The organism is Streptomyces sp. NPDC111606, assembly GCF_055656945.1.
This window is the reverse complement of sequence record NZ_JBVKBY010000001.1, coordinates 453,652-510,657: the sequence shown is the minus strand read 5'-3', so window position 1 is coordinate 510,657 and position 57,006 is coordinate 453,652. Positions and strand designations below refer to the sequence as shown.

Here is a 57,006-nt window from a genome sequence, read left to right as displayed (position 1 = left end):
AGGCGTAGGACTCCGTCCAGTTCGCGGCGTGGACGGCTGTGACCCGGCCGGCGGCATCGAGGTCGAAGCGGCGGGGGCCGTTCAGGTCGTCGTCGATGCCGGTCAGGTTGCCGTCGGCGCGGTAGGTGTAGGTGCGGTGCTGGAGGCGCGTGTCGCCGGGGCCGGTGAGTTCCTGTTTCGTCAGGCGACCCAGGGGGTCGAAGGCGTTGGTGAGGGTGAGGGCCTCGCCGATGTGGCGGGTCAGTTCGCGGCCGGCCGCGTCGTGGGTGAAGGCGAGGGTGTGGCCGCTGGTCGTCAGGGCGGTGCGGTTGCCCGCCGCGTCGTAGGCCCAGGCGCTGGCCGCGCCGGACGGTGTCGTGCGGTTGGTGCGGCGGCCCAGCACGTCGTAGGTGTAGGTGAGCGTGCGGCCGTTGACCGTCTCGGACATCAGGCGGCCGGAGTCGTCCCGCTGCAGCGTAAGGACCGCATCCGCGCCGACTGCCCGGGCCAGGCCACCCGTCGCGTCGTACGCGTACGTCGTGACCGCTCCGGCCGCGTCCTTTCTCACCACGCGGCCCAGCACGTCCCTGTCGAAGCAGATGGTCCGGCCGGAAGCCGTCGTGCTGGCGGTCAACTGGCCTGCACTGTCGTGTTCGTACGTCAGCCTGCGGTCGTCGAAGTCCGTCTCCGCGATCAGCCGTCCGGCCGCGTCGTACTCGTACGACCAGGTCAGGCCCTGCGGGTTCGTGACGTTTGTCAGATGAAGTTCGGTGTCGTGAGCGAACTCGTAGCGCACCCCATCCGGGCCGGTGCGAGCCGACATCAGGTCGAAGTGGGTGTACTCGTAACGGGATACGGCGCCCATGGCGTCGGTGTGACTGGTGGTGTTGCCTTCGCCGTCATACGCCCACGACTCCGTGGCGCCGTCCGCGGTCATACGCCGGGACAGCCGGCCCTCCACCGTCCACTCAAGGCGCGTCACCGCACCCGTCGGGTCGGTGATTGTGGTCGGGCGGCCGAAGGCATCCCTCTCGTAGCGGGTCACCGCGCCGAGCGGGTCCGTGACCTCCAGCGGCAGGCCCGCGGTGTTGCAGCGGACCGTGCTCGTCGCGCCCGTCGCGTCCGTGATCGCCGACAGGTGACCGAGCGCGTCGTAGGTGAAGCGGGTCGTGACCCCCGAAGCGGTGTCGGTCACCTGGGTGCGGTTGCCGAACTCGTCGAACTGCTGGCTGACATGGGTACCGTCCGGGCCGGCAATGGCCACGGGCAGGCCCTGGTCGTCGTAGCCGATGCTGGTGTAGCGGCCGTCGGGGCGGACGGCCATCACCATGCGGCCCGCCTCGTCGTAGGCGTAGCTCTGCGTGCGGCCGAGGGCGTCGGTGACCGTCAGTGGGCGTTCGTAGCGGTCATACGTCGTGCGGGTCGTCGCTCCGTCGGGGCCCGTCTCGCCCACCACCTGCAGGTCACTGTTGACCAGGTAACGCGTGCTGTGACCGAGGGAGTTGGTCGCGGTGATGGTTCGGTGGCCTGTCCCCGGGTCGATGTCGCCGTAGACGAAGGTGTTGCGCAGGTGGCCGGCGTCGCCCGACTGGGAGGTGCAGCGGCCCTGGTCGTCGTAGACGTAGTGGTAGGACGAGTTGTTCGTGTCGGTCCAGGCGGTGATCCGGCCGGCGGAGTCGTTGGTGAAACGGGTCGGTATGCCCGACGAATTCGTTACCGCCGCAAGGTGACCCTGCTCGTCGTAGCCGAAGCGGACCAACTCGAGGTCGCCGCCGCCGTCCGCCGTGCCGTTGGCCAGGCTCAGGGCAGTTATTCGGTCCGCGGTGGTCTCGACGGTGAGGTGGTAGCCGGCCGAGTGCACGATCGTCGTGGGGGCGCCCTCGTTGTCGTACTCGAAGGTGAGCCACTGGCCCGAGCGGTCGGTGATCTGTTCCAGCAGGGCGATGCCGTTGCCGTCGCCGCCCGGCGCCGCGAAGTGCCAGGTGCGGTCGGCCGCGGGGTCCGTGATGGAGTAGTCGCCGTAGGCGTCGATGGTCAGGGGATATCGGCTGCCCTCAAGCGGCAGGGTCGGCACGCCGGGGGCGGGGTGCGGGTAGGCCAGTAGTGCGCCGTTCTCGCGGATGAAGATGACACCCTCGGCGTCGATCTCCAGGCGCTGGTCAGCGGTGGAGGTCCACTTCGGACCGAACCAGCGGCCGGCCTCGTACGAGGACTCGAACTGCCGGGAGAACAACAGGGGCAGCTTGGCGGGCAGGGTGACGTCGGTTTGCGGCAGCGCCATGCGGCCGGTGGCCATGTCGATGGGGTCGCCGAACCACTTGCACTTCTGTTCCCGGGAGAAATTCTTGATCGCCTGTCCGACGCTCCTGCGCGCCGCTCCCGTAGCCGCGCCGTCCGCGGCCCCTCGCGCCGCCCCTCGGGCCATGCCGGTAGCGCCTTTGCCACCGATCAGGTTCGAGGCGAGGTAGCCCATGGCGTCGCCCGGGTCGCTGCTCCAGCCGCTGCCGATGACGGCCTTGGGCAGGCGTTCGGGATGGGCGGCGGTGCCCACCAGGCCGGCCAGCAGCATGTTGGAGTTCTTCACATACTCGCCGGGGTGGGTGATGTTGTAGGAGTCCATCGGGTTGACGGTGCGGACCAGCTTCACCAGGTCCGCTCCTCCCTTGAGGAGACCGCCCAGGACATGGGCCTGGTTCAGCTGCGTGCTCACGACGGCGTCCGCCGCGTCGGCCTTCAGCCGGTCGGTGAACTCCGGCTTCGGCGGGGCCGTCTCCAGTGCGGCCGCCACCCGGCGCTGCGCGTCGCGCGCGGCGTCGGTGCGCTGGCGGCGCGCCTCGGCGAGGATCTCCTCGGCCTCCCGTCGGCCGGCGGCCCCCGGGTCGACGAAGGCGCCCGGCTCGGTCGGTTTGCGGCCCGGGTTGCGTCCCGCCGAAGCGGCCGCGTTGTACTGGTCGGCGGCCTGGTTGTACGCCGTCACTTGAGCGTTGTGCGCATCCACCGCCCGCCGGCTGTCCTCCTGCGCGGTGCGGTAGGCGTCGATCGCCGTCTGAGCCTGCCCCTGCGCCCAGCGCACCGTGTCCGCGTACGCCTCCAGCGCCTTGGCCGCCGCCTCGCAGGCGTCGGCCGCCGTCAGCCACTGCTTGGGATGCATGTCGAACTTCTCGCGGAAGGCATCCGCCGCCTTGCCCTGCCAGCCCTCGCCGTCCAGCGAGCGCATCCCCTGACCGACGCTCTCGAACGCCCGGGAGAAATCGCGCAGATGCCGGGCCCGTGCCTCCAATGCCTTCGGGCTGCCGTGGACCAGCTCCTTGGGGTCCTCGGTCTCTCCCAGCCGGCGCTCGGCGACATCGCCGCCCAGCCGGTTGTTCACCCCCTCCCCGAAGTCGCGCACCCCTTCGGCCGCGCCGTCCGCGCCGACCGCGGAAAGGCCGTCCGCCGCCTTGTCCGCGCCCCAGTTGACGGCCTCCCCGACGCCCGCGCTCACGCCGTCGACAGCGCTCTCCAGGCCGTCCCCGAGGTCGTCGACCATGTCCCCCAGGCCCATCAGCGCTCAACCTCCCCGGAGACCGTGGCCTCGGGGCCGTCAGGCTGCCAGTCCGTCCGCGAATCAAAAGGCGCGTCCGGGGTCACCGTCGAGGTCTCCAGGTCCTCCTTGGCCTGCGCCCAGGCCTGCCGGGCCGCCTCGTCACCGGCCTGCAGGGACTCCGCGCTGTAGTCCGCGTCCATGAAGTGGGACACGGAGTTGTCCTTCAACGTCTGCGACCAGGAACGCTGCTCGACCTCCTCCTCGGACAGGTAAGGGTTGCCCGCTGCCGCCGTCCACACCGTCTTGAGGGTGTTCGAGACGTACTGCTCCTGCTCGTGATACAGCCCCGCCGACAGGTTGAGCCGCTGCGCGAACCCGTTCGCGTCCTGCATCATCGAACGCACCCCCCAGCTCCACCGCTCGCAGAAGTCGGCGAACACCTGGCGCAGGTTCGCGTCCCCCACCTCAAGACCGGCCAGCTCCAGGTCGTCGAAGCCTCGGCCCTGGGCCGCCTCGATGTCGAAGCCCAGCTCCTTCAGCTCGTCGATCGCCAGGTTGATGCCCCGGGTGATCCGCTCCAGCGCCTCCGGATCGACCCGGTAGCCGTCCCCGCTGCTCACGCGTCCACCTCTTCAGAGTCCACAACCGTGTCCACAGCTGCCGCGTCCGGAACAACTCCCTTCGCAGGAGGCAGTACCAGGCCCGCCGCACTGCCCGCGTCCACCGCGATCCCGACCGGCCCGCCGTCCGCCTTCGCCACCTCCGGGACCACCTGGTCCAGCAGACGCGCCCCGTACACCGGCACCCGCTCCGGCACCGCCTCACCACGCGCCTGCGCAAAGCGCGCCAGCGCCGCGTCATCCGTGAACGCAAACAGCCAGCGCACCCCGCCCGCCGCCACCGACAGCAGCGAGTCGTTGACCACCGGCACCAGCACCTCGCTGCGCCTGAACTCACCGACGGTCGCGCCCAGATCGCCCTGACCGGTCGCCGCCAGATCCGCCAACCGCGTCCGCAGCCCCATGGCATCAGCGCTCAAAACAACCCCCGCCGAAAACTTCACCGTCGATCGCACATGCGAACGATCATGCTAGTCGGGCGACCGCGAGCCCATCCAAACGCCGCCACCCCCGGCGTTTCGGCCACGCCCGGCCCCGAGGCTCCAAGAGCTCCTCGCTCGGCCCCGTCGTCTCACCGTTACGTATCCTGAGCCCCTCGAACTGCATGACGGGGGAGGGTTCCGGGCGTGCTGCTGCACAAGGACGATCCGCGATCGGTCGGCGGGTACAAGCTGGTCGACCGGCTCGGGGCCGGGGGCATGGGGGTCGTCTACCGGGGCAGGTCGCGTTCGGGGCGTGAGGTCGCCGTCAAGGTGGTGCACTCCCAGTACGCCGAGGACCCCGTCTTCCGTGCCCGCTTCCGGCAGGAGATCGAGGCGGTCCGCAAGGTGAGCGGTGTCTTCACCGCACCGGTGGTGGACGCCGACCCGGAGGCGGTACGGCCCTGGATGGCCACCCAGTATGTGCCCGGGCTCTCCCTTGCCGCCCGGATCGCCGACCAGGGCCCCTTGAAGGGCACCGAGCTGCGGCGGCTGACGCTCGGTCTGGTGGAGGCGCTGCGGGACATCCACCGGGCCGGGGTGGTCCACCGGGACCTCAAACCCGCCAATGTCCTCATCGCGGACGACGGCCCGCGCGTCATCGACTTCGGCATCTCGCGCGCGGCCGAGGACCACAAGACCCTCACCGAGACCGGGCAGATGATCGGCACCCCGCCGTTCATGTCTCCGGAGCAACTCACCGACGCCCGTTCGGTGGAGCCGGCCTCCGACGTCTTCTCCCTCGGCGCCCTGCTCGTCTTCTCGGTCACGGGCCGGGGCCCCTTCGACGCGGACAGCCCCTACCTCACGGCCTACCGGGTCGTCCACGACGCCCCCGTCCTGGACGGCGTACCGCAGGCCCTTCGCTCGATCCTGGAGCGCTGCCTCGCCAAGGAACCCGCGGACCGGCCCGAACTGGACGAACTGGCACGGGAGTTCGTGGCCGCGCTGCCGGAGGCGGGCGCGGACGACCGGTCCACCGTGACGCTGCGCACGGAGGAGATGGCCATGGTCCGGACCCGGCCCGCCGCGGTCGCCGACTCCGGTGCCGTGGTTCCCGGCCGGCGACGCAGTCGTATACGCCCGCTGTGGGCCACGGTCGGCGCGGTCGGTGCCCTCGTACTCGGCCTGACGGGATACCTGCTGCTCGGGACCGGAGTGGGGGACGACGACGCCCGGAAGGCGGCCGACACCGCCGCAGCCGCGCCTGCCCGATGGGCGGCCATGCCGTCCGGCTGGAAGCCCTGGCAGACCACGGTGGACGCCACCGCCGCGCACGGCGTGAAGAAGGGATCGGCCGGCGGGACCGGGTTGGGAGACGGCCCGCAATGCCGGCTGTACGAGGGGGCCGTCCACTGCGCGGGTGACGGTGTGCTGCCCATGCGCCTCGACGGGCTGACCGGACGGATCGACTGGCGGGCCGACGTCCTGCCCCCCGGCCGGCAGCAGGGGACGTACACCTTCTCCGTCCTCGGTCTCGTGGACGACGCGATGCTGGTCCAGGAGGACTTCACCCCCGTCGCCGGGGAGGCGTCGAGCACGACGGTCGCCGCTCTGGACACCGGGACCGGTGAGCGGCTCTGGCATCGCAAGGTGGCGAACCACGGGATGTCCCCGGCGGTCTCCGGCAACCTCGTGGTCATGGCGGCCGAGGGTGCCCGCGCGGTGACCGCCCGCTCGGCACGCACCGGCGCCGAGCGCTGGACGACACCGCTGCCGGCGGGGCAGTACTGCGACGCCCAGGACGTGGCCGAGGCCCTCCGGCTGGAGTGCGTCGCCGAGTTCGAGCCTTCCCGGAACATCCTGCTCATGGAGCTGGACCGGGCCGACGGCTCGGTCCGGCGCGTGAACGTGCCCAACCACGGAACTCTCGTGGGGACGATCGACGACCGCCTGCTCTACGTCGACCCGGCCGAGGATGAGGAGGGGAACATCCCCGCCGGCGACGACGGGCCGTTCGGCAGCATCCGGCTGGTGGACCCGGAGACCGGTGAGGGCCGCTCGACGGAGCTGGCGGAGGAGTTCGAGGGCGATGTGACGCTCGGGGACGGCACGCTGTGGTTCGTCACGTCCTCCGGCCAGGTGACCGCCGTGTCGGTGCGGACGGGCGAGCGGCTGTGGCAGACCCCGACGAGCCTGGAGACGCCCAGCGGCGTCACCTACGACCCGCGCGCCCGCGCGCTCTACCTGTCCAGCGCCAGCGGCCGCGTCGCCGCCCTCGACACGAAGAAGGGCACGCTGCTGTGGGAGACCCTGCCGCGTGCCCAACGGGTGACGAACACGGGCAGCCGGTCGCTGCCCGAGGTGATGCTCCGCGAGGGCGCCCTGATCGCCGCCACCCCGGACGGTGACCTGTTCACCCTCGACCCCGCCCACCCCGACCGGAAGCCCGTGTCGGGGTGAGCGCCTGAAGCGCGGCCTACGGCAGCGCCAGCATCCGCTCCAGCGCCAGCTTGGCGAACGCCTCGGTCTCCGTGTCGACCTCGATCCGGTTGACCAGGTTGCCCTCGGCCAGTGACTCCAGCGTCCAGACCAGGTGGGGCAGGTCGATGCGGTTCATGGTCGAGCAGAAGCAGACCGTCTTGTCGAGGAAGACGATCTCCTTGCCCTCCGGCGCGAAACGGTTCGCCAGCCGGCGGACCAGGTTCAGCTCCGTGCCGATGGCCCACTTCGAGCCGGCCGGGGCGGCCTCCAGGGCCTTGATGATGTACTCCGTCGAGCCGACGTAGTCCGCGGCGGCGACGACCTCGTGCTTGCACTCCGGGTGGACGAGGACGTTGACACCCGGGATGCGCTCGCGCACGTCGTTCACCGAGTCGAGGCTGAAGCGGCCGTGCACCGAGCAGTGGCCGCGCCACAGGATCATCTTCGCGGCGCGCAGCTCGTCCGCCGTCAGTCCGCCGTTCGGCTTGTGCGGGTTGTAGACGACGCAGTCCTCCAGCGACATGCCCATGTCCCGCACGGCGGTGTTACGGCCGAGGTGCTGGTCGGGCAGGAACAGGACCTTCTCGCCCTGTTCGAAGGCCCAGTCCAGGGCCCGCTTGGCGTTGGACGAGGTGCAGATCGTGCCGCCGTGCTTGCCCGTGAACGCCTTGATGTCCGCGGACGAGTTCATGTACGAGACGGGTACGACCTGCTCGGCTATCCCGGCCTCGGTCAGCACGTCCCAGCACTCGGCGACCTGCTCGGCCGTCGCCATGTCGGCCATCGAGCAGCCGGCGGCGAGGTCGGGCAGGACGACCTTCTGGTCGTCGGACGTCAGGATGTCCGCAGACTCGGCCATGAAGTGCACGCCGCAGAACACGATGTACTCGGCCTCCGGGCGGGCGGCCGCGTCCTTGGCCAGCTTGAACGAGTCACCGGTCACGTCTGCGAACTGGATGACCTCGTCGCGCTGGTAGTGGTGGCCGAGCACGAAGACCTTGTTCCCGAGCTTCTCCTTGGCCGCGCGGGCGCGCTCGACCAGGTCCGGATCGGACGGTGAGGGAAGGTCGCCGGGACATTCGACGCCACGCTCGCTCCTCGGGTCGGCCTCACGGCCGAGGAGCAGCAGGGCGAGGGGCGTCGGCTGTACGTCGAGCTCCTGGGTCTGGGCGGTGGTCACGACACGCACCCTTTCTGTTCTGCGGCTCGCCGGCACCGGGAAAGTCCGGACCCGGCGGGTCAAGCGGGACACCTTCTTCGACTTCTCGTCGAATTGACGTTATCTATCATAACCGGTTCACGTCAGTTTGACGATGGCCATCATGTCGATGTGACGTGAATCCCGGTGCCGGGCCCGTGTATTCCCGATTCGGTCGTTTTCCGCTTCGGGCACCGTGTGCGAGCATGAAGAAGGACCGAAAGACAAACGCCCGGCCCGGAATGAATCCGCGGCCCCGTCGGTTGCAACCGTCGGCAAGCAGTCTCCGTACAACCCGGGAGAGATGTAGATGTCCGTATCGGACGAGACCAGCACCGTCACCGACGGCATCATCCTGTCCGACGCCGCCGCGGCGAAGGTCAAGGCGCTGCTCGACCAGGAAGGCCGTGACGACCTGGCGCTGCGCGTCGCCGTTCAGCCCGGTGGCTGCTCCGGCCTGCGCTACCAGCTCTTCTTCGACGAGCGCTCCCTGGACGGCGACGTCGTCAAGGACTTCGACGGCGTGAAGGTCGTCACCGACCGCATGAGTGCCCCGTACCTGGGCGGCGCGTCCATCGACTTCGTGGACACCATCGAGAAGCAGGGCTTCACGATCGACAACCCGAACGCGACCGGCTCCTGCGCCTGCGGCGACTCCTTCAGCTGACGCGGCCGAAACCGGCTGATCCAGTCGAACGCGAGAAGGCGGCGACCCCCTCCGACGGGGCCGCCGCCTTCCCGTGTCCGTGGGCGCTTACCGCGCCCCGGACGTCTCCGGCCGGACCGTCCCCGGCTTCTCCAGCGGGACGTCCTGCCCGTCCGTGCCCACGACCTTGCGGTCCCCGAGCGGCTCGTCCAGCTGCACGGTCTTGTGGAACACCTTGGCGATCAGGATGCAGACCTTCTCCGGCTGTGACGTCTCGGTCACCCGGACCGTCACCTCGTCGCCGCTCTCGCTCGCCGTCACCTTGTAGTCGGCGCACACACCGCCCGTGAAGGCCACGGTCAGCTCCCTGCCGTCGACCGTGTAGCCGTCCACACCCACGTTCCGCGTGACCGGCGATGACGTCGGCTCGTCCTTGGGACCGGACGGCCGCGGGCTCGGCTGAGCGGGCGGCTCCTGGGACGGCGTGGTCGACACCAGGAACTTCGGGTCGATCGCCGGATGGGTCACCGTGAAGCTGTCCTTCGCGCCCGGCGCCCGCACCTCGAACAGCCAGGACGGCACCAGCGCCTGCCGCGTGTCGACGTAGTGCGAGGCGAGCCCGAACACGGCCTTCTCGACCGTGAGGGTGTCCTTGGCCGGCGTGCCCGTGCCGGCATCAGTGCCCGTACCCGTCGAAGCCTCCGAACCGGAGGAGCCGCAGGGCGCCTCAAGACGGTCCTTCAGCGGTACGGGGCTGGCGCAGCCTCCGATGCCCATGCGGCCGTCGCCCGCCGGCGCCGCGTTCATCAGCCCGAGCGTCTTCTCGGCGTCCAGCACGGGGTACGTGTCCCCCTTCACCGGCGCCGCCAACTGGCCGCTGCCGCCGACCACTTCGCCCTGGGGGTTAACGGTCACCCCGGTCGTCCAGCCGTACGTGGGCAAACCGCCGACCACGGGGCTCGCGTTGACGACCCGCCGGCTGCCCATGAGCTGGCTCGCGTCGAGTTTCGCGTCATCCTGACCCACCGCCTTGAGGACCGGCGCGGCGGCCTTCTTCGCGGCGGCCTCGCTCACCGGCTCGCCGCCGTGGTCCGGCACGTCCTTCGAGCAGGTGGTGGTCGACCGGCAGTCATCGGTGCCGGGGGCGTACTGGTAGAAGGTCCAGGTGCCCGGCGCCTGCTTGTTCACCTGCAGGCTGGGCCCCGCCCCGTCCTTCGCCCCGACCCGCCAGGTCTGCCCCTGTGCGACCGGCGTCCCGGCCACGCCGAGCGCGTCGGCCAGCCGGGCCACGTCGTCGGCGCCGACCTCGCCGCCGGCCCGGTACACGGGCGCCGAGCCGGGGCCGTCCGCCAGGTCCCCGTCGGCCTTGTAGGTGACGCCGTACGGGTTCGGTTCGCCGGGCGCGATGCCCGTCGTGCCGCCGCCCTCGGAGTAGCCGTCCAGGTGGAGCGGCGGGGGAGTGTCCTCGTCGGCGGCCCCGGACGTCGTACCGCCGTCCGAACCCCCGGACGCGTTCGCGGCGAGGTAGGCACCGCCGCCCCCGACGAGCAGTACGGCGGCGGCGACGGAGGCGATGATCGCGGGGGAGCGGCGCCGGCTCGAACCGCCGGTTCCGTCCTCATCGACCTCGGCATCGGCAGCGGAGGTGGCAGCGGCTGGATCCGCGCCGGCAGAGCTGGTCGGCTCCGCTTCGACAGCGGCAGCGGGCGCCGCAGCCTTCGCGTCCCCGGCCTGCTCCCTGTCGGCGGCGCCGGTGCCGCTCTCCGTGCCGTCTCGCTCGCCATCGGCCCGGCCCGCTTCGGCGTCGCGCCCGGTCCGGTCGCCCTCCGCCCCGCCCTCGGGATCGCGCTCGCCCCCGGCGGCGGGAACGGCGGTGCCGTCCGCCACGGCGCCGGACGCCCCGGTACCGGAAGCCTCGGTACCCGCGGCGCCCTTCTCCTCCCGGGTGCCCTGCTCCTCGGCGGAGCCGTCGGCGCCCGTGTCGTCGTTCTCGGGTCGCTCGGTGTTCACCGCATCGCTCCTTCGGCTGCGCACATGTCCCATGACCCTGACCCGACCCTGTCAAAAGGAAGGGTCTGCCGGGTCGTATCCCGCATCCCCTTTACGGGGGACAGCGATGGGACGCAGCGGGGGAGCGCACGGTTCCCTGAAGGGCGCCGATTGAGCCGCCGGAGTTCGATCGGCCGGCGTAATCCGGACGGATGGCGTCGTTTCGATCAGTCGCCGTAGTCCGACATCGCGTCCACCAGCCGCGCCGACCTCGGCGGCACGGTCACCCCGTGGATGAGTGACGGGGAGACCGGACGGGACAGGACGCGGTCGGGAGCGGCCCAGTGAGGAGCCATCCGTGCGCAGTCGCCGAGCAGCGATGCCAGGCCGGCCTCCAGGTCGGCCTGAGCGGTGGCACGGACCTCGAATTTCGTCATAGCGGAACCGTATGCACGTGAACACCCGCGAAGAAAGATCTACTATCGGGTAGTTTTGACTGCTTCAGAGTCCAGGTCACGGACGGTAGCGTGAACTGTCAACCCATCCTCTTCGCAGGAGACTCCACGCCGTGCGCATCGCAGTCACCGGCTCCATCGCCACCGACCACCTCATGACCTTCCCCGGCCGCTTCACCGACCAGTTCGTCGCGGACCAGTTGCACACGGTCTCGCTGTCCTTCCTGGTCGACAACCTGGACGTACGCCGGGGCGGCGTAGGCGCGAACATCGCCTTCGGCATGGGTCAGCTGGGCACGAAGCCGATCCTGGTCGGGGCCGCGGGCTCCGACTTCGACGAGTACCGGGCCTGGCTGGACCGGCACGGCGTCGACACCGGGTCGGTCCGCATCTCCGAGACCCTGCACACCGCCCGTTTCGTCTGCACCACCGACGCCGACCACAACCAGATCGGCTCCTTCTACACCGGCGCGATGAGCGAGGCCCGGCTGATCGAGCTGAAGACCGTCGCGGACCGCGTGGGCGGCCTCGACCTGGTCCTCATCGGCGCCGACGACCCCGAGGGGATGCTCCGCCACACGGAGGAGTGCCGCTCCCGCGAGATCCCCTTCGCCGCCGACTTCTCCCAGCAGATCGCCCGCATGAACGGCGACGAGATCCGCATACTGCTGGACGGTGCGACGTACCTCTTCTCGAACGAGTACGAGAAGGGCCTCATCGAGTCCAAGACCGGCTGGAGCGACGCGGAGATCCTCTCCAAGGTCGGCCACCGCGTCACCACCCTCGGCGCGCGGGGCGTGCGCATCGAGCGGGACGGCGAGGACCCGATCGAGGTCGGCTGCCCCGAGGAGGAGCGCAAGGCCGACCCCACGGGTGTCGGCGACGCCTTCCGTGCCGGGTTCCTGTCGGGGCTGGCGTGGGGTGTGTCCCTGGAGCGGGCCGCGCAGGTCGGCTGCATGGTCGCGACGCTGGTCATCGAGACGGTCGGCACGCAGGAGTACCAGCTGCGGCGGGCGCACTTCATGGACCGGTTCACCAAGGCGTACGGGGACGTCGCCGCCGAGGAGGTCCGCAAGCACCTCGGCTGACGCCGGGTGCGACCGATGAGGCTGCCTCGGCGGGTTCGTCGTCGGCCGCGGGTGCGTGGGGGCTGTTCGCGCGCCCGCGGCGGTAGCCGCAGGTCGGCCCAGCCCCGCGCCCCTGAAAAGAAGGACGTTCAGGTCATCCGGCGGACGGTGTACGCCGTTCCCCGTTCCGCCGGCTCCTCTCCCACGTACTCCTGCCCCCGCATCTCGCACCACGCCGGGATGTCCAGGCGGGCCGCCTCGTCGTCGGCGAGGACACGGACCGTGCCGCCGACCGGCACCTCGCCGATGACTTTGGCCAGCTCGATGACGGGGAGCGGGCAGAGCTTGCCGAGGGCGTCCACGACCAGGACGTTCTCCCGTACGACCGTGCTGGGCACCGGCGCCCCCAGCTTCTCCCGGACCCCGGCCACGGCCGCCGGCAGCACCTCCAGGAACCGCTCGACGTCCTCCCGCGGAGTCCCGGACGGCAGGGACACCCGCACGTTCCCCTCGCTCAGCACGCCCATCGCCTTCAGCACATGGCTGGGCGTCAGCGTGCTGCTCGTGCAGGACGAACCCGAGGAGACCGAGAACCCGGCCCGGTCCAGCTCGTGCAGCAGGGTCTCCCCGTCCACATAGAGACAGGAGAAGGTGACGATGCCGGGCAGTCGCCGTTCCGGATCGCCGACCACCTCCACATCCGGCACCAGCTGCGGCACCGCTACCCGGATCCGCTCCGTCAGCTCCCGCAGCCGTACCGCCTCTTGGTCCGCCTCCGCCTGCACGGCACGCAGCGAGGCCGCCGCGGCGACGATCGCCGGGATGTTCTCGAACCCGGGGGCCCGCCCCGACTCCCGCTCGTCCGCGGGCCCTTGCGCGGCGAACCGTACGCCCTTGCGCACGACGAGCAGCCCGACCCCGGACGGACCGCCCCACTTGTGGGCACTCCCGGTCAACACCGACCAGGCGCCCTCGGCGCGGCCCCACCCCAGCGACTGCGCCGCGTCCACCAGCAACGGCACCCCGGCCTCCTGGCACCGGGCGGCCACCTCGGCCACCGGCTGCTCGGTCCCCACCTCGTGGTTGGCCGACTGCAGACACGCCAGCGCGGTGTCCGCCCGAAGCGCCTCCGCGTACGCCCGTACGCCCACCGCCCCCGCACGGTCCACCGCCACCCGAGTGACGGTCCCCCCGTCACCCTCATGCGCGTCGGCCGCGTGGAGCACAGAGGAGTGTTCGACCGCAGACACGATCAGGTGGCGTCCGACGCGCCGCCGCCCCGCCAACACCCCGGCGACACCCGAGTGGACGGCTTTCGTCCCCGATGAGGTGAACACCAACTCGTCGGCTCGGCACCCCACAGCCTCCGCAGCGGCCTCCCGAGCCGCGTCCAGCAGCATCCGCGCCCGCCGCCCTTCCCTGTAAAGACGGGCCGGATCGGCCCACCCCTCATCAAGGGAGGCCACAAGCGCCTGCCGGGCAACAGGATGCAGAGGAGCACTGGAAGCAGCGTCGAAGTAACTCACACAGCAACGCTAGACGCCGTGTCACTGCAACGTCCCTAATGGGGGCGCGGGGAACTGCGCAACCAGCCACAAACAACCCGCAGCCGCCAAACCAGCGAACCACCCCACCCACTAGGCACCCCTCCCCGCGAACCCTCGGAGAGCGTCGGCTAGGGTTTGGTCCGCATAAACATCCAAACCCCTGCCCGACGCAGGGCGGCGACCGACCAGAGAGAAGGCCGCAGCCGATCCGCGCGGGCGAGACTCTCGGGAAGGCGCTACGTGAGTCCCAACGGCTCCGACCGCTCGCCGCGGCGCCCGATGCGGCGGAAGCTGCTGCAGGCAATGACTGCGGGCCTGGTCCTGGCTACAGCCACCGGTTGCTCGTACAACTGGGAGGACTTCCCCCGTCTTGGTATGCCCACCCCGACCACGGAAGAGGCTCCGCGGATCCTCTCCCTGTGGCAGGGATCGTGGGCGGCCGCGCTCGCCACAGGCGTGCTGGTCTGGGGCCTGATCCTGTGGAGCACCGTCTTCCACCGGCGCAGCCGCACCAAGGTCGAGGTTCCTCCGCAGACCCGGTACAACATGCCGATCGAGGCGCTGTACACCGTGGTCCCGCTCATCATCGTCTCGGTGCTCTTCTACTTCACGGCCCGCGACGAGACGAAGCTGCTCAGCCTCAAGGACAAGCCCGACGTCACCGTTAACGTCGTCGGCTACCAGTGGAGCTGGGCCTTCAACTACGTTCAGCCCGTCGAGGGTTCCACGGGCAACGCGAAGACCGACAAGAACCTGGCGGCCATTCCGGACCGGTTCAAGGAGGACTTCCCGGCGAACGCGGGCGGTGTCTACGACGCCGGTACGCCCGGCAGCCGGAACCCCCAGACGGGCAACCCCGGCCCCACCTTGTGGCTGCCCGAGGGCAAGACGGTCCGCTTCGTCCTCACCTCGCGTGACGTCATCCACTCCTTCTGGGTGGTGCCGTTCCTGATGAAGCAGGACGTCATCCCGGGCCACACCAACGCCTTCGAGGTGACCCCCAACAAGGAGGGCACCTTCCTGGGCAAGTGCGCCGAGCTGTGCGGCGTCGACCACTCCCGGATGCTGTTCAACGTGAAGGTCGTCTCCCCCGAGCGCTACGAGCAGCACCTCAAGGACCTCGCCAAGAAGGGGCAGACCGGTTACGTTCCCGCCGGCATCGCGCAGACGAGCCACGAGAAGAACCGGGAGACGAACAACCTGTGAGCATCCTCAACGAACCCCAGGGTGCCGCGGCAGCTGAGGACTCGTACGAGAACGAGCTGCCGGTCCGGCGCAGGCAACCCGGCAACGTCGTGGTCAAGTGGCTCACCACCACCGACCACAAGACGATCGGCACGCTGTACCTCGTCACGTCGTTCGCGTTCTTCGTGATCGGTGGCGTGATGGCGCTCGTCATGCGCGCCGAGCTCGCCCGGCCCGGTCTGCAGATCGTGTCGAACGAGCAGTTCAACCAGGCGTTCACGATGCACGGCACGATCATGCTGCTGATGTTCGCGACGCCGCTGTTCGCCGGCTTCGCGAACTGGATCATGCCGCTGCAGATCGGCGCGCCGGACGTGGCGTTCCCGCGGCTGAACATGTTCGCCTACTGGCTGTACCTGTTCGGCTCGCTCATCGCGGTCGGCGGCTTCCTCACCCCGGACGGCGCGGCCGACTTCGGCTGGTTCGCCTACAGCCCGCTGTCGGACGCGGTCCGCAGCCCGGGCATCGGCGCCGACATGTGGATCATGGGTCTGGCCTTCTCCGGCTTCGGCACCATCCTCGGCTCGGTCAACTTCATCACCACGATCATCTGCATGCGCGCGCCCGGCATGACCATGTTCCGCATGCCGATCTTCGTGTGGAACGTGCTGCTGACCGCGGTGCTGGTCCTGCTCGCCTTCCCCGTCCTCGCGGCGGCGCTGTTCGCGCTGGAGGCGGACCGCAAGTTCGGCGCGCACATCTTCGACTCCGCCAACGGCGGGGCCTTGCTATGGCAACACCTCTTCTGGTTCTTCGGCCATCCAGAGGTGTACATCATCGCCCTGCCATTCTTCGGAATCATTTCCGAAGTGATCCCGGTCTTCTCCCGCAAGCCGATGTTCGGCTACATGGGTCTGATCGCGGCGACCATCGCGATCGCGGGTCTGTCCGTGACGGTGTGGGCGCACCACATGTACGTCACAGGCGGCGTACTTCTGCCGTTCTTCTCCTTCATGACGTTCCTCATCGCCGTACCGACAGGCGTGAAGTTCTTCAACTGGATCGGAACGATGTGGAAGGGCTCGTTGTCCTTCGAGACACCGATGCTCTGGGCGGTCGGCTTCCTGATCACCTTCACCTTCGGTGGTCTGACGGGCGTCATCCTGGCCTCGCCGCCGATGGACTTCCACGTGTCCGACTCGTACTTCGTGGTGGCGCACTTCCACTACGTCGTCTTCGGCACCGTCGTGTTCGCGATGTTCTCCGGCTTCCACTTCTGGTGGCCGAAGATGACCGGCAAGATGCTCGACGAGCGCCTGGGCAAGATGACCTTCTGGACGCTGTTCGTCGGCTTCCACGGCACCTTCCTGGTGCAGCACTGGCTGGGCGCCGAGGGCATGCCGCGTCGTTACGCGGACTACCTCGCGGCCGACGGCTTCACCGCCCTGAACACGATCTCGACGATCAGCTCGTTCGTGCTCGGCGCGTCGCTGCTGCCGTTCTTCTACAACGTGTGGAAGACCGCCAAGTACGGCAAGAAAGTCGAGGTCGACGACCCGTGGGGCTACGGCCGCTCGCTGGAGTGGGCGACGTCCTGCCCGCCGCCGCGGCACAACTTCCTCACCCTGCCGCGGATCCGTTCCGAATCCCCGGCGTTCGACCTGCATCACCCTGAGATCGCCGCTCTCGACCAGCTCGAGAACGCCCCTCACGGTGAGAAGGCTCTGGCTGGTGGCAAGGAGGCCGGCAAGTGAAGACTCAGGGCACGATGTTCACCTGGCTGAGCGTCTTCATCCTCGCCATGGCGGTCGTCTACGGCGTTTGGTCGAAGGAGCCGGCCGGTACCACGGCCCTCTTCCTGGCCTTCGCTCTGTGCATCATGATCGGCTTCTACCTGGGCTTCACGGCCCGGCGGATCGACGCGGGTGCGCAGGACAACAAGGAAGCGGACGTGGCGGACGACGCCGGCGAGGTCGGGTTCTTCAGCCCGCACAGCTGGCAGCCGCTCTCCCTCGCGATCGGAGGCGCCCTCGCCTTCCTGTCGATCGCGATCGGCTGGTGGCTGATGTACTTCTCGGCGCCGCTGATCCTGGTCGGCATCTGGGGCTGGGTCTTCGAGTACTACCGCGGTGAGAACCGCACCCAGTAACACGAGCTGAGCTCACAGGAGCCCGGACACTCCCTCAAGAGTGTCCGGGTTCCTGCGTTTGCCGTAGTGACGATCACCCGTACGCCTTATCCGGCGCGCCGCGGCCGACGCTGCTTCCTAGCGTGAGGCCATGAGCAGAAAATCGAGCAAGGGCCCCGTCATAGGTTGCACGCTCCTGCTGATCGCGCTCGGCGCGAGCGCCGCCGGCTGCAGCAGCGACGGCAACCCGCTGTCCGCCGAGCCGTACGACGCCGCCGACCAGATCGCCTTCAACGGCCCCGCGGGCGACGGCGAGAAGGCCGACCCCGACAAGCCCCTGGAAGTCACCGCGGAGGACTCCGACGGCCGTATCACGGACGTCACCGCCAGGGACGCCGCAGGACGCTACGTCGCGGGCGAACTCTCCGCCGACGGCACCCGCTGGCACAGCACCTCTCCGCTCGCCGCCAACGCCCGCTACACGGTCCGCGTGAGCACCGAGGACGAGGAGGGCGCGCCCGGCCGCAAGGTCCTCGCCTTCGACACCAGCAAGCCGACTTCCAAGAAGCACCTGACGGTGACGTTCGGCCCCAAGGCCGGTACCTACGGCGTCGGCCAGCCCGTCACGGCCGAGCTGAGCCAGCCCATCAAGGACCGCAACCAGCGGGCGATAGTCGAGCGGGCTCTCAGGGTCGACTCCGCGCCCGCCGTCGAGGGCAACTGGCACTGGGTGGACGACAAGAAACTCCACTACCGCCCCAAGGAGTTCTGGCCCGCGAACGCCACCGTCCAGGCGCGCAGCAACCTGGACGGCGTCAAGGTCAGCGACCGCCTCTGGGGCGGCAAGGTCAAGCCGCTGCGCATCACCACGGGCGACCAGGTCATAGCCGTCACGGACGCCGCGTCCCACCAGTTGACGCTCTACCGCAACGGCGAGGAGGTCAGGTCCATACCGGTCACGACCGGCAAGCCCGGCTTCGAGACCCGCAACGGCGTCAAGGTCGTACTGGGCAAGGAGTACTTCGTACGCATGCGCGGCACGAGCATCGGCATAGCCGAAGGCTCCTCGGAGTCCTACGACCTACCGGTCTACTACGCCACCCGTGTGACCTGGAGCGGCGAATACGTCCACGCCGCCCCCTGGTCGGTCGGCTCCCAGGGCTACGCCAACGTCAGCCACGGCTGCACCGGCATGAGCACCGCCAACGCCGAGTGGTTCTTCGACAACGTCCGCGAGGGCGACATCGTCAAGGTCATCAACTCGTACGGCAACACCATGGAACCGTTCGGGAACGGCTTCGGCGACTGGAACCTGGAGTGGAAGAACTGGCGCAACGGCAGCGCGCTGGTGGGCGGCACCCCTGATGGTCCAAGCCCCGCCGAGAGGGCCAGGCTGAGGCCGCAGAGCGTCTGAACCGCCCTCCTGGGCCGCGCCTCTCAGGGGCGCGGGGAACTGCGCGACCAGCCACATGGGCCCGCAGTCGCCCGCGTAGGCGCCCCGAGCTCTCAGGCGCTCGCAAGCCTCTTCGTGCGCAACAGGGAAGCCAAGGCCGCCGCGAACTCCACCGGCTCCACAGGCAGCGTCACAGCCGCCTCGGCCCGACTCCACGTGGCGAGCCACGCATCCTGCGGCCGCCCGATCAGCAGCAGCACCGGCGGGCAGTTGAACACCTCGTCCTTGATCTGGCGGCAGACCCCCATGCCCCCCATGGGCACGGCCTCACCGTCCAGCACACAGACGTCGATGCCCCCCTTGTCCAGCTCACGCACCACCGCCTCCGGCGTCGCGCACTCCACGAACTGCACCACAGGTACGTCCGGAGCGGGCCGGCGCCCGGTGGCCAACCTCACCTGCTCGCGGGTGGTGGAGTCGTCGCTGTAGACCAGCACCGTGGCGGTCGGCTGCATTGTTCCTCCGTGACGTCAGCGTCGTAAGGACAGGCCCGTTGGGCCGGATGCTACTCCCTTGAACACCACGTCAACACCGGTACGGACGGCGAAGACACTCCGAACGGCACCCCCCGGAGTGAGGGCGGGATAAGCGACCGACATAATGTCGGTCGTGGCGACAGCAACGACAGTAGACAAGGGTCACGCGCACCCGTCGGTCAACCGACCGAACCTCACCAGCGTCGGAACCATCATCTGGTTGAGTTCCGAGCTGATGTTCTTCGCGGCCCTCTTCGCGATGTACTTCACCCTGCGATCGGTGACCGGTCCGGACTTCTGGCATGAGAAGGCCGATGCCCTGAACTTCCCGTTCTCGGCGACGAACACCACGATCCTGGTGCTTTCCTCCCTCACCTGCCAGCTCGGCGTCTTCGCCGCCGAGCGCGGTGACGTGAAGAAGCTCCGGGGCTGGTTCATCGTCACCTTCATCATGGGTGCGATCTTCATCGGCGGTCAGGTGTACGAGTACACCGAGCTGGTCAAGCACGAGGGCCTCTCGCTCTCGTCCGACCCGTACGGCTCGGTCTTCTACCTGACCACCGGTTTCCACGGCCTGCACGTGACGGGCGGTCTGATCGCCTTCCTGCTGGTCCTCGGCCGCACCTACGCGGCCAAGAGGTTCACGCACGAGCAGGCGACCGCCGCGATCGTCGTGTCCTACTACTGGCACTTCGTCGATGTCGTCTGGATCGGCCTTTTCGCCACGATCTACATGATCAAGTAGCCGGGCCCGATCCCGCGCGCGTTCAACGAACGCACCTGACAGAAGCATCGACGCAGAAGATCCTGACACCGGGGTAATCCGTGAAAAAGCTCTCCGCACGACGACGCCATCCGCTGGCGGCGGTCGTCGTCCTACTCCTCGCGCTGGCGTGCACGGGAGGGGTGTACGCCGTGTTCGCGCCCGCGGGCAAGGCACAGGCCGAGGAAACCGCCCAGTCCCTCACCATCGAGGAGGGCAAGAAGCTCTACGCCGTCGGCTGCGCAAGCTGCCACGGAACCGGCGGTCAGGGCACCTCCGACGGTCCGAGCCTGGTGGGTGTCGGCGCCGCTGCCGTCGACTTCCAGGTCTCGACGGGCCGTATGCCGGCCGCCACCTCCCAGGGCGCCCAGATCCCGGCGAAGAAGAACATCTACTCGCAGGCCGAGATCGACCAGCTCGCGGCGTACATCGCCTCGCTGGGCGCCGGTCCGACGGTCCCGACCGAGGAGCAGTACGGCCCCGAGGGCGCGGACATCGGCAAGGGCGGCGAGCTCTTCCGCAACAACTGCGCCCAGTGCCACAATTTCACCGGCAAGGGCGGCGCGCTGACGAAGGGCAAGTACGCCCCGAGCCTTGAGGGTGTCGACCCGAAGCACATCTACGAGGCCATGCAGACCGGCCCGCAGAACATGCCGTCGTTCCCCGACACCATTCTGTCGGAGCAGAACAAGAAGGACATCATCGCGTACCTGCACGCGGTCAACAGCGACGAGACGGTCAACCCGGGTGGTCTGGAGCTGGGAGGCCTCGGGCCGGTCAGTGAGGGCCTCTTCTCCTGGATCTTCGGGCTCGGTGCACTGATCGCGGTCGCCGTCTGGGTCGCCGCTCGGACCGCAAAGGCCAAGAAGTCATGAGTAGCCAAGACATTCCAGAAGAGAACCTGCCCGCTGAGCAGGACGCCCACGTCGCGGTAGCGGACGAGAAGAACCCCTTCGCCGACCCCGGCCTGCCGCCCCACGAGCACCGGATCCAGGACATCGACGAGCGGGCCGCCCGGCGGTCCGAGCGCACGGTGGCGATGCTGTTCACGTTGTCGATGCTGGCCACGGTCGGCTTCATCGCCTCGTACGTCGCGATCCCGCACGACAAGTCGGTCTTCGTCTTCCCGATCGGTCACCTCAACGCGCTGAACTTCGCGCTGGGTCTGACCCTCGGCGCGGCGCTGTTCTGCATCGGCGCGGGCGCGGTCCACTGGGCCCGCACCCTGATGTCCGACGTGGAGGTCGCCGACGAGCGGCACCCGATCGCTGCGGAGCCCGAGGTCAAGGCCAAGGTCATGGCCGACTTCAAGCAGGGCGCCAAGGAGTCCGCGCTGGGTCGCCGCAAGCTGATCCGCAACACGATGTTCGGAGCGCTGGCCCTGTTCCCGCTCTCCGGCGTCGTGCTGCTGCGTGACCTCGGCCCGCTGCCCGGGACCAAGCTGCGCCACACGCTGTGGTCCAAGGGCAAGCTGCTCGTCAACATGAACACCGACGAGCCGCTGCGTCCCTCGGACGTCGCGGTCGGCTCCCTCACCTTCGCCAAGCCGGAGGGCCTGGAGGAGCACGACCACGACTTCCAGAACGAGATCGCCAAGGCCGCCCTGATGATCGTCCGGATCCAGCCGGACGACATCAAGGACAAGCGCGAGCTCGAGTGGTCGCACGAGGGCATCGTCGCGTACTCGAAGATCTGCACCCACGTCGGTTGCCCGATCTCCCTGTACGAGCAGCAGACGCACCACGTGCTCTGCCCCTGCCACCAGTCCACCTTCGACCTCGCCGACGGTGCCCGAGTGATCTTCGGCCCGGCCGGGCACGCCCTGCCGCAGCTGCGCATCGGCGTGAACGACGAGGGCTACCTCGAGGCGCTCGGCGACTTCGACGAGCCCGTCGGTCCTGCATTCTGGGAGCGCGGATGAGCACGACAGAGACCACGGAGTCCCGCTCGCGCGGGAAGGCACCGGCCGGCGAGCGCGTCGCCGACTGGGCCGACGGCCGGCTGGGGATCTACTCCCTCGCCAAGGCCAACATGCGCAAGATCTTCCCCGACCACTGGTCGTTCATGTTGGGTGAGGTCTGCCTCTACAGCTTCATCATCATCATCCTCACGGGTGTGTATCTGACGCTGTTCTTCCAGCCCTCGATGGCCGAGGTCGAGTACCACGGCAGCTACGTCCCGCTCCAGGGACAGCTGATGAGCCAGGCGTTCAGCTCCACGCTGGAGATCTCCTTCGACGTGCGCGGTGGTCTGCTCATCCGGCAGATCCACCACTGGGCCGCGCTGATCTTCCTCGCCGGCATGTTCGTGCACATGATGCGCGTGTTCTTCACGGGCGCGTACCGCAAGCCGCGTGAGATCAACTGGCTGTTCGGCTTCCTGCTGTTCGTCCTGGGCATGTTCACCGGTTTCACCGGCTACTCGCTCCCGGACGACCTGCTCTCCGGCACCGGTGTCCGCTTCACCGAGGGCGCGATCCTGTCCATGCCGATCGTCGGCACGTACATCTCGTTCTTCCTCTTCGGCGGCGAGTTCCCGGGCACCGACTTCGTGGCCCGCTTCTACTCGATCCACATCCTGCTGCTGCCGGGCATCATGCTCGGCCTGGTGGTCGGCCACCTGATCCTGGTCTTCTACCACAAGCACACGCAGTTCGCGGGCCCCGGAAAGAGCAACAAGAACGTCGTCGGCATGCCGCTGCTGCCGGTCTACATGGCCAAGGCCGGAGGCTTCTTCTTCCTGGTCTTCGGTGTCATCGCGGTCATCGCGGCGGTCGCGCAGATCAACCCGATCTGGGCCATCGGTCCCTACCGTCCGGACATGGTCTCCACCGGCGCCCAGCCCGACTGGTACATGGGCTTCGCCGAGGGTCTGGTCCGGTACATGCCGGGCTGGGAGGTCAACTTCTGGGGTCACACGCTCGTCCTGGGTGTGTTCATCCCGCTGGTGCTCTTCGGCCTGGTGCTGATGGCGATCGCGCTCTACCCGTTCATCGAGTCCTGGGTCACCGGCGACAAGCGCGAGCACCACATCCTGGACCGTCCGCGCAACGCCCCGACGCGTACCGCGTTCGGCGTCGCCTGGGTCACGGTGTACATGATCGGCCTGGTCGGCGGTGGCAACGACCTGTGGGCCACCCACTTCCACCTGTCGATCAACGCGGTCACCTGGTTCGTCCGGATCGGCTTCTTCGTCGGCCCGGTCCTCGCGTTCATCGTCACCAAGCGGATCTGCCTCGGCCTGCAGCGCCGGGACAAGGACAAGGTGCTGCACGGCCGCGAGTCGGGCATCATCAAGCGCCTGCCGCACGGTGAGTTCATCGAGGTGCACGAGCCGCTCAGCCAGGACGCGCTGCACACCCTCACCGCGCACGAGCAGTACAAGCCGCTCGAGATCGGCCCGACGGTCGACGAGAACGGCGTCGAGCGCAAGGTGAAGGGCTCCGAGAAGCTGCGCGCCAAGCTCAGCAAGTCGTACTTCGGCGAGGACGGCCAGATCCCCAAGCCGACCGTCGAGGAGTACAAGGAGATCACGAGCGGCCACGGCCACCACTGACACTGCGCCAGCTACGCCACGGTTGAGGGCCCCGTCCGGTAGTCCGGACGGGGCCCCCGGCCGTGTACGGGGCCCGTCCGGGGTTCGGACGGGGCCCTTCTTCGGGTCTGCGGGCTGGATAGGGTGGACCCGTTGAGACTCACGTCCCGCAGTGCGGGACACCACAACCGACCCAGGAGCGGCTTATGAGCGCTGTGACCCCCGCTGGAGGCGACACCGCGGCGGGCCGTTCCTGGCCCGAGGTACTGAGTGCCCTGCTCGGCGGACAGGACCTGAGCGCCGGCGACACGGCATGGGCGATGGACCGGTTCATGAGCGGCGAGGCCTCGGACGCCCAGATCGCCGGCTTCATGGTGGCCCTGAGAGCCAAGGGCGAGACGGTCGAGGAGATCAACGGTCTCGTCGAGGCGATGTACGCCCACGCGCAGCCCCTGGACATCCCCGGACCGGCCGTCGACATCGTCGGCACGGGCGGGGACCGGGCCAAGACGGTGAACATCTCGACGATGTCCGCCATCGTGATCGCCGGCGCCGGCGCGAAGGTCGTCAAGCACGGCAACCGGGCGTCGTCCTCGGCGAGCGGCTCGTCCGACGTGCTGGAGAAGCTCGGCATCAACCTGGACCTGTCGCCCGAGGGCGTGGCCCGGGTGGTGGACGAGGCCGGGATCACCTTCTGCTTCGCGGCCAAGTTCCACCCCTCGATGCGGTTCGTCGGTGGCGTACGACGGGACCTCGGGATTCCGACCTCGTTCAACCTCCTGGGCCCGCTCACCAACCCCGCCCGGGTCACCGCTTCGGCGGTGGGCTGCTTCGACACCCGGATGGCGGGACTGATCGCCGGCGTGCTGGCCGAGCGCGGGTCGTCCGCGCTGGTGTTCCGGGGCGACGACGGCCTCGACGAGCTGACGACGACCGCCACTTCGCGGGTGTGGGTGGTGCGCGACGGCAAGGTGACCGAGCAGGCCTTCGACCCCCGTGACGTCGGCCTCGAGCTGGTGCCCGTGGAGGCGCTGCGGGGCGCGGACGCGTCGTACAACGCGGAGGTCGCCCGGCGGCTGCTGGACGGTGAGCCGGGGCCGGTGCGGGACGCCGTACTGCTCAACTCGGCGGCGGCGCTGGTGGCGTTGGAGCAGACGGACGCCCCGCTCGCCGAGCAGATCCGGCTCGGGATGGCGAAGGCGGCCCAGTCGATCGACTCGGGGGCGGCCAAGCGGACGCTGGAGCGCTGGGTGGCGGCCAGCAACACCTGAGTTGCGCACGATGTGACGCAGGGCGCAGTCCGGATCCTGGACTGCGCCTTGCGAGCCGAAGATCGTGTGGCAGGATATTGGACCAGGTCATGAGTGACAGTCATGAGGCCCCGGCCGACTGTCCGGCAACCCTCCGTCCGTGGCGGGGTGCCCCGGGTGAAGACCAGGCCGTAGGCAGCGAGGTCTACGGCAAGCGCGGGCCCCTCTCGAAACCAGGGGTCCTGGTCGTTCGAGGGAGTCTTCCGTGAGCAAGCGAATGCGATAGGGCCGCAGAGCCCCGCCTCCGCAGACCCTTTTCTCTTTCCCGCCTGCCGCTCAGTCGGCATGCCCCTCACGGGAGTTCGCCATGTCTGTCTCCACCGCTGCCGCCGACCAGTCCGTTTGTGCCTCCCTGCCCGTTCTGGGCCGTGATGTCACCGTCCCGCTCGTCACCGGCGGCGAGGTGACCTACGCGGCGCTCGACTACGCCGCCAGCGCCCCCGCCCTCCAGCGCGTCTGGGACGACGTCGCCGCCTACGCGCCGTACTACGGCAGCGTCCACCGCGGGGCCGGCTACCTCTCCCAGCTCTCCACCGACCTGTTCGAGAACGCCCGCAGGACGGTCACCGAGTTCCTCGACTGCCGCGCCGACGATCAGCTGATCTTCACCCGGTCCACCACCGACTCGCTGAACCTCCTCGCAGCCGCCCTGCCGGCCGACTGCCAGGTCTTCGTCTTCGAGACCGAGCACCACGCCTCCCTGCTGCCGTGGCGCGATGCCCGCGTCACGTACCTCAACGCGCCCCGCACCCCCCGCCAGGCCGTCGAGACCCTGGAGTGCGCCCTCGCCGACCGCGACCCCTATGGCCCGGCCCTGGTCTGTGTCACCGGCGCCTCGAACGTCACGGGTGAGCTGTGGCCCGTACGGGAGCTCGCGGCCGCCGCCCACGCGCACGGCGCCCGCATCGTGCTCGACGCCGCCCAGCTGGCCCCGCACCACCCGGTGAGCGTGCGTGACCTGGACGTCGACTGGGTCGCCTTCTCCGGCCACAAGCTGTACGCCCCGTTCGGCTCCGGCGTCCTGGCCGGCCGCTCCGACTGGCTGCGCGCGGCGGAGCCGTACCTCGCGGGCGGCGGTGCCTCGCGGAAGGTGTCGCGGCGTGGGGACGGGGGCGTCGACGTGGAGTGGCACGAGAGCGCCGCCCGCCACGAGGCCGGCTCGCCGAACGTCATCGGCGCCTACTCCATCGCCTCCGCCTGCAAGGCGCTCACGGAGGCCGGCTTCGACACGCTCGTCGCCCGTGAGCAGTACCTGATCGAGAAGGTCCGCGCGGGCCTCGCCGAGGTCCCCGAGGTCCGGGTCCTCTCCCTCTTCGGCGACGACGCCCCGCGCGTCGGCGTCATCTCCTTCGTCGTCGAGGGCTGGAACAGCTCCCACTTCGCCGCCGCCCTCTCCGCCGAGTACGGCATCGGGGTGCGGGACGGGCTGTTCTGCGCCCACCCCCTGGTCCGCACCCTGCTGGGCAGCGACCCGCAGACGCAGGGCGAGTGCGGGGCACCGGAGGCCGCGCCGGGCGAGAAGTCCCTGAACGCCATCCGGGTGAGTTTCGGGGCCGGTACGCCGGACGAGCACGTCGAGCGGTTCGTGAACGCCGTGCGGGAGCTCGTGACGGACGGCGCCCGGTGGAACTACCGTACGGAGGACGGGCGTTGCGTGCCGGACACCTCCGCGTGAGCCGGTAGCCGGGCGCCCAGCAGGATCATCCGCAGGGCGCGTTCGGTGGCGTCCGTGAGGAGTTCGGAGGCCCGCACCAGCGCCTCCGCCAGGGCCATCGGGGCCGGCAGGATGCCGCTGTACGCGTCCACGCCCGGCACGTCGTGCGCACCCTCGCCGAGCGTGCCCGCCAGCGCGAGCACCGGGCGGCCGTACAACTTGGCCCGGCGGGCCACCTCGGCCGGGACCTTGCCGCGGGGCGTCTGGTGGTCCAGGGCGCCCTCCGCGGTGACGACCAGGTCGGCGCGGGCGAGGCGGGCGTCGAGGTCGAGGTGGTCGAGCAGCACGTCGAAGCGGGGGAGCAGCCTGGCGCCGAGGGCGGCGAGACCCGCGCCCAGGCCGCCGGACGCTCCGGTACCGGGGCCGTGGTGCAGATCGGTGCCCACGGCCCCCAGATCGCGGGTGAGGACGTCCGCCCAGTTCTCCAGGCCGGCCGACAGATGCTCGACCTGTGCGGGTGTCGCCCCCTTCTGCGGGCCGAAGACGCGGGCCACGCCGCGCTCGCCGCACAGCACGTTGTACGGGTTGCAGGCGACCAGCAGGTCGACGTCCCGCAGGCGCGGGTCCAGGCCGTACGGGTCGATCCTGGCGAGCCGCGTCAACTCACGTCCACCGCGGGGGAGTTCGAAGCCGTCGGCGTCCAGTAGCCGGGCGCCGAGGGCCTGGAGGGCGCCGGCGCCCCCGTCGGACGTACCCGAGTCGCCGCAGCCGACCAGGATGCGTCGTACGCCGGTGTCGAGCGCGGCGCGGATCAGCTCGCCGACGCCGTAGGTCGTCGTGGCGCCCGGGTCGCGCAGGGCGCGCGGGACGAGGGACAGCCCGGCCACCGCGGCCATCTCGACGACCGCGGTGTCCCGGGAGCCGAGCAGGGCGAAGTGCGTGCCGAGCGGTTCGCCGACCGGTCCCGTGGCGGGCAGGGCGACGAGCCGCCCGCCGGTCGCGGCGGCCAGCGCGGTGGCGGTGCCCTCGCCGCCGTCCACGAGCGGGATCAGGTCGATCACGACGTCCGGCAGCACCCGTCGGACGCCGCCCGCGATGGCATCGGCGGCGGCCTGGGCGGACAGGGACTCCTTGAAACCACTGGGGGCTACTACGACTCGGCTCAGCATCGGATCTCCTCAACAGGTCGTCGAGGCTGCAACGCCCCGAGGGGAAGCGCGCCTAGGGGCGCGGGGAACTGCGCGACCAGCCACAACGGCGCCGCAGCCACCGGACGGCGTGACGTGGCACTCACAGTGGAACGCCCAGCAGCGGCCACACCGCCACGGCGAACAGCAGGACGAGGGCGGCCGTCAGCGGGGCCAGGACGGCGGACAGGCGCAGCAGGTCGCGCGGGGTGTAAGTGGGCGTCCCGGGCAGGTCGGAGAAGAGCGTGACCGGTTTTGCGGAGGCCGGGAGGGTGTGGCAGAAACCCGCCGCCGCAGTGGACGCGAGCGCCGCGGCGACCGGATTCACCCCAGCCCCCACCGCCGCCGCGACCACCAGCGGGACCAGGACCGAGGAGCGGGCCGAGCGGGACTGGAGGATCAGGTGGGCCGCCGTGCTGATCGCGATCACCACGGCCAGGAACAGCAGCGGGCTGACGCCCGTGGGCAGCTCGGCCACCAGCCACTTCGCCGCCCCGGAGTCGGCGAGCGCGACGCCCATCGCCATCGTCGCGGCCATGAACAGCAGCAACGACCAGGGGACCGTCTTCAGCGCGTCCCTCAGGTGCACGGTGCCCAGGGCGGGCGAGGCCGCCACCACCGCGCCGATCAGCGCGACGACGGCCGGCGGCACCCGGTGCAGCGGCTCGCTGCACCACAGCACGACGACCGTGCCGAGCAGCAGCGCGCACCGCTTCTCGGCCTGCGACCAGGGGCCGGTGACCGGCTCGTCGCTGTGCTCCTGGATCTGCTCGGGGGTGATGTGCACGGCGCCCTTGCGGTCCGCGCGTCGAGTCGTCGTCAGGAGCACGGCCTCGGCGGCCAGGTGGGACGACGCCACGGCCAGCGGAAGGCCGAGCAGCAGCCACTCGGTGAAGCCGATCCGTTCGCCGGTGGCCTGCCACAGCACCGAGACGGTGATCAGATGCGCGCCTGCGCCGATCAGGGTCGCCACCGCCGACAGCAGGATCACGGTCGGGAACAGCAGCGCCAGCATCACGACCAGCCGCCGCCGGTCGGCCAGCGCCTTGGCGAGCGCCAGGAACACCGGCAGCGCGAGGGCGGCCCGGCCGGACGTGGCCGGCACCGCGAACGCCGTGACGACCAGCGCGGCCGTGGTCAGGTGCACGAGCTGCCGCACCGTGCGCGCCCCGCCGACCAGGAACGCCGCCGCCCGTCCCGCGAGCCCCGTCCGGGTCACCGCGGCCGCCAGCACGAAGGCGCAGATCAGCAGCCACACCGTCGAGTCGCCGAGGGTGCCGAAGAGCGTGTCGCTGCTGATCACCCCGGTCACCGTGAGCGCGAGTCCGGCGCCCAGCGCGATGTAGGTGTCGTCGACCGGTGTGGCGATCCAGGCGCAGGTCGCCAGGGCGAACACCGCGAGGGTGAGGCGGGCGTCGGCGCCGAGGCCCGCGAAGTTGCCGGGCACGGCGAGCAGCGCGCACAGGGAGAGCGCGACGCAGAGGCCGACGCCCAGTCGGAGGTTCAGGGTCACGTCATCCAGGGTTCACCTGGGCCGTTAGCCGTCGATGAGCCCCACATGAAAGGGACTTCACGCAGACAGGCGATACCCCACGCCGCGCACCGTCTCGAAGCGTTCGGCCCCGAGCTTCTTGCGCAGCGCCCGCACGTACACGTCCACGATGTTGGAACCCGGGTCGAAGTCGTAGCCCCACACGTGCGACAGGATCTGCTCGCGGGACAGTACCTGGCCCGGATGCCTCAGGAACAGCTCCAGGAGCACGAACTCACGGGCCGTCAGGTCCACGGTCCGCTCGTCGGCCCGCGCCCGCCGGGTGCGCAGGTCCAGGGTCAGCGAGCCGGACCGCAGCACCGTCACCTCGGGTGCCCGGGCCGCCGTACGCAGCCGCAGACGGACCCGCGCGAGCAGTTCCTCGAAGCGGAACGGCTTGGTCATCCAGTCGTCGGCGCCGCCCTCCAGACCGGCCACCGTGTCCCGTACGGAGTCCCGGGCGGTCAGCACGATCACCGGGGTCGTCACCCGGGCCTCGCGCAGTTCGCGCAGCACGGTGAAGCCGTCCCGGCCGGGCAGGCCGATGTCCAGGACCACCAGATCGAAACTGCCGGTCAGCGCGTACTCGTGGGCGGCATCACCGTCACCGACGACGGTCGTGGTGAAGCCGTTGGAGCGCAGCCCCTTCTGAACGAAGGAGGCGATCCTTTCCTCGTCCTCGACGATGAGAATGCGGTTCACGTGTGTGCCTCTCCCAGTGCCAGTACGAAGGTGGCGCCGCCGCCGTCGGTGTCGCGCAGCCGGACCCGGCCGCCGTGCGCCTCGGCGATCGCCCGGACGATCGACAGGCCGAGCCCGGCTCCGGAGCCGCGGGCGCCCCGGCGGGACGTGCCGCGCCGGAACCGTTCGAAGATCACCTCGCCGTCCTGCGGCTGGACACCGCAACCGGAGTCGGCGACGTACAGCTCGACGCCCGGCCCGTCCGCGCGCGAGCCGATCCGGACGGTCTGCCCGGGCGCGGTGTGCTGCACGGCGTTCTGGGCGAGCTGGACCATCGCCTGGGTGATCCGCTGCGGGTCCAGCTCGGCCTCGACGTCGGCCACCTCGGCGAGCTGCCAGTCCCGTTCGCCGAGGGTGCGGGCCTTGACGTAGACGTCGGCGGTGAGTTCGGCGAGCTGGACCGGCTCGGGCGTGACGAAGTCGGGGCGCTCGGCCTTGGCGAGCAGCAGCAGATCCTCGACGATGCGGCTCATCCGGTCCAGCTCGTCGGTGACCAGGCGTATCGTCTCCTCGCGCTCGGCGGGGTCGTCGCCCATCAGCTCCAGATGGCCGCGCACGATGGTGATCGGCGTGCGCAGCTCATGGCCCGCGTCGTCGACGAACTCGCGCTGGGCGGCGAAGGCGCGCTCCAGCCGGTCGAGCATCGCGTTGAACGTCTCCGCGAGCGCGGCGATGTCGTCGCGCCCGTGCACCGGGATACGGCGGGTGAGGTCCTGCTCGGTGAGCTGCGCCGCCGCGGTGCGCACCAGCCGCACCGGCTTGAGGATCCGCCCGGAGACCGCCCAGCCGATGCCGGTCATCATGAGCAGGGCGACCCCGGAGATGGCGAGCAGGATACGGAACTCCGCGTTCACGGCGGCCTGTTCGCGTCCCGGGTGGAAGGCGACGACGAACGCCGCCTCCGCCTCGCCGCCGGCCCGGGCGACCGTGACCTTGGCCCAGCGGATCTCGCCGGACGCCCGGTGCACGGTGCCGGTGGCGTCGGGCGAGTCGAAGATGCGTCGGCGGGCGTCGGCGTCCTCGTGCAGGGGAACGGCGACGGGGATGTCGCGCGGCTGGATGAACTGTGCCGGGGTCCGGCCCGCCCGGCCCACCAGGCCGATCAGCTCCTCGTCCGGATCGGCGTACTGGCGCACCAGGAATTCGCGCAGCAGCCGGGACGGGTCGGTGAACGGCCGCCCGGTCTCGGGGTCGACGCCCCGCTCCTCGAAGTTCGCGAACTCGCCCGCCTCCTGCGCGAGCAGCCCGTTCACCCGGTGATCGACGTCCCGCAACAGGATCGACCGCGTGGTCGTCGCCACGGACACCAGCCCGACGGCCATGACGAGCAGCAGCCAGAGCAGGATGCGGACCCGCGCGGAGATCCGGCGGCGCACGGGATCGGGGGGTGTCGTCCGGGTCATGGCGACGGCGTGGGGTCCGGTGAGCAGGGGGCGCACCGGGCCGCTGCAGCCGCGCGTCGGGTCGGCCGCGAAGCACCGGGTCCGGGATCGGAAACCCGACCCGGGCGCAACCGTGTCTGCCCCGTCCGTGCACCGGACGCCGTGCGCCCGCCCGTCGGCGCAGACGCCTCCGGCGGGAAGGATCCGAGCCGCGCCGTCGTCACTCGCCGACTCCCTGAAAGCTCTCGACAGGACACCCCTAGCCGTCGTCCCCGGGTTCGCCCCGGTCGTCGTCTCCGGTCTCCCGGTCGGGGCCGTCGTCATCGTCGTCGCCGGTGGGGCCGTCTGTCACCGGGGGCCGGGAGACGACCTCGTCGCTCGGGGTCGGCGAGGGGCGGGACGGGGTCGGTGTGGGGGAGCCGCTGTCCAGCTCCACCTCGGCCGGGACCTTGGGGGACTCCGGGTTGTCGGTGAGGGCGAAGCTGGTCGCCGCGATGCCGAGGGGGATCGCCACGACGGCGGCCAGCGCCGCGATCCGGTGCGAGAAGACCATGCGGCCGATCCTGCGGCCTAGGCCCGGCCCCGAGGATGAGCCCAGGATGAAGAACTCTTCATGATCGGGCCGTGGCCGCTCTCAGCTGTCCAGCCCGATGGCGAACGCGGCCTCGATGTCGTGCTGCGAGTACGTACGGAACGCCACGTGCGTGTCCGTCCCCTCCACCCCGGGGATCTTGCTGATCCGGCCCGGAATGACCTCGGCGAGATCCTCGTGCTCCTTCACCCGCACCATGGCGATCAGGTCGTACGTACCGGTGACCGAGAAGACCTCGGTGACGCTCTCCAGCGAAGCGATCCGCTCCGCGATCTCGGGAATCCGGTCCACGCTGGTCTTGATGAGGACGATCGCGGTGATCACGGCTGGTTCTCTCCCTCGGAGGCCGGAGCTGGGGCGGCCTTCACTCTAGTCGCAGGCCGGAATCGGGCCCACGCGAAGCCGAAGCCCAGGCCGAACCCGACCAGGTGCGCCAGATACGCCACCCCCGGCCCCTGGTCCGCCCGGCCCGCCGCCACCCACTGCAGCGCCACCCAGAAGGGCAGCACGACCCAGGCCGGGAAGCGCAGCGGCAGGAAGAGCAGGAACGGCAGCAGGCTTGTCACCCGCGCCCCGGGGAAGAGGAACAGGAACGCGCCGAGGACCGCAGAGATCGCCCCGGACGCGCCGACCAGGGACTGGGTGGAGTCGTCGTTGGCGGCCGCGTAGCCCAGCAGGGCCAGGTAGCCGCAGCCCAGATAGAAGAGCGTGAACTGGACGCGGCCCATCCGTTCCTCGGTCATCACGCCGAAGACGTAGAGGAAGAGCATGTTGCCGAGCAGGTGCACCCAGCTGCCGTGCACGAACAGCGCTGTCGCGGGGGTGAGGACGGCGCGGGGCGCCCCCTCGAACAGCTCCGCGGGTACGACACCCCAGCGGTGGAAGTAGGCCCGCTGAGCGGCGAGCAGCTCGTCGCCGGAGCCGTACGCCGGATTGAGTCCCGCCGCCGGGCCGATCAGGAAGATCAGGCAGCACAGGACGATCAGCCCGTATGTCACCGGCGCCGAGGACCGCAGGACGGCACGGACCGATCGGCCCGCCCTGCCGAACCGAGTCCCGAAATGCGCCATGCTCCAGTTGCCGATCATGGACACAGAGCATGACGTAACAGGACGCACGCGCACAGACCGCCTCGCCGCCTCGGACGGACGGGCGGTGGGTACCCGCCAGGCCGTAGGGTTACGAGCCACACGCACCGGGGGCCCGGCGCGTCGCGGACAATAGAAGGTCTAGAAGGAAAGAGCACAGTCACGATGACGGTTCCCCTGCCGACCACCACGACGCGGTGGCGCTGCACCCTCTGCGGCAACCTCACGCGCTTCGACGTGACGCGCTCGTCGAAGGTCGTGGAGTACGTCCACCTCGATCTGGCCGGTGAGCCCAAGGTCGAGGAGCGCGAGGTGCTCAGTGAGACCATCGAGTCGGTGCGCTGCCGCTGGTGCAACGCCGTGGACAAGGTGGAACTCGTGGACAGGCCGGGCGCCGACTCCTGACGGGAGCGGCCCCCGCACAGGCATTGGGGTGTGACGGATGGTGGAGACACAAGGCGGGGGGCCGGACGACGGCGCCGCTGAGGTGCTCGACCGTCCGCTGCCCGACGGTGTACGGCGCAAGGTCGTGCAGATCGTGTCCGACGGGTTCGGCGGACTGACCGTCGGTGAACTGCCCGCGCAGCTGAGGCAGTACGCCAGATTCGCGCCGAACCGCCGGGCCAAGTTCGCCGGCAACGCCATGGCGGCGGCGCTGGAGACCGATCCGCTGTTCCGGCAGCGCATCGGGGAGAAGTTCAGAGAGGCCCAGCCGGAACTCGCCGGCGCCCTCGACGCCGGCTCGGCGCCCCCGGCCGCGGACCCGCTGGACGTGGCGGCCGCGGCCTATGTTCTGCGGCCCACCGGCTGGGTCAAGCTGGTCACCGCGGCCGGCGAGGAGGCCCAGCGGGCCGACGCCGAGCGCGCCGACGAGGAGAGCCGCGCCGAGTTGGAGCGGCTGCGCGAGGAGCTCGCCCACGCCCGTGAGCACACCCGGCACGAGACCGAGCGGCTGCGTACCGAGCTGGACGCGGCGAAGAAGGAAGCCGAATCGCTTCACCGAAAGCTGCGCTCGGCCCTCAGTGACGTCAAGCGCGGCGAGGCCGCCCTGCGCAAGGTGCACGGCGAGATCGAGACCGTGCGCGCCGAGGGACACGCCCAGGTCTCCGCGGCCGAGAGCGAGACCCGGCGCCTCAAGGCGCGGCTCGGGGAGGCCGAGGCCGCCCTGGAGGCCACGCGCAGGGCCGCACGCGAGGGGCGCAGCGTCGAGGACATGCGCGTACGGCTGCTTCTGGACACGCTGCTGGACTCCGCCCAAGGGCTGCGCCGGGAGCTGGCGTTGCCGCCGGTCTCCGTACGGCCCGCCGAGACCGTGGACGCGGTCGAACCGGGACGAATGACCCCGAAGGACATCGCCGCCCGGGCCCTGTCCGAGAACGACCCCGCGATCCTCGACCAGCTCCTCGCCCTGCCCCAGGCGCACTTGGTGGTCGACGGCTACAACGTCACCAAGACCGGCTATCCCCAGATGCCCCTGGAGAAGCAGCGGCTCAGGCTGCTCGGCCAGCTCTCGCAGCTCGCCGCGCAGACCGGCGCCGAGGTGACCTGCGTCTTCGACGGGGCCGAGCTGGCCGCGCCGGTGCTGCTCGCGCCGCCGCGCGGGGTGCGGGTGCTGTTCTCCAAACCGGGTGTCACCGCCGACGAGTTGATCCGCCAGCTGGTGCGCGCCGAGCCGCCGGGCCGTCCGGTCATCGTCGCCTCGACCGACCGTGAGGTGGCGGACGGGGTGGCCCGGGCCGGAGCGCGGCCGGTGGCTTCTGCGGTGCTTCTCAAGCGGCTGTCCTGATAAGGCCAACGTACGGACGCAATGCCCGAATTGGCGTCAATTCCGCGCGACGTAGCGTCAAGCCTGCGTCACGTGATGTGAGTTGTGTGTAAAGAATGACCGGTGTGACGAGAATTTTCGTGTGAGGATTTGATCTGATCACAACTGGGTCACTAGGGTCTGGCCTCGAACCTCCGAGCGGGTGATCACTCAGAAGAAGGGTTTCACCTCCGTGGCGTCCCACCGTCGACCCAAGCAGCCCAGCCGAGCACGTGTGACTGTGCTGACCACCGCTGCCGCTGCTGCCGTGGCCATCAGCGCGCAGGCCGCCAACGCGGCCCCCAGCGAGAAGCCGAGCAAGGACGAGGTCAAGGCCAAGGTCGACAAGCTCTACGAGGAGGCCGAGCAGGCCACCGAGAAGTACAACGGCGCCAAGGAGAAGCAGGAGAAGCTCCAGAAGGAGATCTCCACGATCCAGGACAACGTCGCCCGCGGCCAGGAAGAGCTCAACGAGCTGCGCGACAGCATGGGCCTCGCGGCCGCCGCCCAGTACCGAACCGGCAGCATCGACTCCTCCGTCCAGCTGTTCCTGTCGTCCGACCCGGACGACTACCTGGACAAGGCGTCCACCATGGATCAGCTGAGCGCCCAGCAGGTCGACTCGCTGAAGAAGATCCAGGACAAGCAGCGCGACCTCTCCCAGCAGCGTGCCGAGGCGTCCGACAAGCTCAAGGACCTCGCCTCCACCCGTACCGAACTGGGCAACAAGAAGAAGCAGGTCCAGGGCAAGCTCGCCGAGGCGCAGAAGCTGCTCAACAGCCTGACGGCCGCCGAGAAGGCCGCCCTCGCCGCCGAGGAGCAGCGCGCCAGCCGCGACGCCGCCGACCGCGTGGACCTCGGCAACACCGGTTCCGCCTCCGGCCGGGCCATGGCCGCCTTCCAGGCCGCCCAGAGCAAGATCGGCTCACCGTACGTCTACGGCGCCTCCGGCCCGTCCTCCTTCGACTGCTCGGGCCTGACCTCCTGGGCCTTCGCCCAGGCCGGCGTCTCCATCCCGCGCATCTCGCAGGATCAGGCCAACGCCGGCAGCAGGATCTACTCGCAGAGCCAGCTCAAGGTCGGCGACCTGGTCATCTTCTACGGCGACCTGCACCACGTCGGCTTCTACGCGGGCAACGGCCAGGTGCTGCACGCCCCGCGCAGCGGCACGGTCGTCCGCTACGAGTCGATCAACAACATGCCGTTCCAGTTCGGCGTCCGGATCTGACCCCGGCCGAACACTCGCAAGATCAACACCACGTGCCGCCCGAACGGGCGAATCACGACAACATTCGCTGACCCCGCGCCCCGCCCATGACCTGCGTCAGAGGCGGGGCGTCACTTTGTATGCCCGCGCGGGTCGTTGGTCGTCACCCCGACACGGAGCTACTGTCTGCCGCGTTTCCCCGCTCGCCGGGGAAGGTCCTTGTCCGCCAGCGGAAGGAGAGCGGCTTCCCGTGGGGTCCCATCGCCGCTTTGCACCGACCGGGTTCGACCGGGGCGCCGGAGCAGCGCTCTGCGTCATGTCAGCCGCCGCCACGGCCCTCGGGGTCGTCCCGGCCTCGGCCGCGCCACAAGACGACACCCGGGCCAAGGTGGACCGCCTCTACGAGGAGGCCGAGAAGGCCACCGAGGCCTACAACAGGTCCGACGAGCGCGCCGACAAGCTCCGCAAGCAGGTGACCGACGCGCAGGACCGGATCGCCCGGCAGCAGGAGGACATCAACTCCAAGCGGGACGCGCTCGGTTCGCTGGCCGGTGCCCAGTACCGGTCCGGCGGCCTCGACCCGTCCCTCGCGCTGCTGCTCTCCAACGACCCGGCCGACTACCTCGACAAGGCCGCCCGCATCGCGCGGCTCAGCGCCCACCAGGCCGGTGAGCTCAAGGAGCTCCAGGACGCCATGCGCGAACTCGCCCAGGAACGCTCCGAGGCGACCGGGAAACTCGTCGAGCTGGAGAAGAGCCGCAAGGCCGTCGCCGCCCACAAGCGGACCGTCGAGCGCAAACTCGCCCAGGCCCGCAAGCTGCTGAACTCCCTCACCGCGGCCGACCGTGCCGCCTACGACCGCGCCTCCCGCGCCGGGCGCGCCGGCATGCCCGACTTCGGGAGCCTCGTCGCCCCCTCGGGCCGCGCCGCGGCCGCCGTCGCCGCCGCCCACTCGGCGCTGGGCAGGCCGTACGTCTGGGGCGCCAACGGTCCCTCCGGCTTCGACTGTTCGGGACTGATCCAGTGGTCGTACGCCCAGGCCGGCGTCGGCCTGCCGCGGACCTCGCAGGGGCAGCGGTACGCCGGCCGGCAGGTCCCGCTCTCCGAGGCCCGGCCCGGCGACGTGGTCACCTACCGGGGCGACGCCAGCCACGTCGGGATGTACGTGGGCAACGGCCAGGTGATCCACGCGCCCTACCCCGGCGCCCCCGTGCGCTACGACCCGGTGGGCATGATGCCCGGGGCGACGGTCACCCGGGTCTGACGCGGGGCCGAGGCCGCTGCGACGCGGGTCTGACCTTCGTGCCGTCGCCGCCGTACGATCGGGAAATGGCTGGTCGAAGGCGGGCGCCAGGGGCGCGCGGAACGCGCGTCGTGATCGCGCTCTGTCTCCTGCTCGTCTCACTGGTGGGCTGCGGCGGGAGGCCCACCACCGACAGCGCCAAGGCCGAGGTGCAGCAGGTCCTCGACCGCCGGGCGGCCGCGATACTCGACCGCGACGAGACGGCGTTCCTGCGCTCGGGCGCCCGGGACTGGTTCGGCAACCTGAGTGCGGTGCCCCTCGCCCACTGGTCGTACCGCCTGACCGCCCTGCGGCGCACCGGCGACACCGCCCTCGCCGACGCCGAGCTCCGTTACCGCGTCCAGGGCCACGACCGGGCTCCCGTCAGCGTCGGCCGCACCCTGAGCCTGCGCCTCGACGTGGAGGGCCACTGGTACGTCGAGGCCGAGCGGCCCGCGAAGGGGTCCGCCGAACAGCTCTGGGACCAGGGCGAGGTGAGCGCCGTACGCGGTGACGACAGCCTCGTCCTGGGCGTCGGGCAGTCCGACGCGGCACTGCGGTCGTACGCCGAGCTGGCCGACCACGCCGTGCCGGCCGTCTCCCAGGCGTGGGGCGGTGACTGGCCCCGGCGCGTGGTGGTCCTCGTACCGATGTCACTGGGCGACATGGCGGGCCTGCTCGGCTCACCCGAGTCCTCCTACCGCGGGATCGCCGCGGTCACCACCGGTGAGACCGGCGCCCCGGCGAGTGCGCCCGCGGACCGGATCATCGTCAATCCCGACGCGTACGGCGTCCTCGGGAGCACCGGCAAGCAGGTGGTCCTCACCCATGAGACCACCCACGTCGCCACCCGCGCCCACACCACCGAGGCCACTCCGCTGTGGCTCTCGGAGGGCTACGCCGACTGGGTCGGCTACCTCGGGAGCGGCCGCTCCCCGTCCCAGGCCGCGCCCGAACTGTGGCAGGCGGTGACCGAGGGGCGGGCGCCCCGGACACTGCCGACGGACGAGGACTTCGGCTTCTCCGGCGACGCGGGGCGGCTCGCGCGGGCCTACGAGAGCGGCTGGCTGGCCTGCCGGCTGATCGCGGACCGCTGGGGCGAGGTCAGGCTCGCCGAGTTCTACCGGGCCGTCGGGGCCCACGAGCAGCGGGGCGGGGCGGTGGAGGGCGCCCTGAAGGACGTACTCGGGACGTCGCTGGAGGAGTTCACGGGGGAGTGGCGGGACTATCTGCGGGCTCAGCTCGGCTGATCCAGCTTCGCGATCGCCTCCGTCAGCCACGCACGCTCCGCCTCACCCGTCGCCCGGGCGACCCGCAGCATGCCCTGCCGGAACAGATCCTCCGCCTCCTCCGCCCGTACCGGCTTTTCCCCTTCGTAGAAGAAGCTCGTGGGCGCGGTGAGGAACTCCAGACGGCGGCGCAGCACTCCGGCCTGCTCCCGGTGGTCCGGCAGGTGCCGCAGGAAGGCCAGGAGCGTGTTGAAGCGGACCTGGTCCGTGATCTCGACCTCCTTGGGGTGGCGCAGGCGCTCCAGCAGGTCCTCGCGCCCCTCGTCGGTGAGGGAGAGGATCCGGCGCGGGGCCGCTCCCCTACCCGGCTCCGTGTGCTCGTCGAGCTTTCCGGTCTTGATCAGCCGCGTGATCGCCGGATAGAGCGCACCGTCGCTGACGGGGCGGACATGGCCGCTCAGCGCCTTGATCCGTTCCTTCAGCTCATAGCCGTGCAGCGGCTCTTCGGCCAGGAAGCCGAGGATCGACAGCTCCAGCATGGTCCTCCTTGCGGGCGTGATGGCGCCATGGTACCTCTTATCGAGCTACCTCGAATCGAGGTAACAGTCTGAAAGGGGGCCGGATCGTGAACGCGCATCGCAAGCAGCTCATCTCGCTCGCCCACCCCGTCTACTTCTCGCTCCTCGCCTCGGTGGCCGCCGGAATCATCAACACCGTCTGGGTCTCCCGGCTCGGCGGCCCGGCCGTGGCCGCCGTGGCCGTCGCGACCCACACCGAGAACGTCCTGCTCGGCGTGGCCCTCGTCTTCGGCTCCGGTACGACCGTGCTGGTCGCGCATGCCAGGGGCGCGCGGGACCCGGGGGCGATGCGGGCCGCGGTGCGCGGGGGATGGGCGGTGTGGGCGCTGGTCACGCCGGTGGTCGTGGTGGGTGGCTTTCTGGGGCGGGAACCCTTGGCGCGGCTGGTGCTCGGCGACGGCGCCGCGCTGCCCCTGGCCGTGCAGTACTTCGCGATCTCGCTGCCGGGTGTCGCCGTGTTCTTCGCGCAGACACTGGTCGACGGCATCCTCAAGGGGGCCGGCGACACCAGGACGCCGATGCGGCTCGCGCTCCTCGCGGGCGGACTGATCCTGGTCTGCGACCCGTTCCTCATCGAGGCCTACGGCGTCCCCGGCGCCGCCGCCTCGACCGTGCTGTGCCGGAGCGTGGCCCTGGCTGTGGGGCTGGCCGCGCTGCGGAGGAACCGGCTGCTGCGCGCGGCTGCCGAGGTGCCGCCCGCCGAGCCGGTCGGGGACGCCCTGCGGCGGACGCTGCGGACCGGGCTGCCGATGTCGGCCGACTTCACCGTGCGGCAGGCGGGCGCGCTGGCCCTGGTCGCGATCGTGGCACGGCTGGGCGTGACGGCGGTGGCCGCGTATTCGATCGCGTACAAGGTCCTGTACGTCGCCACCATGGGCTGCTACGCCGTCCGCCAGGCCGCCGCCATCCACACCGCGCACCTGCTCGGCGGCGGTGCGGACGCCCGGTCTGCGATCGGACGGCAGGCGGTGCTGGTCGCGGGGGCCTTCGCGCTCGCGGCGGCCGTGCTGCTGGGCGTGACCGCGCCATGGATCATGGCCGCCTTCGGCGCAGGTGACGACGTCGCCCGCGCCGGTGTGCTCTTCCTGCGCTGCGTCGGGCCCTATCTGCTCCTGATGGCCTGCTTCATCGCGCTCGGCGGGGTTTTCGAAGGGAGCGGGGGAGCGCCCGTGCTGCTCCGGGTGACGGTGCTCGGTACCGCCGTACAGCTGCCGCTCGCATACGCGCTGTCCGGCCTGGGCCTGCCGGGAGTGTGCCTGGCGCTGGGATCGGCCATGGCGGTGCAATGTGCCGCGGTCCTGGTGCTGCTCCGGCGACGCACCCGGCGTCAGGACGGCAGTGACGTTTCCTTGGCGCGGGTGGCCTGAGCCGGTACGTGGGCCGGGGCGGGGCGGGTGACCGTCGAGCGCCACAGTGCGCGGGCGGCGAGGAGAGTGGCGAGGACCAGCAGGCCGTTGCGGAGGAACAGGAGGGTGACGCCGAGGCCGTCGCTGGCGACGACGTGCGCGAACCACACCGGGAACTCCAGGACCGTCACGAAGCACGCCGCGAGGACCAGACCGACGGGCAGCCCCATCCGGCTGCCGCGGAAGCACAGGCACACCGCCGCGAGGCCGACCAGCCACACCAGGTACTGCGGACTGATCACCCGGCTGGTCGTCACGAACATCAGCACCGCCACGAAGGCGGCGTCCGCGAGGGTGTGCGACGCGAACCGCCGCGCCCGCAGCCGCCACAGCAGCAGCCAGCCGAAGGCGAGCCCGCTGAGGACCAGGGCGGCCGCGCTGACGACGTCGACGTACGGGCCGAGGAATTCCACCGAGCCGTAGTTCAGCAGGACCTGGCCGTCCCAGCCGTACTGCCGGGCCACGTGGAAGACCAGCGCGCCCAGCGACTCCACCTCGGTGCCGCGGTCGCGCTGGAAGGTCAGGAAGGCGAATGCGCCGGGCATGGCGACGGCGAACAGGGCCGCTATGGCTCCGGCGGTCAGTGCGGCGGACAGCCACGTGCCGCGCCTGCGGGCCGCGACCAGCAACAGCACCGGCCAGACCTTCAGCATCGCCCCGAAGGCCGTCAGCGCGCCCATCAGCCGGGGATGCCGGGCGCCCGCCAGCAGCGCGGCCACGGCGACGGCGGTGACCATCACGTCGTAGCGGGCGTACACGGTCGGCCCGAGCAGCGGCACGCCCGCCACCCACACCCAGGCGCCGCCCAGGGTCCGGCCGGGGCGCACGCCCGCGTACAGCAGAAGCAGCAGGACGACCAGGTCGGCGGTGAAGGCGAGGACGAAGAACGCCGATGTGTAGTCCAGCCAGAACACCAGGGCGGGGGACAGGATCGGCAGCGCGGCGGCGGGCGGGTACTGCCAGGTGACGTCGTCCAGCGGGAACGTTCCGGTGCGCAGCACCTCGTACCAGCCCTGGTAGATCACCGACACGTCGCTGGTGACGTCCGGGCCGGGGAAGACGTACACCTTGAACACGAAGAGCAGCAGGACCACCCTGGTCAGGCCCCAGATCCCCAGCAGCCACGCCAAGGACCGCCGCGTGCCCGTCGTCTCCACCGGATCCCCTGCCGTTCGCTTCCCGCCTGAGTGAACATGATGTCGTGTCCACCTGTGTGCAGGCCACACACGTGGCCGGGCACCGGCTGTGAACAGCGGCTTCGGTAAGGTCGGCGGCGTGCACAAGACCCTGATCGTGACCAACGACTTCCCGCCCCGCCCCGGCGGCATCCAGGCGTTCCTGCACAACATGGCGCTGCGGCTCGACCCGGAGCGGCTGGTCGTCTACGCCTCCACCTGGAAGCGCGGCCGCGAGGGCGTGGAGGCCACCGCGGCCTTCGACGCCGACCAGCCCTTCACGGTCGTACGGGACCGTACGACGATGCTGCTGCCGACACCCGCGGCGACCCGCCGCGCGGTCGGGCTGCTGCGTGAGCACGGCTGCACGTCGGTGTGGTTCGGGGCGGCGGCCCCGCTCGGCCTGATGGCACCGGCGCTGCGCAGGGCGGGCGCCGAACGGCTGGTGGCCACGACCCACGGCCACGAGGCGGGCTGGGCCCAGCTGCCCGCGGCCCGTCAGCTGCTGCGCCGGATCGGGGAGTCGACGGACACGATCACGTACCTGGGCGAGTACACGCGCTCACGGATCGCCACCGCGCTGACGCCGGACGCGGCCTCGCGGATGGCCCAGCTGCCGCCGGGGGTCGACGAGAAGACCTTCCATCCGGGATCCGGCGGTGACGAGGTCCGGGCGCGGCTCGGGCTGACGGACCGGCCGGTGGTCGTGTGTGTGTCGCGGCTGGTGCGCCGCAAGGGGCAGGACACCCTGATCCTGGCCATGCCCCGCATCCTGGCCGCCGAGCCGGACGCCGTACTGCTGATCGTCGGGGGCGGCCCGTACGACGAGGACCTCCGCAAGCTGGCCCACGACACGGGCGTCTCCGACTCGGTCCACTTCACCGGCCCCGTCCCCTGGTCCGAGCTGCCCGCCCATTACGGCGCCGGCGACGTCTTCGCCATGCCCTGCCGGACCCGCCGGGGCGGCCTGGACGTCGAGGGCCTCGGCATCGTCTACCTGGAGGCCTCGGCGACGGGCCTGCCGGTGGTCGCGGGCGACTCGGGCGGGGCGCCGGACGCGGTCCTGGACGGCGAGACGGGTTGGGTGGTGAGGGGCGGCTCCCCGGAGGAGACGGCCGACCGTGTCGTCACGCTCCTCGGCGACCCCGAGCTGCGCCGGCGGATGGGGGAGCGGGGCAGGCAGTGGGTCGAGGAGAAGTGGCGCTGGGACCTGCTGGCGGAGAAGCTCAAAGCTTTGCTGTGACCGGGGTTCCCGGACTCTAGGCGGAACGAAAAAATCCGCACATGCTGCGCGCATGACAGCAAAACTGATGCAACGTCAGCTGACTAGACGTCAAATCTTCGGTATGGCGGCCCTGCAGACCGCGGCCGCCCTCGGCTTCACCCGAATCTCCCTCGACTCGGCCCGGGCGGCCGAGCCCGACGCGGTCGAGTCCGCCCCCGCCATCGTCATCGGCTCGGGTTACGGCGGTGCCGTCGCCGCCCTGCGCCTCGGCCAGGCGGGCATCCGCACCGTCGTCCTCGAAATGGGCCGCCTCTGGAACACCCCCGGCCCGGACGGGAAGATCTTCTGCTCCACGAGGGCCCCCGACCGCCGGTCCATGTGGTTCCGCACCCGCACCGAGGCCCCGCTCGCCACCTTCCTGTGGCTGGACGTGGTCAACAGGGACATCAGCCCCTACCCGGGAGCCCTGGACCTCGTGCACTACGACCACATGTCCGTGTACGTCGGCCGCGGCGTCGGCGGCGGCTCCCTGGTCAACGGCGGCATGGCCGTCACCCCGCTCCAGTCCTACTTCGCCGAGCAGTTCCCGACCGTGGACACCGCGCAGATGTACGGCACCTACTTCCCGCGCGCCCGCTCCATGCTCGGCGTCAACAGCATCGACCCCGCGTGGTTCGAGTCGACCGAGTGGTACCGCTTCACCCGGATCTCCCGCAAACACGCGGCCAACGCCGGCCTGAGGACCACCTTCGTGCCGAACGTCTACGACTTCGGGCACATGCAGCGCGAGGCGGCAGGCACGGCGACCAGGTCCGCGCTCGCCGGCGAGGTCATCTACGGCAACAACCACGGCAAGCGCAGCCTCGACAAGACGTACCTGGCCGCCGCGCTCGGCACCGGGAACGTCACCATCCACACCCTGGAGAGGGTCACGTCGATCAGCAGGGCCGCCGACGGGACGTACGTCCTGACCGCCGACCGCATCGACGACACCGGCACGGTCGTCGAGACCAAGGAGTACGGCTGCACGTACCTCTTCCTCGGCGGCGGCAGCATCGGCACCACCGAACTCCTCGTCCGCGCCCGGGAGTCGGGCACGCTGCCCGCCCTGGACGCGAGCGTCGGCGCGGGGTGGGGGACCAACGGCAACGTGATGCTCGGGCGGGCCAACCACCTGTGGGACACGGTCGGGGCGAAACAGTCGACCATGCCGGTCATGGGCATCGACGACTGGGCCAACGCGGCCAACCCCGTCTTCGCCGAGATCGCGCCCCTGCCGATGGGGCTGGAGCACTGGATCAGCCTCTATCTGGCGATCACCAAGAACTCGGAGCGCGCGTCGTTCTCGTACGACTCGGGGAGCGGCAACGTGCGGCTCGGGTGGAGTGCCGCGCAGAGTGCCGTGTCGGTGGGCATGGCGAAGAAGCTGTTCGACCGGATCAACAGGGCGAACGCCACGATCTACCGGTACGACCTGTTCGGCTCGGCCGGCAAGGTCTTCGCCGACGACTTCACGTACCACCCGCTGGGCGGCTGTGTGCTGGGGAGGGCGACCGACAACTACGGCCGGGTGAAGGGGTATTCACGGCTGTACGTCACCGACGGTTCGCTCGTGCCCGGGTCGATCGGGGTGAATCCGTTCGTGACGATCACCGCGCTCGCCGAACGGACGATGGCGCGGGTCCTCGTGGAGGACACCGCGCCATGAGCCGTCGTACCGCCTCGGAACGGGGCGGCTACTTCTGGTAGATCGCCTCGATCTCGTCCGCGAAGTCCTTCGCCACGACGTTGCGCTTGAGCTTGAGCGACGGCGTCAGATGGCCCGAGTCCTCCGTGAACTGGGAGGGAAGAATGCGGAACTTCCGCACCGATTCCGCCTTCGACACCGCGGCGTTGCCGTCGTCGATCGCCGACTGGATCGCGGCCAGCAGGTCGGGGTCCTCGTGCAGCGACGCCGTGGTGGAACCCGCCGGCTTGCCGTGGTCCGCGCACCAGCGGTCCAGGAACTCCTCGTCGATGGTGACCAGCGCGCCCACGAACGGCCGTCCGTCGCCGACCACCATGCACTCCGCGACCAGCGCATGCGCCCGGATCCGGTCCTCGATCACGGCCGGGGCGACGTTCTTGCCGCCCGCGGTGACGATGATCTCCTTCTTGCGGCCGGTGATCCTGAGGTAGCCGTCCTCGTCGAGGGTGCCGATGTCACCGGTGTGGAACCAGCCGTCGGCCAGCGCCTCCTCGGTCGCGCCCGGGTTGTTCCAGTACTCCTTGAACAGGTGCTCGCCGTGCAGCAGCACCTCCCCGTCGTCCGCGATCCGCACGACCGAGCCCGGCAGGGGCTGGCCGACCGTGCCGATCTTCTGGCGGTCCCAGGGGTTGAAGGCGGTGGCGGCACAGGACTCGGTCAGGCCGTAGCCCTCCAGGACCGTGAAGCCGATGCCGCGGAAGAAGTGCCCGAGCCGCTCGCCCAGCGGGGCGCCGCCGGAGATGGCGTACTCGCCCCGGCCGCCGAGCACCGCGCGCAGCTTGCTGTAGACGAGCTTGTCGAAGACCTTGTGCTTGATCTTCAGGCCGACGGCCGGCCCGGACGGGGTGTCCAGCGCCTTGCTGTAGGCGATCGCCGTGTCCGCCGCCTTGTCGAAGATCTTGCCCTTGCCGTCCGCCTGAGCCTTGGCGCGCGCCGAGTTGTAGACCTTCTCGAAGACGCGCGGGACACCCAGGATCAGCGTCGGCCGGAACGAGGCCAGCTCTTCGGTGAGGTTCTTGATGTCCGGAACGGTGCCCAGCTTGATCGGCGCCATCATCGGCGCGACCTGCACCAGGCGGCCGAAGACGTGCGCGAGCGGGAGGAAGAGCAGGACCGAGCACTCGCCGGTGCGGAACAGGGGCCGCAGGCGCTCGACGATGTTGCCGCACTCGGCGAAGAAGCTGCGGTGGGTGAGGACACAGCCCTTGGGGCGGCCCGTCGTGCCGGACGTGTACACGATCGTCGCCGGGTCGTCGGCCTTCGCCAGCGAGCTGCGCTCCTCGACCGTCGCGTCGCTGATGTCCTGCCCGAGCCTGCCCAGCTCCTCGACGCCACCGCCCTCGATCTGCCAGACGTGCTTGAGGGCGGGCAGGTGGTCGCGCACCGACTCGACGGCAGCGGTGTGGCTGTCCAGCTCGACGACGCAGGCGGTGGCGCCCGAGTCGGAGAGGATCCACTGGATCTGCTCCGGCGAGCTGGTCTCGTACACCGGCACGGTGACCGCGCCCGCCGACCAGATCGCGAAGTCGAGCAGGGTCCACTCGTAGCGGGTACGGGACATCAGGCCCACGCGGTCGCCCGGCTGGACCCCGGCGGCGATGAGCCCCTTCGCGGCCGTGCGCACCTCGGCGAGGAACGCGGTGGCCGACACGTCCTGCCAGGCACCGCCCACCTTGCGGGCGATGACGGCGACGTCCGGGTGCTGCGCGGCGTTTCTGCGGACGATGTCGGTCAGATTGCCGTCCGCAGGGACCTCGTACAAAGCCGGAAGGCTGAACTCGCGCAAGACTGCTGCTCCTCATAGGGCGCCGGCGCCACGACGTTGTGTGATGCGACGGTGCGGTCCAAGGCTCGGGCAGGTACTCAGGGATTCACAAGTTGAAATCCTGAGCACGACTGGACCGACCGGACGTTACCCGCCGGTATGGCTTCTTCGACAGGGGGTCCCGACGAGATGTTCGCTGCGTCACACGGATTGGTGCTTCTGCGCGCACATTAGTCGAGCCGTCTGACGACTGGCCAGTAACCGTGGGTCCCGCCGCCACTGTTCACGTTTGCCGCACACGCCTACCCTTGATCGCCATGGCACCGACACCGACCGGAAACCGCCGGACCCGCGTTCACGTGGTCAGCGACGTGCACGGCAACGTCCGTGACCTGGCCAAAGCCGGCGAGGGCGCCGACGCCCTGATCTGCCTCGGCGACCTGGTGTTGTTCCTCGACTACGCCGACCACTCGCGCGGCATCTTCCCCGACCTGTTCGGCAGGCAGAACGCCGACCGCATCGTGGAGCTGCGCACCGAACGGCGCTTCGAGGAGGCGCGCGCGTTCGGGGCGCGGCTGTGGGCCGGGATCGGCTCGGACCGGGGTGTCGTGATCGAGAAGGCGGTGCGCAAGCAGTACGCCGAGATGTTCGCCGCGTTCCCGACGCCTACGTACGCCACGTACGGCAATGTCGACATGCCGCCCCTGTGGCCGGAGTACGCCGGGCCGGGCACGACGGTGCTGGACGGGCAGCGGGTGGAGATCGGGGGCTGGACCTTCGGCTTCGTGGGCGGGGGCCTGCGGACGCCGATGCGGACGCCCTACGAGATCAGCGACGAGGAGTACGCCGCGAAGGTCGAGGCCGTGGGGGAGGTGGACGTGCTGTGCACGCACATTCCGCCGGAGGTCCCCGAGTTGGTGTACGACACCGTGGCGCGGCGCTTCGAGCGGGGGAGCCGGGCGCTGCTGGAGGCGATTCGCCGTACGCGTCCCCGTTACTCCCTCTTCGGGCACGTCCATCAGCCGCTGGTGCGGCGGATGCGGATCGGGGCGACGGAGTGCGTGAACGTGGGGCACTTCGCCGAGTCGGGGAAGCCGTGGGCACTGGAATGGTGAGTGGTCCGCCGGGATCCGGTCAGGATCGCAGGTGGGGGTGAAGTCGGCTGGTCGGGCGCGCGGTAGCCTTCACGCTGCGCACGCGTGCGCAGCACGACTTCTTACCGGCCCGCATCTGGAGGAGCCACGGCGATGGCGGAACACACCAGCTCGAGCATCACGATCGAGGCGGCACCGGCCGATGTCATGGGGGTGATCGCCGACTTCGCCCGCTACCCGGACTGGACCGGTGAGGTGAAGGAGGCGGAGGTCCTCAAGAAGGACGACGAGGGCCGCGCCGAGCAGGTCCGGCTCGTCATGGACGCCGGGGCGATCAAGGACGACCAGGTGCTGGGCTACACCTGGACCGGTGCGAACGAGGTGTCCTGGACGCTGGTGAAGTCCCAGATGCTGCGGTCGCTGGACGGCTCGTACATCCTGAAGCCGGCCGGGGCGGGTTCGACCGAGGTCACCTACCAGCTGACGGTGGACGTCAAGATCCCGATGCTGGGGATGATCAAGCGGAAGGCCGAGAAGGTCATCATCGACCGGGCACTGGCGGGGCTGAAGAAGCGGGTCGAGTCGGGCAAGTAGGCAGCGGCCCCGTCCTCGGACGCCGGACGGGCCGGAGTGCCTGGACCGGCGTCACCTGGGTAGTCGGTGTGGTCAGGCCGGGGCTGCGTTCCAAGCGGCCTTCATCCCGACGTCCGTTACGGTTCACCCCCATGCGCACCATCCTGATCACGGGCCCCGGCGGCAGCGGCCGTACCACCGTTGCCGCTGCCACCGCGCTCGCCGCCGCCCGTGCGGGCACCCGCACCCTCGTTCTCGGCGGCGACCGCACCGACACCCTCGGTGCCGCTCTCGGCGTGCCGACCGGTGCAAAGCCGACGCAGGTCAGCGAGACCCTCACCGCCTGGCGCCCCGACGCGGCGCTGAGTTTCCGGGAGGACCTCGCCGGCTTCCAGGAACGTGCCTCCGCCGCCCTCGACCTCCTCGGTGCCTCCCGGCTGGACCCGGAAGAGGTCACCCCGCTGCCCGGGGCCGAGGAGCTCGCGCTGCTGCGGGCACTGCGGGACGCCGCCCTCGCCGAGCGGCACGAGCTGCTCGTCGTGGACCTGCCCGCCACCCCGCAGGCCCTCGCCCTGCTCTCGCTCCCCGAGGAACTGCGCCGCTACCTTCGCCGGCTGATCCCGTCCGAACGGCAGGCGGCCCGCGCGCTGCGGCCCGTCCTCGGGCGGCTGGCCGGAGTTCCGATGCCCGCGGAGTGGCTGTACGAGACCGCCGCCCGCTGGGACGTCGAGCTTGCCGCCGTGGAGGCCGTGGTCGACGACCGCGACACCGTCGTACGGCTGGTCGCCGAACCCGGCCCGGCCGGCGCCGACGCCGTGCGGGCCGCCACCCTCGCGCTCGCCCTGCGCGGCCTGCGCCCCGACCTGCTGATCGCCAACCGCGTCCTGCCGGAGGCGGAGGCCGCGGCGGGCAGCTGGCTCGACGGCCCCGTCACCCAGCAGCGCAAGGTCCTGGAGGAATGGCAGCAGGACCATGACGTCCATGGCGTCGGCCACCTCGGCCGGGACCCCCGGGGCTCCGACGACCTCGCCGCGCTCGCCGTGCCCGCCGTCAACACGACGTCGTCCACCGTGGAGTGGCCCGTCGTCGACCGGCTCGCCGAGGACGGCGTCCTCGTCTGGCACATCCCCCTGCCCGGCGCCGTACGCGACGAACTCGACCTCGTCCGGCGCGGCGACGAACTCGTCCTCACCGCGGGACAGTTCCGGCGTATCGTGCCCCTGCCGTCCGCCCTGCGCCGGTGCGGTGTGGACGGGGCCGCGCTGCGCGACGGCGAGCTGCGGATCCGGTTCGCGCCGGATCCGGGTCTGTGGCCGAGGACCCGGTGAAGCAGGTACGCCCGTTCGGGTAACGTCGTAGAGACGAACCGTAGTCAGGAGTCCGTCATGAGCGAAGAGCTCCCCCCGTCCGACGCCGAGCACGAGGCGATCGACGAGGTACGGGCGACCGACGCCGACGCCTGGTCCACGGCGTGCGCCGAGGACCTCGCGGAGGAGAAGGCCCGCCGCCGCGCCCAGTACGGCACGCCCCCGGGCTCGGCCGCCGAGGAACTGCGCAAGCTCGTCGACGCCGTCGCGGACAAGCTCTCGACCCTCCAGTCCCCGCTGCTCGGCGCGGTCGCCGGACCCGCCGCCCAGCAGGTGGTCAAGCAGGTCGTGGAGCAGGCCAAGGCCGCCGTCGAGCCCGTCATCGAGCGCAACCCCGACGTCTTCGACCACCTGGCCGCGGCCGGCGGCGAACTCCTCGCCGCCTACCGCTCCGCGGTCCAGGCCCAGGAACAGCGCTGGACCACCCGCGAGACGCGCGGGCACGACCTGGACGAGCGCCCCGACCGGGGCGACGAGGCCGGTCCCGGAGAGCGCATCGACCTGGACTGATTCCCCGGTCGCCGGACGAGCCGAGCCCCCGCGTTCAGGGGCTCGGCCGGCCCCGTCCGCCGGGCGGACGACGGCGACTCCGACGGCAGGGGCTCGGGTACGGTTGGCCGTAGCGGGGCTCGACCGAAACTGAGGGATTCATGGGACTCACCATCGGCGTCGACATCGGCGGCACGAAGATCGCGGCCGGCGTGGTCGACGAGGAAGGCAACATCCTCTCGACCTACAAGGTGCCGACCCCGGGCACGCCCGAGGGCATCGTGGACGCCATCGCCTCCGCGGTGGAGGGCGCGCGCGCCGGGCACGAGATCGTCGGCGTGGGTATCGGTGCGGCCGGTTACGTCAATCGTCAGCGCTCCGAGGTCTACTTCGCCCCCAACATCGACTGGCGCAACGAGCCGCTCAAGGAGAAGGTCGAGGCCCGCGTCGGCCTCCCGGTCGTCGTGGAGAACGACGCCAACGCGGCCGCGTGGGGCGAGTACAAGTTCGGCGCGGGCAAGGGCCACCGCAACGTCATCTGCATCACCCTGGGCACCGGCCTCGGCGGCGGCATCATCATCGGCAACAAGCTGCGCCGCGGCCACTACGGCGTGGCCGCCGAGTTCGGCCACATCCGCATGGTGCCGGACGGCCTGCTCTGCGGCTGCGGCAGCCAGGGCTGCTGGGAGCAGTACGCCTCCGGCCGTGCCCTCGTCCGATACGCCAAGCAGCGCGCCAACGCCACCCCCGAGAGCGCCGAGGTCCTGCTCGGCATGGGCGACGGCAGCCCCGAGGGCATCGAGGGCAAGCACATCTCCATGGCCGCCCGCCAGGGTGACCCGGTCGCCGTCGACTCCTACCGCGAGCTCGCCCGCTGGGCCGGCGCCGGCCTCGCCGACCTGGCCTCCCTCTTCGACCCGTCCGCCTTCATCGTCGGCGGCGGCCTCTCGGACGAGGGCGAACTGGTCCTCGACCCGATCCGCAAGTCCTACAAGCGCTGGCTCGTGGGCGGGAACTGGCGCCCCGTGGCGGACGTCATCGCCGCTCAGCTCGGCAACAAGGCAGGCCTGGTGGGCGCGGCGGACCTGGCCAGGGAGCCCGACCCGATCATGTAGCGGGCCGGCGGGTCCCACTCCTCAGGGGTGCGGGGCTGTATCAGCACGCGGCTCCGCCGCGTGGGCGCGACCAGCCACACCCGACTGGCACTCGCGCACCAGCCTCGCGCCCCGAGCCGTTGGGCGTAAATTGATCCACATGGAGCTGCTGCCCAACTCCCGGACGGAGCCCGACGGTTCCGCTCTCATCCGCGTACTCAGCTACAACATCCGCTCGATGCGCGACGACACGGACGCCCTCGCCCGCGTCATCACCGCCTGCGACCCCGACCTCGTCCTCATCCAGGAAGCCCCCCGGTTCTTCCGCTGGCGCAAGAAACTCTCCCGCCTGGCCCGCGCAGCGAACCTCGTCGTCCTCACGGGCGGCGCCACGGCCGCGGGCCCGGCGATCCTGTGCAATCTGAGGGCCACGGTGGAGCGAACCGAGGACGTACTCCTCCCACTCACCCCCGGACTCCACAGACGCGGCTTCGCCACGGCAGTGGTCCGCTTCGGCGGCGCCCGTCTCGGCGTGCTCTGCTGCCACCTCTCCCTGCAGAAGGACGAGCGCTACGCACAGGGCGGCATGCTGCTCGACCGTCTCGCCGGCATGGGCGTGGAGCACGCCGTCGCGGGCGGCGACCTGAACGAACGCCCCGGCGGCCGAACCTTCCGCCGCCTGGCCGACGGACTCCAGGACTGCTGGGCCACCAGCCCCTGGGGCAGCGAGTACACCTCGACCCCGGCCGACCCCCACCAACGCATCGACGCGATCTTCGCGACGAAGGGCATCGAAGTGGCCGGATGCGGAGTTCCCCTCGGCCATCGCGGGATCACGCAGACAGACCTGAGGGCGGCCACGGACCACCTTCCGGTCCTGGCCGCCCTCAGAGTCCCGGCAGCTCGGTAGGTCAGACGACCGCGCCCCGACCCGGATCGTCGTCGTCCTCGTCGTCCGTCTTCATGCGTATCACCAGCGTGGCGAACCCGCCCAGGAACCCGCCGATGCCCAGGGTGGCCAGCCACCACGTCATGTCCCAGTTCAGCAGGACGGCGAGCAGCAGCAGGACCGGCCCGCCGATCACCGCGAGCCAGGCGAACTTCGCGGTCGGGTCGGCGGCGGGCAGGGGCGGCGGCTCCGGTGGGACGAAGTGGCCCTCGTCGTCGGCGTCGAAGTCCTCCTCGGCGGGCTCGGGCACGCTGTAGTCGCGTGGGCCGACGCCAGGGGCGAAGGAGATCGAGCTGCCTAGGGGCTGGGCGGGCTCGGCCGGCTTGTCCTCCTTGGGCTCGTCGGTCTGCTTGACCTTCGCGCCCTTGTCGCCGTGCCCGGCCTGCGGCTGCTCGTCCCCCCTGCCGCTGGTCTCGTCGTTGGTGTCGGGCTCCAGCAGGGCCAGGTCCTCCACGGACTTGAAGGGCTTCGAGCCGGGCGGGTCCGGCGGCTCGTCGCCGTACCCGGCGACGATCGCGGCCCAGGCGGCGTCCTCGTCGAACGGGACGTGCTGCTCTTCCGGCTCGCGATCGTCGCGGTCCTCGCGCCTTTCGCGGTCGGAGTCGTGCTCAGCCACGTGCGGTCGTCCTTCCCTTGCCGACGCCGGTTGCGAGCCGGCTGATGAAGCCGAGGCTCTCCTCGAAGATCCGGTTCGCGTCATGGTCCAACGTCGCCACGTGATAACTCTGTTCCAGCACGACCTCCGTTACGTCCGTCGAGGACACCCTGCTCAGGATCCGGGCCGAGTCCGCGGGCGGCACGGTGTGGTCCTGGGCGCTGCGCAGCAGCAGCAGCGGCTGGGTGACCTGCGGCAGCTCGCCGTCGACCAGGCCGAAGAAGGTGCGCAGCGAGTGGGCCGCGTGCAGCGGCACCCGGTCGTACCCGATCTCGACGCCGCCCTCCTTGGCGATGTCACTGGCGATCCCCGGCGCCGTACGGACGAAGTGGCGGGACACCGGGAGGGTGTACGCGAACAGTCCGTGCACCTTGTTCGCCGGGTTGACGACCAGCACGCCGGCGACGTCCTCCCCGTGCTTCGCGGCGAGCCGCAGGGCGAGGGCGCCGCCCATGGACAGGCCGGCCACGAAGACCCGGGTGCAGTGCTCGCGCAGGCTGCGCAGCTCGCGGTCCACCTCGGCGTACCAGTCCTGCCAGCCGGTGAGCTGCATGTCCTCCCAGCGGGTGCCGTGGCCCGGCAGCAGCGGCAGTGAGACGGTGAGCCCGCGCTCGGCGAGATACTCCGCCCAGGGGCGCAGCGACTGGGGGGAGCCGGTGAAGCCGTGGCAGAGCAGGACCCCGACCTCCCCGCCCGCACGGCGGTAGGGCTCGGCTCCAGGAAGGACCGGCACCTTACGGTCTCCTGTTCGTGAGAAGGACGACATGGACGAGAGGAACCACAACGACCCACGCGGCGGAGCCGCAAGTCGATACATCCAGGTGTCCTTCACCGTACGCGACCGCACTGACACCGACCAGGGTCGTCGGAGTCATTGGGAGTGCTCCGGGTTAAGGTCTGAGCGACAGACACAGGAGGCACTCGGTTGTTGTACGGCGCGATGAAGGTGACCATCGGGGGACCGCTGAAGGTCGCCTTCAGGCCCTGGGTGGAAGGCCTGGAGAACATTCCCGCCGAGGGCCCCGCGATCCTCGCGAGCAATCACCTGTCCTTCTCGGACTCGTTCTTCCTGCCCGCGGTCCTCGACCGCAAGGTGACCTTCATCGCGAAGGCCGAGTACTTCACCACCCCGGGCGTCAAGGGCAGGCTGACGGCCGCGTTCTTCAAGGGCGTCGGCCAGCTGCCCGTGGACCGCTCCGGGGGGCGCGGGGCGGGCGAGGCGGCCATCAAGAGCGGCACGGACGTCCTTGAGCGCGGTGAGCTGTTCGGTATCTATCCCGAGGGCACGCGCTCGCCCGACGGCCGGCTCTACCGGGGCAAGCCGGGCGGCCTCGCGCGCGTGGCGCTCGCCAGCGGAGCCCCGGTCATTCCGGTCGCCATGATCGACACGGAGAAGATCCAGCCGCCCGGCAAGGTCATGCCCAAGCTCATGCGGCCCGGCATCCGGATCGGCAGGCCGCTGGACTTCGGCCGGTACCAGGGCATGGAGCACGACCGCTTCGTGCTCCGCGCGCTGACCGACGAGGTCATGTACGAGATCATGAAGCTCTCCGGCCAGGAGTACGTCGACATGTACGCGACCGCCGCCAAGCGGCAGATCGCGGAGGCGGCGAAGGCCGAGAAGGAACAGGCGCGGAAGAAGAAGGAACTGTCCGAATAGAGTCGGCCGCACACTGAGCCGAGGGGTGGGGGGCATGGCCAAGCGCGAGCGGGTCATGAGGATGTCGGTCGAGCAGCCGCTGTGGCGCGCGCTCACCGGATACCGGGTGCTGACCCTGGTGTACGCGATCGGGCTCTTCGTCAGCGCGTACGACGAGGTCGCACGCCCCTGGGTGGCCGTCGGCTACTTCGCCGTACTGACCGTCTGGACGCTGGCCACTTTGCCCCGCGTCGCGAACGCCGCGAGCTGCACCAGGCGTTTCCTCGCGGTGGACCTCACCATCGCCCTGGCCGGCATCCTGCTCACGCGGCTCGCCGAGTCACCCGAGCGGATCGACGCCGGGGCCCCGACCCTGCCGTCGATATGGACGGCGGGCGCCGTGCTGGCGTTCGCCATCAAGGGCGGCTGGCGCTGGGCCGCCTTCGCCTCCACGCTGGTCGCCGCCGCCAATCTGGTCCACCGCTCCGGCGTACCGACCCGCGACACCGTCCACATGGTGCTGCTCGTCTGGATCGCGTCCATCGCCATCGGCTACGTCGTCGAGGTCGCCCGGGCCTCCGAGCGCACCCTCGCCCGGGCCCTGGAGATCGAGGCGGCGACGCGGGAGCGGGAGCGGCTCGCCCGGGACATCCACGACAGCGTGCTTCAGGTGCTGGCGATGGTGCAGCGGCGCGGCGCCGTCATCGGCGGCGAGGCGGCCGAGCTGGGCCGGATGGCGGGCGAGCAGGAGGTCGCGCTGCGCACCCTGGTCTCGGGCGGCCTGGTGCCCGTGTCGCGGGCGTCGGAGGACGCCGCCGAGGGCGCGGTCGTACGGGCGGTCGAGGAGCCGGACGACTCCACCGGTCCCACCGGCCAGGTCGATCTGCGTGTGCTGCTCGCCCCGTTCGCCGGCGCCAGGGTCAGCCTCGCCGAGCCGGGCGCGCCCGTGTCCCTGACCCCCGCCGCGGCACGGGAGTTGACCGCGGCCGTCGGGGCCGCCCTGGACAATGTCCGCCGGCACGCGGGGGAGGACGCGCGTGCGTGGATCCTCGTCGAGGACGAGCCCGGCGAGGTGATCGTCACCGTCCGGGACGACGGACCCGGCATCCCCGAGGGCCGGCTGGTTCAGGCCGAGGGTGAGGGGCGGCTCGGCGTCGCCCTGTCGATCCGGGGCCGGCTGCGGGACCTCGGCGGCACCGCCGAGCTGATCTCGGTGCCGGGGCAGGGCACCGAAGTGGAACTGAAAGTACCGAAGGACAGCAGCGCTTCACGGGGGAAGGCGGGGCAGCGATGACGGACACCGCGAGCGGACCGGACGCACAGCGGGGCACGATCAGGGTCATGGTGGTCGACGACCACCCCATGTGGCGCGACGCGGTGGCCCGGGACCTGGCCGAGTCCGGCTTCGACGTGGTCGCCACCGCAGGCGACGGCGACCAGGCCGTACGCCGCGCGAAGGCAGCCGCCCCCGACGTCCTGGTGCTCGACCTCAACCTGCCCGCCAAGCCCGGCGTCCAGGTCTGCAAGGAACTCGTCGGCCACAACCCGGCGCTGCGCGTCCTCGTCCTGTCCGCGAGCGGCGAGCACGCCGACGTCCTGGAGGCCGTGAAGTCCGGCGCGACCGGGTACCTGCTGAAGTCCGCGTCCACGGAGGAGTTGCTGGACGCGGTGCGCCGAACCGCCGTCGGCGACCCGGTGTTCACACCGGGCCTGGCAGGGCTGGTCCTCGGCGAGTACCGGCGCCTCGCGTCCGAGCCCGCGCCGGTCGCGTCCGACGCCGACCAGCCGGGGGCCCCGCAGCTCACCGAGCGCGAGACGGAGGTGCTGCGGCTCGTGGCCAAGGGTCTGAGCTACAAGCAGATCGCCGAACGCCTGGTCATCTCCCACCGCACGGTCCAGAACCACGTCCAGAACACCCTCGGCAAGCTCCAGTTGCACAACCGGGTGGAGCTGGTCCGATACGCGATCGAGCGCGGCCTCGACGACGAGTGATCCGGCGATCCGCTGACCCGATGAACGACCCGGTGCGTAAACCAACCGTCTGACACTTCACCGGAATTGCCCTTCCCGCCCATCCCTGTGTGACCTGTATCACCATTAGCGTGGCCTCATCAGGCAACCGCGGCGAAGGGATATTTCCATGCGGGTCGGAGTACTGACCGGAGGCGGCGACTGCCCCGGTCTCAACGCCGTCATCCGGGCCGTCGTCCGCAAGGGCGTACAGGAGTACGGCTACGACTTCGTCGGCTTCCGGGACGGCTGGCGAGGTCCGCTCGAGAACGACACCATCCGTCTCGACATCCCCGCCGTGCGCGGCATCCTGCCCCGCGGCGGCACCATCCTCGGCTCCTCGCGCACCAACCCGCTGAAGCAGGAGGACGGCATCCGCCGTATCAAGGAGAACCTCGCCAAGCAGGAGGTCGAGGCGCTCATCGTCATCGGCGGCGAGGACACCCTGGGCGTCGCCACCCAACTGTCCGACGAGTACGGCGTGCCCTGCGTCGGCGTGCCGAAGACGATCGACAACGACCTGTCCGCCACCGACTACACCTTCGGCTTCGACACCGCGGTCGGCATCGCGACCGAGGCGATCGACCGGCTGCACACCACCGCCGAGTCCCACATGCGTGTCCTCGTCTGCGAGGTGATGGGCCGTCACGCCGGCTGGATCGCCATCCACTCCGGGCTGGCCGGCGGGGCCAACGTCATCCTCATCCCCGAGCAGCGCTTCGACGTCGACAAGGTCTGCGCCTGGATCACCTCGCGCTTCAAGG

51 protein-coding genes and 1 riboswitch (2 of these 52 cut by a window edge) are annotated in these 57,006 nt (G+C 70.5%); of the genes, 31 read left to right on the top strand and 20 right to left on the bottom strand.

All coding sequences use genetic code 11. The features are described 5' to 3' along the window. The 3 genes in view from ACZ7M7_RS02345 to ACZ7M7_RS02335 are tightly spaced (each overlapping or abutting the next) and all read right to left on the bottom strand, a layout consistent with a single transcriptional unit that may run on beyond the window. Positions 1-3,523: the 5' portion of a putative T7SS-secreted protein gene (locus tag ACZ7M7_RS02345; RefSeq protein ID WP_472111948.1), read on the bottom strand. Its footprint begins 1,205 nt before the window's first position; the window shows 3,523 of its 4,728 coding nt (coding positions 1-3,523); the start codon lies at positions 3,521-3,523; the stop codon falls past the left edge of the window. Next, on the bottom strand, positions 3,523-4,125 hold the full coding sequence (locus tag ACZ7M7_RS02340) for a hypothetical protein (RefSeq protein WP_472111945.1): 603 nt from the start codon (positions 4,123-4,125) through the stop codon (positions 3,523-3,525). The genes ACZ7M7_RS02345 and ACZ7M7_RS02340 overlap by 1 nt, the downstream gene beginning before the upstream one ends. Next, positions 4,122-4,580: an SseB family protein gene (locus ACZ7M7_RS02335; RefSeq protein WP_472111942.1), complete on the bottom strand. Its 459-nt coding sequence runs from the start codon at positions 4,578-4,580 to the stop codon at positions 4,122-4,124. Before ACZ7M7_RS02335 ends, ACZ7M7_RS02340 begins: the two co-directional genes overlap by 4 nt. A gap of 171 nt (positions 4,581-4,751) precedes the next feature. Between ACZ7M7_RS02335 and ACZ7M7_RS02330 the strand changes: the two genes are divergently transcribed. Further along, a complete protein-coding gene (locus tag ACZ7M7_RS02330) occupies positions 4,752-7,007 on the top strand; it encodes a protein kinase domain-containing protein (RefSeq protein ID WP_472111939.1) in 2,256 nt (751 codons plus the stop codon). 16 nt (positions 7,008-7,023) lie between these two features. On the opposite strand, the gene nadA is transcribed toward ACZ7M7_RS02330, so the two are convergent. Further along, complete coding sequence (gene nadA, locus ACZ7M7_RS02325) at positions 7,024-8,208, bottom strand: quinolinate synthase NadA (protein ID WP_383596405.1); 1,185 nt, start codon at positions 8,206-8,208, stop codon at positions 7,024-7,026. A gap of 328 nt (positions 8,209-8,536) precedes the next feature. Here nadA and ACZ7M7_RS02320 point away from each other — a divergent pair, with 328 nt between their 5' ends. Further along, a complete protein-coding gene (locus ACZ7M7_RS02320; RefSeq protein WP_030794551.1) occupies positions 8,537-8,893 on the top strand; it encodes a HesB/IscA family protein in 357 nt (118 codons plus the stop codon). An 87-nt stretch (positions 8,894-8,980) separates the two neighbouring features. Here ACZ7M7_RS02320 and ACZ7M7_RS02315 read toward each other — a convergent pair whose 3' ends face one another. Both ACZ7M7_RS02315 and ACZ7M7_RS02310 read right to left on the bottom strand, forming a co-directional pair. Further along, positions 8,981-10,882, bottom strand: coding sequence for a hypothetical protein (locus tag ACZ7M7_RS02315; RefSeq protein WP_472111935.1), 1,902 nt, complete (start codon positions 10,880-10,882; stop codon positions 8,981-8,983). Positions 10,883-11,088: 206 nt separating this feature from the next. Then, the gene (locus ACZ7M7_RS02310; RefSeq protein ID WP_383596411.1) at positions 11,089-11,298 is read right to left on the bottom strand and encodes a hypothetical protein; all 210 of its coding nucleotides are present in this window, start codon (positions 11,296-11,298) and stop codon (positions 11,089-11,091) included. 131 nt (positions 11,299-11,429) lie between these two features. Between ACZ7M7_RS02310 and ACZ7M7_RS02305 the strand changes: the two genes are divergently transcribed. After that, the gene (locus ACZ7M7_RS02305; RefSeq protein WP_383596414.1) at positions 11,430-12,404 is read left to right on the top strand and encodes a carbohydrate kinase family protein; all 975 of its coding nucleotides are present in this window, start codon (positions 11,430-11,432) and stop codon (positions 12,402-12,404) included. Positions 12,405-12,532: 128 nt separating this feature from the next. On the opposite strand, the gene ACZ7M7_RS02300 is transcribed toward ACZ7M7_RS02305, so the two are convergent. Further along, the gene (locus ACZ7M7_RS02300; RefSeq protein ID WP_383596417.1) at positions 12,533-13,909 is read right to left on the bottom strand and encodes a cysteine desulfurase/sulfurtransferase TusA family protein; all 1,377 of its coding nucleotides are present in this window, start codon (positions 13,907-13,909) and stop codon (positions 12,533-12,535) included. 261 nt (positions 13,910-14,170) lie between these two features. Here ACZ7M7_RS02300 and ctaC point away from each other — a divergent pair, with 261 nt between their 5' ends. The 4 genes from ctaC (at position 14,171) to ACZ7M7_RS02280 (ending at position 18,657) form a co-directional block, all read left to right on the top strand. Further along, positions 14,171-15,136, top strand: a complete 966-nt coding sequence (gene ctaC, locus ACZ7M7_RS02295; protein ID WP_472111931.1) for an aa3-type cytochrome oxidase subunit II — start codon at positions 14,171-14,173, stop codon at positions 15,134-15,136. After that, positions 15,133-16,869, top strand: coding sequence for an aa3-type cytochrome oxidase subunit I (gene ctaD / locus ACZ7M7_RS02290; RefSeq protein WP_383596423.1), 1,737 nt, complete (start codon positions 15,133-15,135; stop codon positions 16,867-16,869). The genes ctaC and ctaD overlap by 4 nt, the downstream gene beginning before the upstream one ends. Beyond that, the gene (locus ACZ7M7_RS02285) at positions 16,866-17,264 is read left to right on the top strand and encodes a cytochrome c oxidase subunit 4 (RefSeq protein WP_328882172.1); all 399 of its coding nucleotides are present in this window, start codon (positions 16,866-16,868) and stop codon (positions 17,262-17,264) included. Before ctaD ends, ACZ7M7_RS02285 begins: the two co-directional genes overlap by 4 nt. A 130-nt stretch (positions 17,265-17,394) precedes the next feature. Then, positions 17,395-18,657 carry a L,D-transpeptidase gene (locus ACZ7M7_RS02280; protein WP_472111927.1) on the top strand — a complete coding sequence of 421 codons (1,263 nt, stop codon included), beginning with the start codon at positions 17,395-17,397 and terminating at the stop codon, positions 18,655-18,657. Between the two features lie 92 nt (positions 18,658-18,749). On the opposite strand, the gene ACZ7M7_RS02275 is transcribed toward ACZ7M7_RS02280, so the two are convergent. Then, positions 18,750-19,151 (bottom strand): response regulator, encoded by a 402-nt coding sequence (locus ACZ7M7_RS02275; RefSeq protein ID WP_383596429.1) that lies wholly within the window; start codon positions 19,149-19,151, stop codon positions 18,750-18,752. A gap of 145 nt (positions 19,152-19,296) precedes the next feature. Between ACZ7M7_RS02275 and ctaE the strand changes: the two genes are divergently transcribed. From ctaE to ACZ7M7_RS02245, 6 genes are all read left to right on the top strand, one after another. Further along, positions 19,297-19,917 carry an aa3-type cytochrome oxidase subunit III gene (ctaE, locus tag ACZ7M7_RS02270; protein WP_019756799.1) on the top strand — a complete coding sequence of 207 codons (621 nt, stop codon included), beginning with the start codon at positions 19,297-19,299 and terminating at the stop codon, positions 19,915-19,917. A gap of 80 nt (positions 19,918-19,997) precedes the next feature. Further along, the gene (gene qcrC / locus ACZ7M7_RS02265; RefSeq protein ID WP_383596432.1) at positions 19,998-20,810 is read left to right on the top strand and encodes a cytochrome bc1 complex diheme cytochrome c subunit; all 813 of its coding nucleotides are present in this window, start codon (positions 19,998-20,000) and stop codon (positions 20,808-20,810) included. Then, positions 20,807-21,856: a cytochrome bc1 complex Rieske iron-sulfur subunit gene (gene qcrA / locus ACZ7M7_RS02260; protein WP_383596435.1), complete on the top strand. Its 1,050-nt coding sequence runs from the start codon at positions 20,807-20,809 to the stop codon at positions 21,854-21,856. The genes qcrC and qcrA overlap by 4 nt, the downstream gene beginning before the upstream one ends. Next, positions 21,853-23,490: a cytochrome bc1 complex cytochrome b subunit gene (gene qcrB, locus ACZ7M7_RS02255; RefSeq protein ID WP_383596438.1), complete on the top strand. Its 1,638-nt coding sequence runs from the start codon at positions 21,853-21,855 to the stop codon at positions 23,488-23,490. The genes qcrA and qcrB overlap by 4 nt, the downstream gene beginning before the upstream one ends. 185 nt (positions 23,491-23,675) lie before the next feature. Continuing rightward, on the top strand, positions 23,676-24,740 hold the full coding sequence (gene trpD / locus ACZ7M7_RS02250; protein WP_472111921.1) for an anthranilate phosphoribosyltransferase: 1,065 nt from the start codon (positions 23,676-23,678) through the stop codon (positions 24,738-24,740). Between the two features lie 85 nt (positions 24,741-24,825). Then, positions 24,826-24,942: riboswitch (SAM riboswitch) on the top strand. 144 nt (positions 24,943-25,086) lie between these two features. Beyond that, positions 25,087-26,454, top strand: a complete 1,368-nt coding sequence (locus ACZ7M7_RS02245) for an aminotransferase class V-fold PLP-dependent enzyme (protein ID WP_472111918.1) — start codon at positions 25,087-25,089, stop codon at positions 26,452-26,454. Here the strand turns inward: ACZ7M7_RS02245 and ACZ7M7_RS02240 are convergent. The 7 genes from ACZ7M7_RS02240 to ACZ7M7_RS02210 all read right to left on the bottom strand — a co-directional run bounded on the left by ACZ7M7_RS02240 (position 26,409) and on the right by ACZ7M7_RS02210 (position 32,954). After that, positions 26,409-27,602 (bottom strand): glycerate kinase, encoded by a 1,194-nt coding sequence (locus tag ACZ7M7_RS02240; protein ID WP_472111915.1) that lies wholly within the window; start codon positions 27,600-27,602, stop codon positions 26,409-26,411. The two genes, ACZ7M7_RS02245 and ACZ7M7_RS02240, sit on opposite strands and share 46 nt — an antisense overlap. A gap of 121 nt (positions 27,603-27,723) precedes the next feature. After that, complete coding sequence (locus ACZ7M7_RS02235; protein WP_472113865.1) at positions 27,724-29,127, bottom strand: SLC13 family permease; 1,404 nt, start codon at positions 29,125-29,127, stop codon at positions 27,724-27,726. 63 nt (positions 29,128-29,190) lie between these two features. After that, the gene (locus ACZ7M7_RS02230) at positions 29,191-29,853 is read right to left on the bottom strand and encodes a response regulator transcription factor (protein WP_383596449.1); all 663 of its coding nucleotides are present in this window, start codon (positions 29,851-29,853) and stop codon (positions 29,191-29,193) included. Then, the gene (locus ACZ7M7_RS02225; protein ID WP_470947684.1) at positions 29,850-31,295 is read right to left on the bottom strand and encodes a sensor histidine kinase; all 1,446 of its coding nucleotides are present in this window, start codon (positions 31,293-31,295) and stop codon (positions 29,850-29,852) included. Before ACZ7M7_RS02225 ends, ACZ7M7_RS02230 begins: the two co-directional genes overlap by 4 nt. Positions 31,296-31,533: 238 nt before the next feature. Further along, positions 31,534-31,827 (bottom strand): small secreted hydrophilic protein, encoded by a 294-nt coding sequence (locus tag ACZ7M7_RS02220; RefSeq protein ID WP_451169421.1) that lies wholly within the window; start codon positions 31,825-31,827, stop codon positions 31,534-31,536. Between the two features lie 81 nt (positions 31,828-31,908). Next, positions 31,909-32,190, bottom strand: coding sequence for an Lrp/AsnC family transcriptional regulator (locus tag ACZ7M7_RS02215; protein ID WP_328428302.1), 282 nt, complete (start codon positions 32,188-32,190; stop codon positions 31,909-31,911). Continuing rightward, positions 32,187-32,954: a rhomboid family intramembrane serine protease gene (locus tag ACZ7M7_RS02210; RefSeq protein WP_451169419.1), complete on the bottom strand. Its 768-nt coding sequence runs from the start codon at positions 32,952-32,954 to the stop codon at positions 32,187-32,189. The genes ACZ7M7_RS02215 and ACZ7M7_RS02210 overlap by 4 nt, the downstream gene beginning before the upstream one ends. 165 nt (positions 32,955-33,119) lie before the next feature. Between ACZ7M7_RS02210 and ACZ7M7_RS02205 the strand changes: the two genes are divergently transcribed. The 5 genes from ACZ7M7_RS02205 to ACZ7M7_RS02185 all read left to right on the top strand — a co-directional run bounded on the left by ACZ7M7_RS02205 (position 33,120) and on the right by ACZ7M7_RS02185 (position 38,497). Then, positions 33,120-33,359, top strand: a complete 240-nt coding sequence (locus ACZ7M7_RS02205; RefSeq protein ID WP_328882184.1) for a hypothetical protein — start codon at positions 33,120-33,122, stop codon at positions 33,357-33,359. Positions 33,360-33,396: 37 nt separating this feature from the next. Further along, positions 33,397-34,740 carry an NYN domain-containing protein gene (locus ACZ7M7_RS02200; protein ID WP_472111909.1) on the top strand — a complete coding sequence of 448 codons (1,344 nt, stop codon included), beginning with the start codon at positions 33,397-33,399 and terminating at the stop codon, positions 34,738-34,740. Between the two features lie 211 nt (positions 34,741-34,951). Continuing rightward, positions 34,952-35,986: a C40 family peptidase gene (locus ACZ7M7_RS02195; RefSeq protein ID WP_383597650.1), complete on the top strand. Its 1,035-nt coding sequence runs from the start codon at positions 34,952-34,954 to the stop codon at positions 35,984-35,986. A gap of 229 nt (positions 35,987-36,215) precedes the next feature. Beyond that, positions 36,216-37,229 carry a C40 family peptidase gene (locus tag ACZ7M7_RS02190; protein ID WP_451169415.1) on the top strand — a complete coding sequence of 338 codons (1,014 nt, stop codon included), beginning with the start codon at positions 36,216-36,218 and terminating at the stop codon, positions 37,227-37,229. A 65-nt stretch (positions 37,230-37,294) separates the two neighbouring features. Continuing rightward, positions 37,295-38,497, top strand: coding sequence for a hypothetical protein (locus ACZ7M7_RS02185; RefSeq protein WP_472111906.1), 1,203 nt, complete (start codon positions 37,295-37,297; stop codon positions 38,495-38,497). On the opposite strand, the gene ACZ7M7_RS02180 is transcribed toward ACZ7M7_RS02185, so the two are convergent. Continuing rightward, positions 38,485-39,015, bottom strand: a complete 531-nt coding sequence (locus ACZ7M7_RS02180; protein WP_472111900.1) for a PadR family transcriptional regulator — start codon at positions 39,013-39,015, stop codon at positions 38,485-38,487. The genes ACZ7M7_RS02185 and ACZ7M7_RS02180 overlap by 13 nt on opposite strands. Positions 39,016-39,101: 86 nt before the next feature. On the opposite strand from ACZ7M7_RS02180, the gene ACZ7M7_RS02175 reads away from it, so the two are divergent. Continuing rightward, complete coding sequence (locus tag ACZ7M7_RS02175) at positions 39,102-40,421, top strand: MATE family efflux transporter (protein ID WP_472111897.1); 1,320 nt, start codon at positions 39,102-39,104, stop codon at positions 40,419-40,421. Here the strand turns inward: ACZ7M7_RS02175 and ACZ7M7_RS02170 are convergent. Continuing rightward, a complete protein-coding gene (locus tag ACZ7M7_RS02170; RefSeq protein ID WP_451169407.1) occupies positions 40,382-41,617 on the bottom strand; it encodes a glycosyltransferase 87 family protein in 1,236 nt (411 codons plus the stop codon). The two genes, ACZ7M7_RS02175 and ACZ7M7_RS02170, sit on opposite strands and share 40 nt — an antisense overlap. Before the next feature lie 118 nt (positions 41,618-41,735). Here ACZ7M7_RS02170 and ACZ7M7_RS02165 point away from each other — a divergent pair, with 118 nt between their 5' ends. Beyond that, positions 41,736-42,878 (top strand): glycosyltransferase family 4 protein, encoded by a 1,143-nt coding sequence (locus ACZ7M7_RS02165; protein WP_451169405.1) that lies wholly within the window; start codon positions 41,736-41,738, stop codon positions 42,876-42,878. Positions 42,879-42,945: 67 nt separating this feature from the next. Then, the gene (locus tag ACZ7M7_RS02160; protein WP_472113862.1) at positions 42,946-44,568 is read left to right on the top strand and encodes a GMC oxidoreductase; all 1,623 of its coding nucleotides are present in this window, start codon (positions 42,946-42,948) and stop codon (positions 44,566-44,568) included. 28 nt (positions 44,569-44,596) lie between these two features. Here ACZ7M7_RS02160 and ACZ7M7_RS02155 read toward each other — a convergent pair whose 3' ends face one another. Further along, positions 44,597-46,393, bottom strand: a complete 1,797-nt coding sequence (locus ACZ7M7_RS02155) for an AMP-dependent synthetase/ligase (protein ID WP_383596483.1) — start codon at positions 46,391-46,393, stop codon at positions 44,597-44,599. A 296-nt stretch (positions 46,394-46,689) separates the two neighbouring features. Here ACZ7M7_RS02155 and ACZ7M7_RS02150 point away from each other — a divergent pair, with 296 nt between their 5' ends. The 6 genes from ACZ7M7_RS02150 (at position 46,690) to ACZ7M7_RS02125 (ending at position 51,899) form a co-directional block, all read left to right on the top strand. Then, the gene (locus ACZ7M7_RS02150; RefSeq protein WP_472111893.1) at positions 46,690-47,487 is read left to right on the top strand and encodes a metallophosphoesterase family protein; all 798 of its coding nucleotides are present in this window, start codon (positions 46,690-46,692) and stop codon (positions 47,485-47,487) included. A gap of 132 nt (positions 47,488-47,619) precedes the next feature. Beyond that, the gene (locus ACZ7M7_RS02145; protein ID WP_383596489.1) at positions 47,620-48,060 is read left to right on the top strand and encodes an SRPBCC family protein; all 441 of its coding nucleotides are present in this window, start codon (positions 47,620-47,622) and stop codon (positions 48,058-48,060) included. A 131-nt stretch (positions 48,061-48,191) separates the two neighbouring features. Then, complete coding sequence (locus ACZ7M7_RS02140; protein WP_472111890.1) at positions 48,192-49,367, top strand: ArsA family ATPase; 1,176 nt, start codon at positions 48,192-48,194, stop codon at positions 49,365-49,367. A gap of 57 nt (positions 49,368-49,424) precedes the next feature. After that, the gene (locus ACZ7M7_RS02135) at positions 49,425-49,916 is read left to right on the top strand and encodes a DUF5304 domain-containing protein (RefSeq protein WP_383596495.1); all 492 of its coding nucleotides are present in this window, start codon (positions 49,425-49,427) and stop codon (positions 49,914-49,916) included. Positions 49,917-50,056: 140 nt separating this feature from the next. Beyond that, complete coding sequence (locus ACZ7M7_RS02130) at positions 50,057-51,010, top strand: ROK family glucokinase (RefSeq protein ID WP_383623912.1); 954 nt, start codon at positions 50,057-50,059, stop codon at positions 51,008-51,010. A gap of 139 nt (positions 51,011-51,149) precedes the next feature. After that, on the top strand, positions 51,150-51,899 hold the full coding sequence (locus ACZ7M7_RS02125; protein ID WP_383596501.1) for an endonuclease/exonuclease/phosphatase family protein: 750 nt from the start codon (positions 51,150-51,152) through the stop codon (positions 51,897-51,899). A gap of 1 nt (position 51,900) precedes the next feature. On the opposite strand, the gene ACZ7M7_RS02120 is transcribed toward ACZ7M7_RS02125, so the two are convergent. Together ACZ7M7_RS02120 and ACZ7M7_RS02115 are read right to left on the bottom strand one after the other, a co-directional pair. After that, the gene (locus ACZ7M7_RS02120) at positions 51,901-52,554 is read right to left on the bottom strand and encodes a hypothetical protein (protein ID WP_472111885.1); all 654 of its coding nucleotides are present in this window, start codon (positions 52,552-52,554) and stop codon (positions 51,901-51,903) included. After that, entirely contained in the window at positions 52,547-53,326 is a 780-nt protein-coding gene (locus ACZ7M7_RS02115; RefSeq protein WP_383596507.1) for an alpha/beta hydrolase, read from the bottom strand. The genes ACZ7M7_RS02120 and ACZ7M7_RS02115 overlap by 8 nt, the downstream gene beginning before the upstream one ends. A 207-nt stretch (positions 53,327-53,533) precedes the next feature. On the opposite strand from ACZ7M7_RS02115, the gene ACZ7M7_RS02110 reads away from it, so the two are divergent. The 4 genes from ACZ7M7_RS02110 to ACZ7M7_RS02095 form a co-directional block, all read left to right on the top strand. Then, the gene (locus ACZ7M7_RS02110) at positions 53,534-54,253 is read left to right on the top strand and encodes a lysophospholipid acyltransferase family protein (protein WP_362378159.1); all 720 of its coding nucleotides are present in this window, start codon (positions 53,534-53,536) and stop codon (positions 54,251-54,253) included. A 34-nt stretch (positions 54,254-54,287) separates the two neighbouring features. Continuing rightward, positions 54,288-55,526: a MacS family sensor histidine kinase gene (gene macS / locus ACZ7M7_RS02105; RefSeq protein WP_472111882.1), complete on the top strand. Its 1,239-nt coding sequence runs from the start codon at positions 54,288-54,290 to the stop codon at positions 55,524-55,526. Continuing rightward, positions 55,523-56,224, top strand: coding sequence for a response regulator (locus ACZ7M7_RS02100; protein WP_383596514.1), 702 nt, complete (start codon positions 55,523-55,525; stop codon positions 56,222-56,224). Before macS ends, ACZ7M7_RS02100 begins: the two co-directional genes overlap by 4 nt. A gap of 148 nt (positions 56,225-56,372) precedes the next feature. Beyond that, positions 56,373-57,006 carry the 5' portion of a 6-phosphofructokinase gene (locus ACZ7M7_RS02095; RefSeq protein WP_383596517.1) on the top strand. The gene runs 395 nt beyond the window's last position, so 634 of the gene's 1,029 nt are visible here — the first part of the coding sequence; the start codon lies at positions 56,373-56,375; its stop codon lies beyond the right edge, outside the window.

Excerpts from the sequence above, each read along its gene's own strand:
- ACZ7M7_RS02320 (WP_030794551.1), top strand. The coding sequence starts at position 8,537 with ATGTCCGTATCGGACGAGACCAGCACCGTCACCGACGGCATCATCCTG.
- ACZ7M7_RS02310 (WP_383596411.1), bottom strand. The coding sequence starts at position 11,298 with ATGACGAAATTCGAGGTCCGTGCCACCGCTCAGGCCGACCTGGAGGCC.
- ACZ7M7_RS02280 (WP_472111927.1), top strand. The coding sequence starts at position 17,395 with ATGAGCAGAAAATCGAGCAAGGGCCCCGTCATAGGTTGCACGCTCCTG.
- ACZ7M7_RS02275 (WP_383596429.1), bottom strand. The coding sequence starts at position 19,151 with ATGCAGCCGACCGCCACGGTGCTGGTCTACAGCGACGACTCCACCACC.
- ctaE (WP_019756799.1), top strand. The coding sequence starts at position 19,297 with ATGTCGGTCGTGGCGACAGCAACGACAGTAGACAAGGGTCACGCGCAC.
- qcrA (WP_383596435.1), top strand. The coding sequence starts at position 20,807 with ATGAGTAGCCAAGACATTCCAGAAGAGAACCTGCCCGCTGAGCAGGAC.
- qcrB (WP_383596438.1), top strand. The coding sequence starts at position 21,853 with ATGAGCACGACAGAGACCACGGAGTCCCGCTCGCGCGGGAAGGCACCG.
- trpD (WP_472111921.1), top strand. The coding sequence starts at position 23,676 with ATGAGCGCTGTGACCCCCGCTGGAGGCGACACCGCGGCGGGCCGTTCC.
- ACZ7M7_RS02245 (WP_472111918.1), top strand. The coding sequence starts at position 25,087 with ATGTCTGTCTCCACCGCTGCCGCCGACCAGTCCGTTTGTGCCTCCCTG.
- ACZ7M7_RS02240 (WP_472111915.1), bottom strand. The coding sequence starts at position 27,602 with ATGCTGAGCCGAGTCGTAGTAGCCCCCAGTGGTTTCAAGGAGTCCCTG.
- ACZ7M7_RS02225 (WP_470947684.1), bottom strand. The coding sequence starts at position 31,295 with ATGACCCGGACGACACCCCCCGATCCCGTGCGCCGCCGGATCTCCGCG.
- ACZ7M7_RS02220 (WP_451169421.1), bottom strand. The coding sequence starts at position 31,827 with ATGGTCTTCTCGCACCGGATCGCGGCGCTGGCCGCCGTCGTGGCGATC.
- ACZ7M7_RS02210 (WP_451169419.1), bottom strand. The coding sequence starts at position 32,954 with ATGATCGGCAACTGGAGCATGGCGCATTTCGGGACTCGGTTCGGCAGG.
- ACZ7M7_RS02205 (WP_328882184.1), top strand. The coding sequence starts at position 33,120 with ATGACGGTTCCCCTGCCGACCACCACGACGCGGTGGCGCTGCACCCTC.
- ACZ7M7_RS02200 (WP_472111909.1), top strand. The coding sequence starts at position 33,397 with ATGGTGGAGACACAAGGCGGGGGGCCGGACGACGGCGCCGCTGAGGTG.
- ACZ7M7_RS02185 (WP_472111906.1), top strand. The coding sequence starts at position 37,295 with ATGGCTGGTCGAAGGCGGGCGCCAGGGGCGCGCGGAACGCGCGTCGTG.
- ACZ7M7_RS02180 (WP_472111900.1), bottom strand. The coding sequence starts at position 39,015 with ATGCTGGAGCTGTCGATCCTCGGCTTCCTGGCCGAAGAGCCGCTGCAC.
- ACZ7M7_RS02160 (WP_472113862.1), top strand. The coding sequence starts at position 42,946 with ATGCAACGTCAGCTGACTAGACGTCAAATCTTCGGTATGGCGGCCCTG.
- ACZ7M7_RS02150 (WP_472111893.1), top strand. The coding sequence starts at position 46,690 with ATGGCACCGACACCGACCGGAAACCGCCGGACCCGCGTTCACGTGGTC.
- ACZ7M7_RS02145 (WP_383596489.1), top strand. The coding sequence starts at position 47,620 with ATGGCGGAACACACCAGCTCGAGCATCACGATCGAGGCGGCACCGGCC.
- ACZ7M7_RS02140 (WP_472111890.1), top strand. The coding sequence starts at position 48,192 with ATGCGCACCATCCTGATCACGGGCCCCGGCGGCAGCGGCCGTACCACC.
- ACZ7M7_RS02135 (WP_383596495.1), top strand. The coding sequence starts at position 49,425 with ATGAGCGAAGAGCTCCCCCCGTCCGACGCCGAGCACGAGGCGATCGAC.
- ACZ7M7_RS02130 (WP_383623912.1), top strand. The coding sequence starts at position 50,057 with ATGGGACTCACCATCGGCGTCGACATCGGCGGCACGAAGATCGCGGCC.
- ACZ7M7_RS02125 (WP_383596501.1), top strand. The coding sequence starts at position 51,150 with ATGGAGCTGCTGCCCAACTCCCGGACGGAGCCCGACGGTTCCGCTCTC.
- ACZ7M7_RS02110 (WP_362378159.1), top strand. The coding sequence starts at position 53,534 with ATGAAGGTGACCATCGGGGGACCGCTGAAGGTCGCCTTCAGGCCCTGG.
- macS (WP_472111882.1), top strand. The coding sequence starts at position 54,288 with ATGGCCAAGCGCGAGCGGGTCATGAGGATGTCGGTCGAGCAGCCGCTG.
- ACZ7M7_RS02100 (WP_383596514.1), top strand. The coding sequence starts at position 55,523 with ATGACGGACACCGCGAGCGGACCGGACGCACAGCGGGGCACGATCAGG.